General features: G+C 36.6%; 53 protein-coding genes, 1 pseudogene and 1 riboswitch (1 of these 55 only partly in view). Of the genes and pseudogenes, 44 read left to right on the top strand and 10 right to left on the bottom strand.

The genetic code is table 11. The annotated features are described in order from the left end of the window. On the bottom strand, positions 1-492 hold the 5' portion of the coding sequence (locus tag AN161_RS04420) for an NUMOD4 domain-containing protein (RefSeq protein WP_053593171.1). The gene continues 216 nt to the left of window position 1, outside the view; 492 of the gene's 708 nt are visible here — the first part of the coding sequence; its start codon is at positions 490-492; its stop codon lies off the left edge, out of view. 139 nt (positions 493-631) lie between these two features. Then, on the bottom strand, positions 632-781 hold the full coding sequence (locus tag AN161_RS29420; protein WP_158002968.1) for a hypothetical protein: 150 nt from the start codon (positions 779-781) through the stop codon (positions 632-634). A gap of 21 nt (positions 782-802) precedes the next feature. On the opposite strand from AN161_RS29420, the gene AN161_RS28120 reads away from it, so the two are divergent. From AN161_RS28120 to AN161_RS27340, 12 genes and pseudogenes are all read left to right on the top strand, one after another. Next, complete coding sequence (locus AN161_RS28120) at positions 803-1,084, top strand: hypothetical protein (RefSeq protein WP_198926837.1); 282 nt, start codon at positions 803-805, stop codon at positions 1,082-1,084. A gap of 223 nt (positions 1,085-1,307) precedes the next feature. Continuing rightward, the gene (locus AN161_RS04430; protein WP_053593173.1) at positions 1,308-1,751 is read left to right on the top strand and encodes an SACOL1771 family peroxiredoxin; all 444 of its coding nucleotides are present in this window, start codon (positions 1,308-1,310) and stop codon (positions 1,749-1,751) included. Positions 1,752-2,055: 304 nt separating this feature from the next. Further along, positions 2,056-2,691, top strand: a complete 636-nt coding sequence (locus AN161_RS04435) for a sugar transferase (protein ID WP_053593174.1) — start codon at positions 2,056-2,058, stop codon at positions 2,689-2,691. Between the two features lie 47 nt (positions 2,692-2,738). Then, on the top strand, positions 2,739-3,833 hold the full coding sequence (locus AN161_RS04440; protein WP_053593175.1) for a glycosyltransferase family 4 protein: 1,095 nt from the start codon (positions 2,739-2,741) through the stop codon (positions 3,831-3,833). After that, complete coding sequence (locus AN161_RS04445) at positions 3,826-5,508, top strand: GNAT family N-acetyltransferase (protein ID WP_241774501.1); 1,683 nt, start codon at positions 3,826-3,828, stop codon at positions 5,506-5,508. The genes AN161_RS04440 and AN161_RS04445 overlap by 8 nt, the downstream gene beginning before the upstream one ends. After that, entirely contained in the window at positions 5,489-6,235 is a 747-nt protein-coding gene (locus AN161_RS04450) for a hypothetical protein (RefSeq protein ID WP_241774502.1), read from the top strand. The genes AN161_RS04445 and AN161_RS04450 overlap by 20 nt, the downstream gene beginning before the upstream one ends. Then, a complete protein-coding gene (locus AN161_RS04455; RefSeq protein ID WP_053593177.1) occupies positions 6,223-7,248 on the top strand; it encodes a polysaccharide deacetylase family protein in 1,026 nt (341 codons plus the stop codon). The genes AN161_RS04450 and AN161_RS04455 overlap by 13 nt, the downstream gene beginning before the upstream one ends. Before the next feature lie 88 nt (positions 7,249-7,336). Next, positions 7,337-7,462: a hypothetical protein gene (locus AN161_RS30945; protein WP_277815923.1), complete on the top strand. Its 126-nt coding sequence runs from the start codon at positions 7,337-7,339 to the stop codon at positions 7,460-7,462. Positions 7,463-7,511: 49 nt separating this feature from the next. Then, the gene (locus tag AN161_RS04460; protein WP_053593178.1) at positions 7,512-8,501 is read left to right on the top strand and encodes an agmatinase family protein; all 990 of its coding nucleotides are present in this window, start codon (positions 7,512-7,514) and stop codon (positions 8,499-8,501) included. A 334-nt stretch (positions 8,502-8,835) separates the two neighbouring features. After that, on the top strand, positions 8,836-9,723 hold the full coding sequence (locus AN161_RS04465) for a 5'-3' exonuclease (RefSeq protein WP_053593179.1): 888 nt from the start codon (positions 8,836-8,838) through the stop codon (positions 9,721-9,723). A 351-nt stretch (positions 9,724-10,074) separates the two neighbouring features. Beyond that, a pseudogene (locus tag AN161_RS30475) lies at positions 10,075-10,173 on the top strand (RNA polymerase sigma factor); the annotation flags it as partial. Continuing rightward, positions 10,173-10,268 (top strand): stage II sporulation protein P, encoded by a 96-nt coding sequence (locus AN161_RS27340; protein ID WP_075807184.1) that lies wholly within the window; start codon positions 10,173-10,175, stop codon positions 10,266-10,268. The pseudogene AN161_RS30475 and the gene AN161_RS27340, both read left to right, overlap by 1 nt. Before the next feature lie 103 nt (positions 10,269-10,371). On the opposite strand, the gene AN161_RS04470 is transcribed toward AN161_RS27340, so the two are convergent. Together AN161_RS04470 and AN161_RS04475 are read right to left on the bottom strand one after the other, a co-directional pair. Beyond that, positions 10,372-10,875 carry a C39 family peptidase gene (locus AN161_RS04470; protein ID WP_053593180.1) on the bottom strand — a complete coding sequence of 168 codons (504 nt, stop codon included), beginning with the start codon at positions 10,873-10,875 and terminating at the stop codon, positions 10,372-10,374. Between the two features lie 163 nt (positions 10,876-11,038). Further along, the gene (locus AN161_RS04475; RefSeq protein WP_158002969.1) at positions 11,039-11,383 is read right to left on the bottom strand and encodes a thioredoxin family protein; all 345 of its coding nucleotides are present in this window, start codon (positions 11,381-11,383) and stop codon (positions 11,039-11,041) included. A 394-nt stretch (positions 11,384-11,777) separates the two neighbouring features. On the opposite strand from AN161_RS04475, the gene AN161_RS04480 reads away from it, so the two are divergent. The 26 genes from AN161_RS04480 to AN161_RS04600 all read left to right on the top strand — a co-directional run bounded on the left by AN161_RS04480 (position 11,778) and on the right by AN161_RS04600 (position 44,666). After that, entirely contained in the window at positions 11,778-14,162 is a 2,385-nt protein-coding gene (locus tag AN161_RS04480) for a 3-hydroxyacyl-CoA dehydrogenase/enoyl-CoA hydratase family protein (protein WP_053593182.1), read from the top strand. Between the two features lie 50 nt (positions 14,163-14,212). Then, positions 14,213-15,385: an acetyl-CoA C-acetyltransferase gene (locus AN161_RS04485; RefSeq protein ID WP_053593183.1), complete on the top strand. Its 1,173-nt coding sequence runs from the start codon at positions 14,213-14,215 to the stop codon at positions 15,383-15,385. 120 nt (positions 15,386-15,505) lie between these two features. Further along, positions 15,506-17,290 (top strand): acyl-CoA dehydrogenase family protein, encoded by a 1,785-nt coding sequence (locus AN161_RS04490; RefSeq protein WP_053593184.1) that lies wholly within the window; start codon positions 15,506-15,508, stop codon positions 17,288-17,290. Between the two features lie 677 nt (positions 17,291-17,967). Next, positions 17,968-18,222 carry a hypothetical protein gene (locus AN161_RS28535; RefSeq protein WP_143114604.1) on the top strand — a complete coding sequence of 85 codons (255 nt, stop codon included), beginning with the start codon at positions 17,968-17,970 and terminating at the stop codon, positions 18,220-18,222. Positions 18,223-18,497: 275 nt separating this feature from the next. Then, positions 18,498-18,854 carry an arsenate reductase family protein gene (locus AN161_RS04495; protein WP_053593185.1) on the top strand — a complete coding sequence of 119 codons (357 nt, stop codon included), beginning with the start codon at positions 18,498-18,500 and terminating at the stop codon, positions 18,852-18,854. Between the two features lie 80 nt (positions 18,855-18,934). Further along, the gene (gene gcvH, locus AN161_RS04500) at positions 18,935-19,315 is read left to right on the top strand and encodes a glycine cleavage system protein GcvH (RefSeq protein ID WP_053593186.1); all 381 of its coding nucleotides are present in this window, start codon (positions 18,935-18,937) and stop codon (positions 19,313-19,315) included. 185 nt (positions 19,316-19,500) lie between these two features. Further along, a complete protein-coding gene (locus AN161_RS04505; protein ID WP_053593187.1) occupies positions 19,501-19,842 on the top strand; it encodes a hypothetical protein in 342 nt (113 codons plus the stop codon). A gap of 15 nt (positions 19,843-19,857) precedes the next feature. Further along, a complete protein-coding gene (locus AN161_RS04510) occupies positions 19,858-20,169 on the top strand; it encodes a thioredoxin family protein (protein ID WP_053593188.1) in 312 nt (103 codons plus the stop codon). Positions 20,170-20,225: 56 nt separating this feature from the next. Next, a riboswitch (SAM riboswitch) is annotated at positions 20,226-20,330 on the top strand. Between the two features lie 284 nt (positions 20,331-20,614). Next, positions 20,615-21,643 carry a methionine ABC transporter ATP-binding protein gene (locus AN161_RS04515; protein WP_053593189.1) on the top strand — a complete coding sequence of 343 codons (1,029 nt, stop codon included), beginning with the start codon at positions 20,615-20,617 and terminating at the stop codon, positions 21,641-21,643. Further along, a complete protein-coding gene (locus AN161_RS04520; RefSeq protein ID WP_053593190.1) occupies positions 21,633-22,301 on the top strand; it encodes a methionine ABC transporter permease in 669 nt (222 codons plus the stop codon). Before AN161_RS04515 ends, AN161_RS04520 begins: the two co-directional genes overlap by 11 nt. 131 nt (positions 22,302-22,432) lie before the next feature. After that, positions 22,433-23,290: a MetQ/NlpA family ABC transporter substrate-binding protein gene (locus AN161_RS04525; RefSeq protein ID WP_053593191.1), complete on the top strand. Its 858-nt coding sequence runs from the start codon at positions 22,433-22,435 to the stop codon at positions 23,288-23,290. Positions 23,291-23,932: 642 nt separating this feature from the next. Beyond that, entirely contained in the window at positions 23,933-24,817 is an 885-nt protein-coding gene (locus tag AN161_RS04530; RefSeq protein WP_053593192.1) for a response regulator, read from the top strand. Further along, on the top strand, positions 24,814-25,860 hold the full coding sequence (locus tag AN161_RS04535; protein ID WP_053593193.1) for a HEAT repeat domain-containing protein: 1,047 nt from the start codon (positions 24,814-24,816) through the stop codon (positions 25,858-25,860). The genes AN161_RS04530 and AN161_RS04535 overlap by 4 nt, the downstream gene beginning before the upstream one ends. After that, positions 25,857-27,281 carry a glycosyltransferase gene (locus AN161_RS04540; protein ID WP_053593194.1) on the top strand — a complete coding sequence of 475 codons (1,425 nt, stop codon included), beginning with the start codon at positions 25,857-25,859 and terminating at the stop codon, positions 27,279-27,281. The genes AN161_RS04535 and AN161_RS04540 overlap by 4 nt, the downstream gene beginning before the upstream one ends. Beyond that, positions 27,278-30,457, top strand: a complete 3,180-nt coding sequence (locus tag AN161_RS04545) for a hypothetical protein (protein ID WP_053593195.1) — start codon at positions 27,278-27,280, stop codon at positions 30,455-30,457. The genes AN161_RS04540 and AN161_RS04545 overlap by 4 nt, the downstream gene beginning before the upstream one ends. A gap of 325 nt (positions 30,458-30,782) precedes the next feature. Beyond that, positions 30,783-31,946 (top strand): dicarboxylate/amino acid:cation symporter, encoded by a 1,164-nt coding sequence (locus AN161_RS04550; protein WP_053593196.1) that lies wholly within the window; start codon positions 30,783-30,785, stop codon positions 31,944-31,946. A 1,042-nt stretch (positions 31,947-32,988) separates the two neighbouring features. After that, complete coding sequence (locus AN161_RS04555; RefSeq protein WP_053593197.1) at positions 32,989-34,314, top strand: nucleotide sugar dehydrogenase; 1,326 nt, start codon at positions 32,989-32,991, stop codon at positions 34,312-34,314. 12 nt (positions 34,315-34,326) lie between these two features. Further along, on the top strand, positions 34,327-35,757 hold the full coding sequence (locus AN161_RS04560) for a polysaccharide deacetylase family protein (protein ID WP_053593198.1): 1,431 nt from the start codon (positions 34,327-34,329) through the stop codon (positions 35,755-35,757). Between the two features lie 5 nt (positions 35,758-35,762). Continuing rightward, positions 35,763-37,625 (top strand): glycosyltransferase, encoded by a 1,863-nt coding sequence (locus AN161_RS04565; RefSeq protein WP_053593199.1) that lies wholly within the window; start codon positions 35,763-35,765, stop codon positions 37,623-37,625. Further along, complete coding sequence (locus AN161_RS04570) at positions 37,622-39,373, top strand: polysaccharide deacetylase family protein (protein WP_053593200.1); 1,752 nt, start codon at positions 37,622-37,624, stop codon at positions 39,371-39,373. Before AN161_RS04565 ends, AN161_RS04570 begins: the two co-directional genes overlap by 4 nt. Before the next feature lie 21 nt (positions 39,374-39,394). Next, positions 39,395-40,441, top strand: a complete 1,047-nt coding sequence (locus AN161_RS04575) for a glycosyl hydrolase family 18 protein (RefSeq protein WP_053593201.1) — start codon at positions 39,395-39,397, stop codon at positions 40,439-40,441. 41 nt (positions 40,442-40,482) lie between these two features. Continuing rightward, positions 40,483-40,638: a hypothetical protein gene (locus AN161_RS29425; RefSeq protein ID WP_206743138.1), complete on the top strand. Its 156-nt coding sequence runs from the start codon at positions 40,483-40,485 to the stop codon at positions 40,636-40,638. An 893-nt stretch (positions 40,639-41,531) separates the two neighbouring features. Beyond that, complete coding sequence (locus AN161_RS04585; protein ID WP_053593203.1) at positions 41,532-42,458, top strand: ABC transporter ATP-binding protein; 927 nt, start codon at positions 41,532-41,534, stop codon at positions 42,456-42,458. Next, positions 42,448-43,221, top strand: a complete 774-nt coding sequence (locus tag AN161_RS04590; protein WP_053593204.1) for an ABC transporter permease — start codon at positions 42,448-42,450, stop codon at positions 43,219-43,221. Before AN161_RS04585 ends, AN161_RS04590 begins: the two co-directional genes overlap by 11 nt. Before the next feature lie 6 nt (positions 43,222-43,227). Then, complete coding sequence (locus AN161_RS04595; RefSeq protein WP_053593205.1) at positions 43,228-43,941, top strand: ABC transporter ATP-binding protein; 714 nt, start codon at positions 43,228-43,230, stop codon at positions 43,939-43,941. A gap of 23 nt (positions 43,942-43,964) precedes the next feature. After that, the gene (locus tag AN161_RS04600) at positions 43,965-44,666 is read left to right on the top strand and encodes a hypothetical protein (RefSeq protein WP_053593206.1); all 702 of its coding nucleotides are present in this window, start codon (positions 43,965-43,967) and stop codon (positions 44,664-44,666) included. A gap of 195 nt (positions 44,667-44,861) precedes the next feature. On the opposite strand, the gene AN161_RS04605 is transcribed toward AN161_RS04600, so the two are convergent. From AN161_RS04605 to AN161_RS04615, 4 genes are all read right to left on the bottom strand, one after another. Continuing rightward, positions 44,862-45,935, bottom strand: a complete 1,074-nt coding sequence (locus tag AN161_RS04605) for a GHKL domain-containing protein (RefSeq protein WP_158002970.1) — start codon at positions 45,933-45,935, stop codon at positions 44,862-44,864. Positions 45,936-46,144: 209 nt separating this feature from the next. Then, positions 46,145-46,855, bottom strand: coding sequence for a LytTR family DNA-binding domain-containing protein (locus tag AN161_RS04610; RefSeq protein WP_053593208.1), 711 nt, complete (start codon positions 46,853-46,855; stop codon positions 46,145-46,147). 352 nt (positions 46,856-47,207) lie between these two features. Next, positions 47,208-47,429, bottom strand: coding sequence for a hypothetical protein (locus tag AN161_RS28540; RefSeq protein WP_143114606.1), 222 nt, complete (start codon positions 47,427-47,429; stop codon positions 47,208-47,210). Positions 47,430-47,456: 27 nt separating this feature from the next. Continuing rightward, the gene (locus tag AN161_RS04615) at positions 47,457-48,359 is read right to left on the bottom strand and encodes a LysR family transcriptional regulator (RefSeq protein ID WP_053593209.1); all 903 of its coding nucleotides are present in this window, start codon (positions 48,357-48,359) and stop codon (positions 47,457-47,459) included. Between the two features lie 866 nt (positions 48,360-49,225). Between AN161_RS04615 and sufC the strand changes: the two genes are divergently transcribed. The 6 genes from sufC (at position 49,226) to AN161_RS04645 (ending at position 56,263) form a co-directional block, all read left to right on the top strand. Then, the gene (sufC, locus tag AN161_RS04620; protein WP_198926843.1) at positions 49,226-50,011 is read left to right on the top strand and encodes a Fe-S cluster assembly ATPase SufC; all 786 of its coding nucleotides are present in this window, start codon (positions 49,226-49,228) and stop codon (positions 50,009-50,011) included. Between the two features lie 18 nt (positions 50,012-50,029). Continuing rightward, positions 50,030-51,337 carry a Fe-S cluster assembly protein SufD gene (gene sufD, locus AN161_RS04625; protein WP_053593211.1) on the top strand — a complete coding sequence of 436 codons (1,308 nt, stop codon included), beginning with the start codon at positions 50,030-50,032 and terminating at the stop codon, positions 51,335-51,337. After that, entirely contained in the window at positions 51,337-52,566 is a 1,230-nt protein-coding gene (locus AN161_RS04630) for a cysteine desulfurase (protein ID WP_053593212.1), read from the top strand. The genes sufD and AN161_RS04630 overlap by 1 nt, the downstream gene beginning before the upstream one ends. Then, positions 52,556-52,981 carry a Fe-S cluster assembly sulfur transfer protein SufU gene (gene sufU, locus AN161_RS04635; RefSeq protein ID WP_053593213.1) on the top strand — a complete coding sequence of 142 codons (426 nt, stop codon included), beginning with the start codon at positions 52,556-52,558 and terminating at the stop codon, positions 52,979-52,981. Before AN161_RS04630 ends, sufU begins: the two co-directional genes overlap by 11 nt. 107 nt (positions 52,982-53,088) lie before the next feature. Further along, positions 53,089-54,486, top strand: coding sequence for a Fe-S cluster assembly protein SufB (sufB, locus tag AN161_RS04640; protein ID WP_053593214.1), 1,398 nt, complete (start codon positions 53,089-53,091; stop codon positions 54,484-54,486). Positions 54,487-54,904: 418 nt separating this feature from the next. Beyond that, positions 54,905-56,263, top strand: a complete 1,359-nt coding sequence (locus tag AN161_RS04645; protein WP_053593215.1) for a lytic polysaccharide monooxygenase — start codon at positions 54,905-54,907, stop codon at positions 56,261-56,263. A gap of 90 nt (positions 56,264-56,353) precedes the next feature. On the opposite strand, the gene AN161_RS30480 is transcribed toward AN161_RS04645, so the two are convergent. After that, positions 56,354-56,779, bottom strand: a complete 426-nt coding sequence (locus AN161_RS30480) for a hypothetical protein (RefSeq protein ID WP_053593216.1) — start codon at positions 56,777-56,779, stop codon at positions 56,354-56,356. Next, the gene (locus AN161_RS30485) at positions 56,743-57,210 is read right to left on the bottom strand and encodes a ferritin-like domain-containing protein (protein ID WP_082339654.1); all 468 of its coding nucleotides are present in this window, start codon (positions 57,208-57,210) and stop codon (positions 56,743-56,745) included. Before AN161_RS30485 ends, AN161_RS30480 begins: the two co-directional genes overlap by 37 nt. Positions 57,211-57,671: the final 461 nt, after the last annotated feature.

Consider the following 57,671-nt stretch of genomic DNA (forward strand, 5'->3'; position numbering starts at 1 on the left):
AATGATTCGACCACTCGCTGTAACATCATATAAGCCCTCGTATCCTGCAATGGCACGTCTTTCTTCATTGAGGTCAGCTGCTTTTTCTTCTTTAGCTTCTTTGACTTCAACGTTCTTTACAGGTTTAGTGCCTTCTTTGACTTCGACTTTCTCTACAGGCTTAGCTGCGTCTTTGACTTCGACTTTCTCTACAGGCTTAGCTGCGTCTTTGACTTCATCTTTCTCTACAGATTTAGCCTCTTCTTTATTTTGAGCTTGCAGTTGTTCCACAATGACAAAATCCTTATTTGAAGCCTTGTCGCTCATTGTAGCCATCACGTTCATAATGGAGCCTACATAACGCAATGGTTTATCTTTGCCTTCTTCAAATACAAAAATATTATAATCGGTTTTATTCATTTTTTTCATAATAATATTTCCTGTTGTAGTAGTAAAACCGATAAATTTGTTCTTTTTAAGTGCTTGTATTGCTTGTTGCTTTGTTAAAATCATTTTTAAATCTCCTAAAGAATTGTTTTTTCTATTCTACCATAAAATTAGTATCTCTGTTTTTCTTAAAGTTTTCGATGTTTTATTATTGAATTGATAATTTTTTTATATTGTGGGAATTGCTTCTTATTTATATGGATCATCACAATAACGTGTGGTTGATTTCAGTTCCAACTAGGCGCTTTGCCGCTGACGCTTCGCTTTCGCGCAGATAAAACATTGTTGCTGACGCTTCGCTTTCGCACAGATAAAACATTGTTGCTGACGCTTCGCTTTCGCACAGATAAAACATTGTTGCTGACGCTTCGCTTTATTGATGAGTAATGAAGATGAACGTTTACTTGAGATTTCAACCTTCCTAGAGGAAACTTCTTTAGAGATGGCAAATGAACGACGTGATAAACGCAATGTCTATTTCAAGTGCTCTGTTGAAAATGTGGTAGAGTTAGAGATAGCAGCAGCGAAAGTTGAGGATTTGCTTTGGTTTGACCGTCTTGTATCAGTATTGACGCACAACTGCTCGTTTAGCAGAATGACAAACAGTAACGAAAAAAAGCTGCCATTTAGAGACAGGAAAAAACATTGCTACAACTGATTAGAAAGAATGCTCGACTCTCTTATACAAAGTTGGGTACGGGCATTTTTCTTGGGGGAACTGAAGGAGCGGGGATGGGAACGGTCAAGAGAGAGAGGACACATCGCTCAAGTACCCCAGAAACTGATCAGGTAGCCCAGCCCGGTAACCGCTTAGCTACAAAGCACCAAAATTTGACTACAGAAGATAAATATCCCTACATAATCAAAAGGAGGATTTAATTATGGTTCAACATTTATTTACTATGAATTTAAAATGGTCGGAGGGGAGAAATGGAACAGGTAATATCGTTGCGGATAATTTAAACACGAAAATTTCTATTCCTCGAGAAATGAATGGACCTGGGATTGGGACAAATCCTGATGAAATGCTGCTTGGAGCGGCGGCAACCTGCTATTTAATTACACTGGCTACGCTACTTGAAAATTCAAAGATTGCCGTGTTGGATTTGTCTATGCAAGCTGAAGGTTTTGTTGATGTTACGAATGGTGTTTTTACTTATAAGAAAATCGTACATAAGCCAAGAATTGTTGTAAAAGACTTATCTGAAAGAGAGCAAAAACGAATTAATCGGTTAGCTGAGAAGGCTGAACAAACATGTATGATTAGTAAGGCATTGAAAGGAAATGTTCAAATTACATGCGATGTACAAATTATACAAGGATAAAAAAGAACGGCTCATACATGGCTTTTTGACTTATTACCAAAAGTTAGTGCGACATTTGTTAAAACGTATGCCATGTATATAGGTTGGTTGGAGTGAAAGGCTGGACGCCTTCAGGAAGCTCTGCTCTGTGCGAAAGCGTAGCGACAAACAAAGCGCCCAGTCGAAACGGAAATCAATCCCACATTATGGTGATAATGATCTTTTTTTTACATTTTATTATGTAATGCTTTTTCAAAAGTAGTTCTATAAATGTCCCAAATGAATATATAAAGTTAAGTGCTAAAAAAATGTAAAGGATGATGTATTGCACGAGCAGTCAGCTCAAACTATCACATTTTATAGTCAGTTCGGAAAGAGAATTTTTGATATTACAGGGGCATTTCTTTTACTTTTCATAACTATTCCTCTTATGTTAGCTGTATTCCTCATTTTACTTTTTAGTACAGGCCGCCCTTTAATCTTTAAACAAATCCGTACTGGATTGGATCATCAACGCTTTGTTATTTGGAAGCTACGGACAATGACTATACAGGCAGTTCCAGTGAATATGCCTACTATGTGTGCAGATGGAATTCCAGATAGTTATTACTTTAAAACTGAACAGGATGTACGAATCACGAAAGTTGGGGCTGTTCTTCGAAAGCTAAGTATTGATGAAATTCCACAGCTCATTAACGTCTTAAAAGGAGATATGAGTATTGTTGGACCACGTCCAGAAGTTCCATCCATCACAAATGCTTATAACACTTTACAAGCACGACGTTTAGAAGTAAAGCCAGGATTAACAGGGCTTGCTCAAATTAACGGCCGCTCTAATATTTCTCACGGACAAAAAATTTCATATGATCTAGAATACGTTGATAATTATTCCTTTTGGATGGATTTGAAAATTGTTATCAAAACACTTTACGTAGTGTTAGCGAGAACAGGTGCTTATTAAAAAATAAGGAGTGTTAGGTACTGAAAATCGTTCAGCTTATTACGCGTATGGATAAAATCGGAGGAGCGCAGAAGCATGTGGAGGCACTTGCATTAAAATTAAAGCAAGACGCTCACGAGGTAACCATTGTCACAGGCCTATATGATCCATCGCTGTGGCGCTTACAAGAAGAGAAAATTGACGTTATCAGTATACCAGCCATGCAGCGCGCGATTCATCTAAAAAAAGATTTACAGACCTTTTGGCAATTGAGAGCTGCATTTAAAAAAATAAAACCAGATGTTATTGCAGCACATTCATCGAAAGCGGGAGCAATTGGACGTGTAGTAGGTAGTCTTTTACGCATTCCAATTGTTTTTACAGCCCATAGCTGGAGTTTTACAGAAGGCGTACCGCATAAAAAGAAATTTATATATAGTCAAATGGAAAAATCAGTTCAGCCGATAACAGCTAAAATTATTACGGTTTCTGAATATGATCGCAAGCTAGCGCTAACGGAAAAAATTGCTCCTGCTTCTAAAATGCTGACGATTCATAATGGCATCGACCAAATAGATAAGCGAGTAGCACTGAATAGAGAGAAAGAGGAGCATCCACTAATTGTGATGGTTGCTCGCTTTGAAGTGCCAAAAAGACAGGATTTATTGCTAGAGGCTTTAGCAGAGCTTTCAGATGTACCTTGGCGCCTTCAATTGATAGGTGATGGTTCACTACGTCCTCATTTAGAAAAATTTGTTGCCAATAAAGGATTAACAGATCGTGTCTCATTTTTAGGCAATCAATTAGATGTTACTGATTTGCTTGAGGAAAGCCATTTATTTGTCTTGCTATCAGATTGGGAGGGCCTCCCGATTTCAATTATTGAAGCAATGCGGGCAGGACTTCCAATTATTGCTACAAATGTAGGTGGCGTCAATGAGCTAGTTTGTGATCATGAGAATGGATTTTTAATTAACCGAGATGATCCTGGTTTACTAAAGAAAAGGCTTAAACAATTGTTAATGGATGAGAACATGCGTCAAAAAATGGGGGACGCAAGTGAACGTCGCTTTTTAAGGGATTTTACGTTTATACCAATGTATCAGAAAACTCTATTTGTCTACGAACAGGCTGTATCAAAGTCGGCTAAGAAAGGTGATTAATTTGCAATTAATTCGCATTCGAACAGATGATGAGCTTATGTGGTACAAGGATATTTGGGATGAAATTTTAGCAACAGAGGTCAATGATAATCCATTTATAGAATTTGCGTGGTTTTATAACTGGTGGCAAATTGTTGGGCGAAGAGAGCGTGTTGAGCTTTATGCTGTTGAAGAAGCTGGTCAAATCATTGCCTTCTTCCCATTCACGGTTCGACTTCGATGGGGGGTACGAATTTATGCCTTTACGGGAGAAAATATTGCGAATTATTCAGGGGTTGTAGCGAAAAAAGAATGGCTGTTACCTGCTACAACTTTTGTGTTTGATCAGCTCATCGAACAGCATAAACATCTAATGTTTTCGTTTCATGGATTATTAGAAAGCAAAGAGTCTACAAAAGTAATTGAGCAATATTTTGTTGAAAGGCAGTTACGTCCGAGTATTTTTCGTGTAGTGACACCGTATCTTGCCTTTCACGATATAGATTTCCATAACCATTTCAATCAACGCAGAAAAATGCATGGTGTGGATAGAAGAGAACGAAAGCTACGAAAATTAGGTTCATTAACGAGGAAAATACCTTCGCAGGACGAGCTTTGGCAAATGTTTAGACTATTTGATCGAAGATGGGCAAAAAAACTAGACACAAGTGATTTTACAAAAGGACAGAAAAAGGATTTTTTCGAACAGCTAACACATCTTAAAGGGGAAGCGCTGCAAGTTGAGGTAGACGCACTTGTTTTTGAAAACCAATGGATTGCCTTCACCTATGGAATTTGCTGTCGTGGACGTTATGTCACTTACGCCCTTGCACATGAGCCGACATTTAATATATTTGGGCCAGGTAGATTAGTGAATCAGGAAACCATCAAGCGAACCTTTTCTGAAAACTATAACTTGTTTGATATGAGTATTGGCTATGAACCTTATAAGTTTGATTGGCGCTCTAGTATTGATTTTACAAGGCGTATGCTCGTAAGCAGCGGAACGAAGCGTGCAAAGCTATTGGCAAGTCGTTTTACGCTAAAGGAACGACTAAAGGAATTTTTAAAAGGCAATCATCGTATCGTTGAATGGAAACGCAACACTCTAGGTCAATTACGTTACTTAGTAAAGTATGGAAAAGTAAAAGATTGGCTAGAATATGGACAACTATTCGTAGAAAAATTTATTCGTTTTAAGAAAGTGGATTTGTATGAACTAGCCCCATCAGATAGTGTCACACCGCATCGACCTGTAGGAGATTTGTTTGAAGAATTGTCGATACAGGAGGCGATGCAACTCGATGAAGAAGAGGTTATTTCACTATTTTATAAGGGATACACCATTTATAAAGATTCCTTTGCAGAAACGAATAAGCTTGCGTTTGCGTTACATGCGGTGAATTGGCGTGTAGATGAATTGCAAATAGTTGAAGCATTGCCAAAGCAGACATATTTTTTAACCTATGATGTTTATAAAAATATCGATATTATAACAGCTTTTTTCCAAAAAATGAAACCTGCACAAACACTTTGGGTTACTGCAAGCTTTTGGCAATGGCGAAAGCGGAAACGATTATTGCAGCTAGGCTATAAACGTATTTCTCGAATGAAACATTTTAAATGTGCTCGCTATGAGCGTAATCATGTAGAAAAATACACAGAGAGTGGGGGCGATGTTCATTCTGTCCATTAAAAGTAAGCGATGGAATATCGCAATGCAGCATTTTTATTTTGTAGAAAAGCCAGCCAATTTTAGAAAATCAATGAGGGTTGTTGGCTATACACATTCACTAGTACCAAGTCGTAAGCTTGTTAAAAGTGAAACGGTTCATATTCACCTTACAGAAAGTGAGCTCTCATTGTATCTTGCTCTTTCAGAAAGTAATCGAAAAATACTTCGTCGAGCACAACAAGAATCCTATCAAGTTTTTATTTATAAGGAACCTTCAGAGGAAAATTTACGAGCCTTTCAACAGTTTTATAATAATTTTGCCAAAAGGAAAAAACTCGAGCTAATTAGTAAGTCTCAAATGGAAGCTATTACGCTCTTAAAGGATAAAGGAGCTCTATGGTTGTCCGAGATTCGAAGTATTTGTGGACAAACACTATGCTATAGACTCGATATTGTACACGCTGAAAAAGCGATGTCCTATTATGTAGCGACTTGTCATTCACAATTGATGCCAGATCATTTAAAACGACCAGTTCGTTATGCAAATCGTTTCTTATTATGGCACAATTTATTGCATTTAAAGGAGCAAGGCTTTGTTTTATATGATATGGGGAAGCTAACAGATGACCAAAATGTTCGTGCGTTTAAGCTGGGCTTCGGTGGACAAGTTGTCGATGTATATTCCGGCTACATTACCCAATCGAAAATAAGTGCACTGTTACTGGGCGTGCAAAAATGGAGGAAGTAACAATCAAAGTAAATCGTGGGGGTCTTGTTATATCATTGGATTTTGAGCTAAATTGGGGTGTCCACGATGTATTTAGATACGGACAATACAATAAAAATTTATACGGTGTACGTGAAGCATTGCCTAAAATGCTAGAGTTGTTCGAACAGTATGGCATTCATGCGACTTGGGCAACAGTAGGTTTATTGTTTGCGGAAACAAAAGCAGAAATGGCTCATTACTTACGAGGTATCCCAGTAAAATATAAAAACATGCGTTACGCAGCACATACACAACTTACAAAAGTAGGAGAAGATGAGCAGGAGGACCTCTTACATTTTGGCAAATCCTTAATTGAGAAGATTAAACGTACGCCACATCAAGAAATAGGAAGTCATACATTTTCACATTTTTACTGTTTAGAAAATGGACAAACTGAAGCAAATTTTCGTGCAGATTTACATGGAACTGCAATGATTTGTGAAGAGTATATCGCACCGATGAAGTCGATTGTATTTCCTCGTAATCAAGTGAATGAAGCGTATTTCCTGGCATGTCAGGAAGTGGGCTTTGTATGCTATAGGGGAAATGAAAAACATCCGTTGTATGATCCTCAAAAATTTACGAAAAAAGGTCGGCTATTAGGTGCGAAAAAATGGCTGGATAGCTATGTTAATGTAACGGGGAATCATCTAGTAACGCTAGAAGAAATGCAAAAGGATTCATTTATTAACATTCGCTCAAGTTCATTTTTAAGGCCGTATTATAGCCCATTACGTTTTTTTGAAGGCTTAAAGATAAAACGCGTTAAAGAGGGAATGCATGCAGCTGCAATGTCTGAAGCATTTTATCATTTATGGTGGCACCCTCATAACTTTGGCAAGAACATAGATAAAAATTTAGCTATGCTTGAGGAACTTTTACAGTATTATCAGGAGTTACGTAATCAATATAACTTTCAAAGTTATACGATGTACGAGGTCGCAGAGCTTTGCCAAAATTTATCCCGTAAAAGCCCGATTGGTGAAGACTAATCATCGGTGGGGTGAAAAAACCCCCAAAAGTAGCAAACTAGAAAAATGCCTAGTTTGCTACTTTTTATGTTATAGGGGTAAATGGAGTGTGGAGAATTTTTCAAAATTAAGAGGGGAAATCCCGAACTTTGACGAAATTATATGTACTAATGGTACTATTAATGTTGAAGGAAATTCACGTTATGGTGATGAATTTTTAATATATAAAGAATGAAATAACTTGGAGATAGTTATAGAAAAATAGCGCGAAGGTGGTCGTTAACATGTTTATTCAACCAGAATGGCAGTATAAGCAAGAAAATGGTTCAGCTATGCATCAATGGATTAAACAAAAAGAAAATCCACTTCCGAGTGATGTAGATATTATTTTGTATGGTGCTTTATTATCGTATGCTAGTAAATCCTCCCAAAAAGCATTGTATCCAACTGCATTTCGAAAGGCTTGGCCAAGCTTTCAATCTTATAATTTAGATGAGCAAGTAGATTTGCGTTCGTTGGCAGTTGTTGATGTAGGCGATGTGGCCATCCACGGAACTGATAGAATGCTTTCAGAGTCAGCTATAGAAGCTGCGGCAGAAAGCTTAAGTACCGCATATTCTAAAAGCTTCACCTGTCTTATTGGTGGAGATCATGCGATTACGGCTTGCTCTCTAAGAGGGATAAAGAATGCTTATCCAAAGGATCGGATAGGGATTATTCAAATCGATACGCATTTGGATGCACGGAATCAGGAGGAGATTGGCCTAGCCATGGATTCCCCAATACAGAAGCTTATTACAGCAGGGATTGTAGAGGGAAAACATGTTTATAATGTCGGGTTGCACGGCTTTTTTAATTCACCAGAAATGATTCATTACGCGAAAGAACAAGGAATTCATATGATTACGTTAAAGCAAATGCGTCGTGATGGCATACAATTAACAATTCGCGAAATGCTTCGTCAGCTTATGTATGAGGTGGATCGTATTTATGTATCTGTAGATTTGGATGCACTCGATATTATATTTGCACCAGATGTACCTGCCGCAACACCAGGTGGATTAACGGCTTATGAATTATTTGATATCTTAAAGCTCATTGGAGAAAATGAAGGGGTCCGCCATATTGACTTTGTCTACGCAGATCCAAAGGAGGGGGACCTACGCCCGGAAACAGTAAAGATGGGCGTGACCGCATTTTTGCAATGGTTAACAGGTATTCGACTGGATTACCGCAATCGTATCTCCAAGAAAAGCAACGCCATAAGTAGATAATTATAAAATGAGACGTGGAATGATGGCTTGTATATATTTACAATGAAGTTTAATGATATTTTGCTATAATAGAACAATGCTTAATATTAATATAATATGGCAGGTTTGTTGATTAGGGAAATATAGGATTTTTATTGACCGACAAAATATTTTTTGTAGATACTTTGCTTATAATGCCATTTTTAGCTGATTGTAGCGGAGGAAGCGGCTCGACGCTCGCCCGCAGCGGAATTCAGGTTTTCTTATTAAATAAAATGGATGAAGATGGTAATCAACATACCTGATATTATAGATTAATACAATCATTGTATTGTTATAGAGAGGATTATTTATCATGACAACAAAACCAAAACTATTAATTGTTGATGGCATGGCGCTATTATTCCGTTCATTTTTTGCTTCGGCTGCGATGGGGCATTATATTCGCCTTACAGATGGGACACCGACCAATGGTGCCCAAGGATTTGTGCGTCATGTATTAACGGCACAATCTATTATGAAGCCTACCCATCTTGCTGTTTGTTGGGATATGGGTGCACATACATTCCGTAACGAATTATTCGATGGCTATAAAGCTAATCGTCCATCACCACCAGAGGAAATGCTGCCACAATTTGATATGGCGAAAAATTTATCAGAACAAATTGGTTGGCAAAACTTTGGTGTTAAAGGGATGGAGGCAGATGATTTAATTGGCTCAATGATTACAAAATTTCAGGATGAGGCTGACATTACGGTAATTAGCGGAGACAAGGATTTACTGCAGCTTTTAAGACCATCAACGGAAATTGCTTTTACGAAAAAAGGCTATTCAGAGTATGATATTTATACGGATACACGCTTTCAAGAGGAATATGGCATTGAACCAATGCAATTTGCACAGGTCAAGGCTTTTATGGGGGATACGAGTGACGGTTATCCAGGCGTAAAGGGAATTGGACCAAAGCAGGCGCTTACGTTAATTCAAACGTATGGTTCCATCGAAAATGTTCTTACATCAATAGACGAATTAAAGCCTGGTCAACGTACGAAAATTAAAGAGAATTTAGACATGTTAAAATTGTCACACGAGCTTGCAACCATTCAAACGAACGTACCAATCGAGGCAGAACTACCGAGCTTAGTATTACCTAATTACGAGCCCCAAACGTTCAAAGAAATAGAAGAACGTGGCTACACATTAATCGCCAAGCAGGCACGCTCGTTGTATTCACTTATTTAAAAACAAACATCAGGGTTATCAACGCAGAGTATAGAAATATGCTCTGCTTTTTTTATGTCTCATCATCATAAGTTGGGGATGACAGTGGTTAAAAAGTATCTATGTTGATTGGAGTGGAGGCTGGGCGACTCCTTGGGGATTAGCTATAGAGGAACGAAGGCTAAAACCATCACGTCCTGTGATAACGCCTTTGTGACCAACAAAGCGCCCAGCCGGAACGGAAATCAACCACACGTTATGGTGATGAACCTTTTTTATACAAATTTTTGTAACCTTTTTCTAACCTCAAACGAATTATAAGCAAATAATTAAAAGGAGGAGAAAGTTTGACTGATTCAAATATAATCAAGAATAGTTGAAATTTACAATTTGTATTACTTAGACGTTTATAGATTTCTTGTTTGTTTTACGGGAAATCAAAATGATGCTGAGGATTTGACCCAAGAAGTATCGAACCCCAAAATACCTATAATCAAGATCTCCATGATAATTCAGTATTATTAGAAATTGGAGGGATCGAAAATACGCTGGAAGAAATGTATTGAACAATGGATGTTTTTGCACAAATTCTAAAGATATTCTTGAGAAAAGCAAATAAGCGTTGAATTATAAGAAGAACGTGTCTAAACATTGCAGGCATGCTTTTGTTTATTTCGGTGTGATTTTCACGAAGCTCAATACTTTCTCATTATCTTTAAAAGAAGCTATTCGAATTTTACTTTCACGATCAGGACCACCATTATCATGGAACATTAACAATAGCTCATCATTTTGTATTTCATAGCCAATGAGAGATACCCAATGATAGGCGAAGGCAGATTTTTTATCCCGCCAATTTAGGCTAAAATAGCGATCAAAGCGTATGGCGACAGGACGGCCTGCATCGATCTCCTGCATTGCCTCCTTTAAAGAACAATCGCGAATATCCCATGTCGGACGAAGTCGGCGAAGATTACGAATGAGACGCCATTTAAATAACCCGATTTTCGTACCACCAAGAAGTTTATAAAGCTCATTTACCGAAGGAGCTGTCTCGTCTATATAGTTTAAGATTACGTGTACAGTTGTAGGTCCACAAGCAGAATTACGATAGTTTGCTGAAATAGATGCATCATATTGGGATTTTCCGAGCAGTGATAATTGTTGGCGCATCATGATCTCCTTTCTAAAAAGAGCCGCATTTCAAAAAGAAATGCAGCTCGTTTTTTCGATTATTGTTGTGCAGATAAAAAATCTGTAACTTGCGGCTGACGCTTCGCTTTCGCCACAGATTAGTAGCTCTTCTACATTAACTTTGCTATTTTAGCCTAGCTAATTATTGTTGTGCAGATAAGAAATCTGTTACTTGCTGAGGTGATTTAGCATTGGCACTATGTAAGTGTGCTAATTTTTCACCGTTTTGGAAAATTAGTAGGCTTGGAATACCCATTACATCATATTTGTCCGCAATTTCTGGAAGCTCATCGCGGTTAAGTTCGTACCAGTCATATTGGTTGTACTCTTCGATAATTGGATCGATGAACATATTCATACGTGTGCAATCTGGGCACCAGCCAGCGTAAAATTTCACTAGAATTTTTTGATCACTAGAGATCAGCTCATTAAATTGTTCAGCAGTTGTAATTGTTTTCATTAGTATTTCACTCTCCTTGCTTTCCATTCTACACATTTTTCCCGCAACCTGAAAGTTTTCTGTTTGGTATGATTGGTATCTACTTATTGTCTTATTTTCGCTCGTAAAAAACAAAAAAAGTTGTATATTGCAAAAATAAATGTGGAAAAAGATTGCTAAATTAAACAAAATAATCTACACTAAAAACAGAAAAAGTAGTTTTATCTTCATTCAGCGGAAGATATTTACCTCTAACATCAAAATGGTAGCTGAACGAAGATAAGCCTCAGTCGTATGTCACAGAATACAACATAGCTTTAAACTTGAATTGAGCTAGACCAATTCAAAATCTGGACAAAAATACACTAGGGCAAACTTGATATTTTTTTGATCAAAAAATGAATGGCTATTCATTCAATGGGAGAATAAGGGGGAATTGCTTGTGACGTACAACATTAAAAAAGCAGCTGTTCTAGGTTCTGGGGTAATGGGCTCTGGAATTGCAGCACATTTAGCAAACATCGGTATTCCAACATTATTATTAGACATTGCGCCGAAGGAACTAACGAAAGAGGAAGAAGCAAAGGGTCTTTCTTTAGAGAATCCTGCAGTAAGAAATCGTATCGTCAACGGAGCTCTTCAAAAGTTATTAAAGCAAAAGCCAGCACCACTTACTTCTAAGAAAAATTTATCACTACTATCGGTTGGTAACTTTGAGGACGATTTAGAGAAATTAAAAGATGTAGATTGGATTATTGAAGTTGTCGTTGAAAATTTAGCGATTAAACAAAACCTATATGAAAAAATTGATGCTGTACGTAAGCCTGGCACAATTATTAGTTCAAACACATCTGGCATAAGTATTAATGCAATGGCAGAAGGACGTTCAGAAGATTTTCAAAAGCATTTCCTAGGAACTCACTTCTTCAATCCACCACGCTATTTAAAATTGCTTGAAGTCATCCCAGCAAACACAACAGCGCCAGAGGTTGTAAGCTTTATGAAAACATTTGGCGAAGATGTGCTTGGGAAAGGTGTCGTACTTGCTAAGGATACACCGAACTTCATTGCCAACCGTATCGGAACGTACGGTTTACTGATCACTTTACAAGAAATGATGAAGGGTGGTTATTCAGTTGGCGAGGTCGATTCTGTAACGGGTCCACTAATTGGACGTCCAAAATCTGCAACCTTCCGAACTTTGGACGTTGTTGGTTTAGATACATTTATTCATGTAGCGAAAAACGTCTATGATCAAACAACAGGTGAAGAGCAGCAAGTATTTGCAGTACCAGAATTCCTACAGAAAATGGTCACAAACGGCTGGCTAGGAGCAAAATCAGGTCAAGGTTTCTTCTTAAAGCAAGGCAAAGAGATCCTTGAAATTGATCCAAGCACATTAGAGTATAGTCCAGCGAAAAAATTAAAAACACCTTCTATCGAAATGGCAAAACAAGCTCGTGGATTAGCCAATAAGGTGAAAGCATTAACATATGCTAAGGACCGTACAGGAGAGTTATTATGGGGTATCTTTGCTCCAACGTTAATTTACTCTGCACAGCTACACGGTGAAATTGCTGATGATATTGTTGCGATTGACAATGCCATGAAATGGGGCTTTGGCTGGCAGCAAGGTCCATTTGAAATTTGGGATGCAATTGGCGTGAAAGAATCCATAGCTAAAATGGAGGCTGAGGGTCGTGAAGTACCGGCATTTGTCAAAGATATGTTAGCAAGTGGCTTTGACACTTTCTATTCGGAAATTGAAGGTGACCTAGCGTACTTTAATGGCTCTGAATACGTAAAAGTGCCAGTCAATGAAAAGGAAATTAACTTAAAACGCTATAAGAAAAAGTATGGCGTTATTAAGTCAAATACAGGTGCTAGCTTAATAGATTTAGGCGATGGAATTGCCTTACTTGAATTCCATTCCCAATCAAATGCTATTGGCTTAGACATTATTCAGATGATTAACTATTCGATCGATGAAGTAGAAGCTAACTATAAAGGCTTAGTCATCGGTAACCAAGGGAAAAACTTCTGTGTTGGAGCTAATCTAGGAATGATTTTAGTAGAAGCACAGGATGATAATATTTTTGAGCTAGATTTCGTTATTAAAGCATTCCAAGATGCAATGCAAAAAATTAAATACTCTCGCAAGCCTGTTGTGGCAGCTCCTTTTGCTATGACACTTGGTGGAGGGTCAGAGGTTTGCTTACCAGCTGCACATATTCAAGCAACAATGGAAACGTATATGGGCTTAGTAGAAGTCGGCGTAGGATTAATTCCTGGCGGTGGCGGTAATAAGGCACTTTACCAAAAATTCCTCAAAGGCTTACCAAATGGCGTAGAGGTAGACTATCAACATATTGCTAATAAAGTATTTGAAACAATTGCGATGGCAAAAGTTTCGACATCTGGTGAAGAAGCGCGTGACAATAACTTCTTAAACTTTGCTGACGCAATTTCTGTCAACCCAGACCACCAAATATATGATGCAAAACAAGCTGCACTAGCGCTTTATGAGGCAGGCTATCAACCACCTGTATCAGCGAAAGTTCCTGTAGTCGGTGCTTCAGGCTACGGTACGCTACTAATCGGTGCACAAGGAATGTTTGAATCCGGCTTTATTAGTGAACACGATTTAAAAATCGCTAAAAAATTAGCGTATGTCATTGCTGGTGGTAAAGTACCATATGGCACATTAGTAGATGAACAGTACCTATTAAACCTAGAGCGTGAGGCGTTCCTAAGCTTAGTCGCTGATCCGCTATCTCAACAAAGAATGCAGCACATGCTTTTAAAGGGAAAACCACTGCGTAACTAATTTCAAGACTGTGAACATACTTGCACATGAAACAAAGGGGGATTAATACGATGCGTGAAGCCGTTATTGTAGCAGGAGCACGAACTCCGATTGGAAAAGCGAAGAAGGGGTCTTTAGCAACAGTTAGACCAGATGATTTTGGAGCAGTTGTTGTCAAAGAAACATTGAAAAGAGCGGGCTATGAAGGTCCGATTGACGATTTAATTTTAGGGTGTGCAATGCCTGAAGCTGAGCAGGGCATGAACGTAGCACGTAGTATTGGAGCGCTTGCCGGGTTACCAGATACAACACCAGCGCTAACAATTAATAGATTCTGTTCATCAGGTTTACAGGCAATTGCTTATGCAGCAGAACGTATTATGCTAGGACATTCTAAGGCAATTCTTGCTGGTGGCGTCGAGTCGATGAGTATGGTGCCAATGGTAGGCAATACACCTCGCTTAAATCCAGCTTTAGCAGAAACTGCTCCTCAATATTATATGGGGATGGGGCACACAGCTGAGGAAGTGGCACGTCAGTACAATGTAAGTAGAGAGGATCAGGATGCATTTGCTGTTCGTTCACACGAGCTTGCAGAAAAGGCGATTAAAGAAGGTAAATTCAATGATGAAATCGTACCAATCGAAGTGGAGCAGCATTTTGTAGATGATAACAACAAACCACAAGTGAAAAAATTCACTTTTAGCATGGATGAAGGTGTACGTCCAGGTACATCTGTAGAAGGTTTAGCGAAGCTTCGTCCAGCCTTCCATGTAAAGGGTAGTGTTACAGCTGGTAATGCTTCACAAACTTCGGATGGTGCAGCAGCGGTACTTGTGATGGATCGTGAGGAAGCTGAAAAGCAAGGACTTACGCCAATGGCTAAGTTTTTAGGTTTTGCAGTTGGTGGTGTACCTCCTGAGGTGATGGGTATTGGTCCAATCGTGGCAGTACCTAAAGCGCTTGAAATTGCAGGTTTATCAATTGATGACATTGATTTATGGGAAATTAACGAAGCATTTGCGTCACAATCCTTACAGGTCGTACGTCATTTAGGCATCGATCAAAATAAAGTAAATGTCAATGGTGGAGCAATTGCCGTAGGTCACCCACTTGGTGCAACTGGAGCTATTTTAACATTAAAGCTTATTCATGAATTGAAGCGTCAAGGTAAGAAATATGGTGTCGTGACTATGTGTATTGGCGGCGGTATGGGTGCAGCAGGCGTATTTGAAATTCTATGATTTTTGCTAGATCAGCTTGGAGTGCGGCGTTTCCGGTTGCCTCCGAACATAGTACTTCAAGCTTTTCTATATATTGGGGAATAAAGCCATTAATAATAGATGCATAGGGAGGAATTTAGAATGACAGAAAAAACAACGGATTTCATTAAAGGCGGCGGATTTATTATTGAAGATGTGGAATTAGATCGTGTGTTTACACCAGAAGATTTCACAGATGAGCATAAGATGATTGCTAAAACAACAGAAGAGTATGTAGCAAATGAAGTGTTACCAGTCGTTGAAAATTTAGAAAACCATGAATTTGAGCATTCGGTTCGTCTACTAAAAAGTGCAGGTGAGCTCGGCTTACTAAGCGCAGATGTACCTGAAGAATATGAAGGTCTAGGATTAGACAAAGTTTCTTCTGCATTAATCGCAGAAAAAATGTCAGTTGCTGGTGGCTTCTCGATTACGCATGGTGCACATGTAGGTATTGGTTCTTTACCAATCGTACTTTTCGGAAACGAAGAGCAAAAGAAAAAGTATTTACCAAAGCTTGCTTCAGGTGAATTAATTGCTGCTTATGCATTAACGGAGCCAGGTTCAGGTTCTGATGCATTAGGTGCAAAAACGACTGCGAAGTTAAATGATGCAGGTACACATTATATTTTAAATGGTGAAAAGCAATGGATTACAAATGCAGGCTTCGCAGATGTCTTTGTTGTTTATGCAAAAATCGATGGCGATAAGTTCTCAGCGTTTATCGTAGAACGTGCTTTCAACGGCGTTTCGGTTGGCCCAGAAGAGAAGAAAATGGGTATCAAATCTTCATCAACTCGTACATTAGTACTTGAAGATGCAGAAGTACCTGTAGAAAACCTATTAGGTGAAGTGGGACGCGGACACGTTATTGCCTTTAATATTTTAAATATTGGACGTTATAAACTAGGTGTGGGAACAATTGGTGGCTCAAAGCGTGCATTAGAGCTAGCCATTCAATACACAAACCAACGTCAACAATTCAAAACGAAGCTGTCTGATTTCAATTTAACAAAAGAAAAATTATCGACAATGGCTTCACAGTTATATGCTTCAGAGTCATTAAATTATCGTACAGTAGGCTTATTTGAGGATCGTTTAAGCCAGCTAAGCCCAGATGAGCAAAAGCAAGGGAAAGTTATTGCTAGTGCAATTGCTGAGTATGCTATTGAGTGCTCCATTGCTAAAGTCTTTGGTTCTGAGACTTTAGATTACATTGCAGATGAAGCGGTTCAATTACACGGTGGTTACGGCTTTATGGCTGAATATGAAGTAGAACGTATTTATCGTGATTCTCGTATTAATCGTATTTTTGAAGGAACAAATGAAATTAACCGCATGATTGTACCAGGTACATTTATGAAAAAGGCATTAAAAGGTGAATTGCCATTACTACAAGTTGCTCAAAACTTACAACAAGAGCTTCTTATGCTAATGCCTGAGGATGTAGGCACAGAGCCGCTAGTACAGGAAAAATATCTTGTGAAAAATGCGAAGAAAATTGCTGTATTAGCAGCAGGTTTAGCAGCGCAACGCTACGGTGCGAAGCTTGATCAAGAGCAAGAAGTATTGGTGAATATTGCAAATATCGCAAACCAACTATTCGCAATGGAATCAGCTGTATTGCGTACAGAAAAAGCGATTGCTCGTGACGGTGCTGAAAAAGCTCATCAAAAATTACTTTACACTCAAATCTTCTGCCAAGAAGCATTTGCAGAAATTGAAAAAGAAGCAAAAGATACGATTCTTGCTTCAGCAGACGGCGACGCTGCACGCATGACATTATCTGCACTACGTAAGTTAACTCGCAACAATCCATACAACTTAATCACGAAGAAACGCGAAGCTTCTGTTAAATTAATTGAAGCAGAAAAATTTGTAGTTTAATATAGCAGACTTAACCTAGCTATCCGAGATGTGATAGCTAGGTTTTTTCGTTGGAAATAAAAGTATAGCTCTTGCAAAATGAGGGGGGATTTCCGTTCCAGGCTACTCGCTTTGTTGCTGACGCTTCGCATTCGCGCAGATTAAACATTGTTGCTGTCGCTACGCTTTCGCACAAAGCTTCCTGGGGGCGTCCGATGAGCCGCTTGGGCCAACACGATGTTGGTCACGAAGGCGTTATCACAGGACGTGATGTTTTTAGCCTTCGTTCCTCTGCCGGCTCGCTCCAGGGTCTCATCTGTGACGCTGATCCCCAAGGAGTCGCCCAGCCGGCACGAAGATCAACTTATCCACATGACAAATGTTTTAACAAAATGTCATCTAACTTTTGTGTTTTATCGGAGAACTTTTCCGTTTTATCGCCCAACTTTTGAATTTTATCGACTAACTTTCACGTTTTATCGCCCAACTTTTGAATTTTATCGACTAACTTTCACGTTTTATCCCCCAACTTCTGAATTTTATCGACATCCACCTTACAAAGAGCAAAAAAGGATTCATACACAAAACTGTGTGTGAATCCTTTAATTTTATTGTGTCGCCCAGTCGGAACGTAAAACAACTAATTCACATAGCATGTATCCTCTGATATGTCGTTTTATAGCAAAAGGGTTTTGTTTGTGCGAAAGCGAAGGGTAACAACGAATGTACAATTACGTCACTGTTATGATCTATTCAATTATGGTGCGTTGCCAGATTCATTCACTTTTGAAATGCATAAATTTAATAAAAGTTCTACACTATTGCTGATTGTAGTGGAAGGCTACTCGAGTGCTCCTGTCGCTTCGCTTTCGTCGCAGAGCAAAGCTTCCCGCAGTGAAAGCGAGATAGGCGAGACCCTGCACGAAGCGGATGTTTTCTGTGCGAAAGCGTAGTGCTAACGTAGCGGCAGCAAATGTTTTATATGTGCGAAAGTGAAGCGACAGCAACAACAAAGCGGAGGAAGCGGCTCGACGCTCTCCCCCAGGAAACTTTGCTCTGTGCGAAAGCGTAGCGTCAGCAACAAAGCGCCCAGCCGGAACGGAAATCAACCCTATGCTTTGGCATGAAGAGTTTCATTTTGGTTCGTAACGGTTATGATGGTATACTACAGAAAATGAGGGATACACTGAAAATGTAGTTCCTAAAATGATAGTAGAGGAGCCTATAAATGACGATTCAATTTATTCAATATCCGAAATGTACTACTTGTAAAAAAGCTCAAAAATGGCTAGATAACAATGGAATTTCATACGAAGAGGTACACATTGTCGAACAACCGCCTACAAAGGACGAATTAACAAGCTTATGGCAAGCAAGTGAACTACCTTTAAAGAAATTTTTTAATACTTCTGGTATGAAATATCGTGAGCTTGGCTTGAAGGATAAGCTTGCTGAAATGACTGAGGAGGAGCAGCTTGAACTGCTTGCTTCAGATGGTATGTTAATTAAACGTCCGATTGTAACTGATGGAACTAAAGTTACTTTAGGGTTTAAAGAATCAGATTTTGAGCAAGCTTGGAAATAACGCTTTTAATCTTGTTTTTATGGAAGAAGTATGGCACACTGAAAATGAATATATTACATATTTATGGAGGGGTTTTTTGCATGAGCACACCTAAAGACTTACGATACTCTGAAGAGCACGAATGGGTAAAAGTAGAAGATGGTAAAGTACGTATCGGTATTTCTCACTTCGCACAATCTGAACTTGGAGATATCGTTTTCGTTGAACTTCCACAAGTTGGCGATGAAATCAAAACAGACGATCCATTCGGTAGTGTAGAATCTGTAAAAACAGTTTCTGAATTATACGCACCAATCTCAGGTACAGTAGTTGAAGTAAATGCAGATTTAGAAGATAGCCCAGAATTCGTTAATGAATCACCATATGAAAAAGCATGGATGGTCGTTGTAGAGCCTGCTGACGCATCAGAAATTGAAAAACTTATGACAGCAGAGCAATACGAAGAAATGATTGCTGAATAAGACAAGCCATAATAAAAAACGTCGGAAATCACCGGCGTTTTTTATTATCTTCAATCATCCTGCCACTATAACTGGTGAGATGAAGGCAAGTATAGCCTCTTATCAATGGGTGTCTAACATTATCAGCGACAGAGCGTAATTGATATAATGGACTAGAAGGGATATGTCTAAATGGGGGTGGCGTGATGTTCGAGGGAAAATGCTTAATTGTCGAAGGCCGTTCGGATAAGCTTCAAATAGAGCCTATTTTAAGTGAGGATGTTATAATACTTTGTACGAATGGCACAATTGGTGTGCATCAATTAGAAGAGCTACTCGATCCATATGAGAGCTGGGAACTTTATACATTTTTTGATGCAGATACATCGGGTGATAAGCTACGGGCATTAATGGACAGACATTATCCAGAGGCAGAGCATTTACGTACGATGCCAACATATAAAGAAGTTGAGACAACTCCGAGAAAAGTGTTAGCGATGATATTGCTTCGTGCACATTTCTCAATCCATAATGAATATATTTTGTAAGGTTGCGTGAAAAAGATGGAAGAATGGTCAAAAGAGCAGTGGGACGCGGCTGTACAGTCGGGTGAAAAAGCTGCCTTTTATTTATATACGCCTATGTGCGGAACGTGTGCAGTAGCATCGAAAATGATGACGATTATCGAGCAATTACTGCCACAGCTAAAAATGGGCAAAGCAAATATTAATTTTTTAGAGCAAATCGCTTTTGATAATAAAATCGAAAGTGTACCATGTTTACTCGTCTGCGATGGCGGAAAAGTGACAGAAAAAATCTATGCATTCCAATCCGTACCATTTTTATACGAATTATTAAAAAAATCAATTGACTGAATTTTATGAGCATGGTAAAGTAACAAATATATTACTAAAACATTAAATATATCGAACTCTTATGAAGAGCGGCGGAGGGAAGTGCCCTATGAAGCCCGGCAACCATCACAATGTGAAAAGGTGCCAAATCACCCAAAGATTTTATCTTTGAAAGATGAGAGAACGGTTTAGCGTATAAGTTACGTGACCCCTTCTACTTGTCTATAAGTGAAGGGGTTTTTTTAACTTCTTTCAGCGGGTGTCCAAACACCCGCTGAAAGAAGTTAAAGCCTCCGGCGGATGTCATGGAATCGGAAAGGAGTTCTTAGGGGATATTAGCCTAAAACCATCGCATCCATGCGATAACGGCTAATTGACCTGCATCATGCAGGCCTAAGCACAAAGCCGATTCCGGACGCAATTATGCCGAGGCATAATTGATATAAGAAGAAAAGGAGAATTCGCTATGATCCAGCTTCAAAATATTACAAAGAAATACAAAACCGCGAATGGCGAATTAACAGCAGTCAAAGACGTCAACCTTTCTATCAATAAAGGTGAAATTTTTGGCATTATCGGCTATAGTGGCGCTGGTAAAAGTACAATGATTCGTTTGTTAAATGGTTTAGAAAAGCCTACATCTGGTACGGTGACGGTTAACAATCAAGAATTTTCATCCATAAAGGGGCAAAAGCTCAGAGATGCTAGACAAAAGGTTAGTATGATTTTCCAGCATTTCAATTTACTTTGGTCTAGAACTGTTGAAGAAAACATCTCTTTCCCACTAGAAATCGCAGGTGTTCCAAAGGCACAACGTGAAGCACGTGTGAAAGAATTGATCACATTAGTTGGCTTAGAAGGGCGCGCTAAAGCATATCCATCCCAACTATCAGGGGGACAAAAGCAACGTGTAGGTATTGCTCGTGCGCTAGCTAATGATCCAGAGGTATTGTTATGTGATGAGGCAACATCTGCACTCGATCCGGAGACAACAGATGCTATCCTTGATCTCCTTGTCGATATTAACGAACGATTAGGTTTAACGATTGTGTTAATCACACATGAAATGCACGTTATTCGCAAAATTTGTCATCGTGTAGCAGTTATGGAAGCTGGAGAAATTGTAGAACGTGGTGAAGTATTACAAGTATTCCAAGCTCCACAAGCAGCTATTACGAAAAAATTCGTTTCTCAAATTACAGATACGAAGGAAACACAGGAAACTGTGGCACAAATTAAAGCAAATTATCCTAATGGACAACTTGTCAAACTAGTTTTTGTAGGAGAAAAAACAGAGCAACCTGTCATTTCACATCTTGTAAAACAGTTTGATGTGGAAGTAAGTATTGTACATGGTAATATTTCGCAAACGAAAAATGGCGCGTACGGTACACTTGTTGTGCAAATCGATGGCTCAGAGGCGAATGTTGCTGCTGCACTTAGCTACTTAAATACAGTCGAAGTACAAACGGAGGTGATTGCAAATGTTAACTAGTCTTTTTCCGAACGTCGACTGGGAAAAAATGTGGGACGCTACGTATGAAACATTGTACATGACAACAATCTCTACGGTTATCACATTTATACTTGGATTAGTAATTGGGATCTTATTATTTTTAACAAGTCCAAACCAACTATGGGCCAATAAACTTGTTAACTTTTTAACAGGCTCAATCGTTAACATTTTCCGTTCTATTCCATTTATCGTTTTGATTATCTTATTAATTCCATTTACAAAATTTTTACTTGGCACAATTCGTGGAGCAAATGCAGCTTTACCAGCACTAATTATAGGGGCTGCACCATTCTATGCACGAATGGTATTAATTGCCTTACGGGAAATTGATAAAGGTGTTATTGAAGCAGCTCGTTCAATGGGTGCTAAAACGTCAACGATTATTTGGAAAGTATTAATTCCAGAATCATTACCAGCTCTTATTTCTGGTGTTACTGTAACGGCTGTAGCACTTGTTGGCTATACTGCGATGGCAGGTATTATCGGTGCTGGCGGTCTAGGAAACTTAGCCTTTTTAGACGGCTTCCAACGTAATCGCGAAGATGTGACATTAATGGCAACTATTTTAATCTTAATAGTAGTATTTATTATTCAATGGATTGGCGATATGATTACAGCCAAAACAGATAAACGCTAAACAGGCGCTAATAAAATTGTAGTAAAGAAACTTGCTCACAAAAAAAGAGCATCTCGCTACGAACATCTAAGAGGTTATTTCGGTTTTATACCGCTAACATATTTTAATTATAAAAAAGGGAGTGCAATAAAATGAAGAAGTTATTAGCAGGATTATTTTTATCAGTATTAGTACTAGCTTTAGCCGCTTGTGGTGCTGGTAAAAAAGAAGATACAGGCTCAAACGCATCATCTGGTGATACATCAGACAGTAAAGAAAACGTAACATTAACAGTAGGTGCTTCTAATACACCTCATGCGGTTATTCTCGAAAAAGCAAAACCAATTTTAGCTAAAGAAGGTATCGATCTTAAAATTGAAACATATCAAGACTATGTATTACCAAACCAACATTTAGAATCTGGCGAACTTGATGCAAACTATTTCCAACATCTACCTTTCTTAGAGCTTAGCATGAAAGAAAATGGCTATGATTTTGTAAATGCTGGTGCCATTCATATTGAACCAATCGGAATTTACTCTAAAAAATATAAATCTCTTGAGGATCTACCAAAAGGTGCAACAATTTTACTTTCTAGCTCAGTTTCAGACCACGGTCGTATGCTTTCATTATTAGAAGCTAAGGGCTTAATTAAATTGAAAGATGGTATTGATAAAACAGCAGCAGAAATAAAAGATATTGAAGAAAATCCTAAAAACTTCAAATTCGATGCAAATACAGCGCCTGAAATGCTTGTACAAATGTATGAAAATAATGAAGGTGATGCAGTTCTTATCAACTCGAACTTTGCAATTGATAACGGCTTAAATCCATTAGAAGATTCAATTTCTCTTGAAGATAAAGAATCTCCGTATGTTAACATTATCGCTGTACGTGCTGGTGATGAAACAAAAACAGAAATTAAAAAATTAATAGAAGTATTAAAATCTAAAGAAATCCAAGACTTCATTCTTGAAGAATGGAAAGGCTCAGTTGTACCAGTTAAATAATTATAATTTATCAAAAAGGGTATGTAAGTATGAAAGCTTACATACCCTTTTTGCTTGTCGACAAAAGAATAATATCAATAAACAGAGGCTGATTTTCACGAGTTGGCGCTTTCCGCGGGCTTGGCTTCAATTTCCTCGTCACTCCGTGAAAAATCAACGGTTCCTTATCACAGGATGAGCCGACAAGCTGAAACAAAATAGTATTATAGCTATTACAAGGCAAGCCTCACCACATAGACTTACTAGAGTAAAACGAGATGTCCCTCACAAAATGCTAAATGGCGGTGTCTGTCATAAAATTACCATACAGTTTTATATGCAACCAAAGTAGTGTTTATCTACAGTTCGAAAGGGTATGTGAGTATTAAGGCTTACATTTCCCTTTTTTTTCTTGTTTAAATAGATAAACTAAAAGGCTATCGTTTATCAGAAAAATATAACTTTTCATTAAATGTGATCTTATTCTGTAGTTTATAGCAAAAATATAATATATTTTAAAAGTAATCGATTTACCAAATATTTTGTATAGAAATTGGTTAGTGATCTTTATTACTATAGTTGTTGTGTTTATAAATCAAAAAAATGATAGAAAAATAATTGAAGAGAATGAAATACTTCTTACATCAACTGGAGTGAACAACAATGAATAAATTAATCATCGCAGAAGACATCATGCAGGAGCATGATGTGAAGGGTTATTTTGAAATTTTGCGTGAGAGTGTTATTCGCTCACGTTTAACAATGACTGCAGTCTTTTTTAAAGTAGCGAATTCCTCACAAGGAACGGATATAGAACGTAATCAAGTGAATCATCAAATTTCAGCTTTTCTAAAATCAAAAATACGAAAAACTGATTTACTTTTCCAACTAGCAGATGGCATGCATTGGGGAATATTTTTTCTACAAAGTAGTGAAGTAGAGGTAAAGGCCTTTTTAAAACGAATTTTTGCAATTCTAAAGCAAGAAAGGGAATTTAAGCAAATAGAGTTGAAAGCCTCCATTACTGAAATAAGGAATAATAGCGTTACCTTTGAAACTTTGTTAGATAAAAATAAGCACAAACTAGCAGATGACGAACAGCCGATTTGGTCAATAGAACAGGTTACAGATTATAGAGTACAACCAACGGAGCAAGTAAAGGTAAGCATTATTGAACAAAATGCAATCTTTAGAAAAGTGCTAGAAACGACGCTCAAAAATTTAGATATTCCTCATTTTACTTTAGACGTGTCTACCTATGAAGATGGCTATAGTTTTTTACAGTCTGATAGCTATAAAACAGGCCATATGCATTTAGTTGTGATGAACGATATTTTACCACGTAAAAATGGCTTAGAAATTTTGCACATTTTGCGAGAAATGCCGAATGAGAAAAAATTCATCATTTATATGATGTCAGAACGAAATTCAGAAGGTGCGACACTTAATGCGTATGAAGGTGGCGTCGATGAATATATCGTAAAACCATTTAATTTACGTTTGTTAGAAGCAAAAATTAAGAACACTTTTGCGAGGTTTTGGCTATGATCAAGCTGTCGATTCCTTTTCTTTTAACGGTCAGCGGTGTTTTATTAGTAGTTTTATTTTTATTTACGATCTATATACTTGTTCAGCGTAAGCGAGAGATTCGTTTTGCAGAAGCGCGTGATACTTTTTTACAAAACTCTGCACAGCATTGGTACAACTATTTAATCAATGATGAAATTTTCTCTATAGTGCTTGTCCCCCGCGGAAGAGCTCAAGTAGCAGCTATAGAAATAATCTTTTCATCTTATTTGAAAAATATAATCAATGAAAAAGTTGAACATAAAATAAAAGAGTTTTCTAATCTCTATTTAAAAGAGTTTTACGAAAAGGATTTATCCAGTAAACGATGGAGCATTAGGATGAATGCTTTATATCGTATTGCTGATTTACAGATAGAGGCATTATTAGACACATGTCAACAATTCGAAAAAACCAAAATTTCGGAGGAGGAATATTTCCAGCTGTTAAAAATTTACTCTATCTTCCAACCGGAATTGTTTATCGAAAAAATTAAAGAGTCGAGTGTCAATTATTCTGAAAGCGAATATAGAAGATTATTTGTATTGTTAGAGGATGACGTATTTATTCGATTATTTGAAGACTTTGATAGCTGGACAAAAAATATCCAATTTGCTGCAATTGATACAGCAGCTGTAAAAAGAAATATGCAATATATTGATCAGTTAAAACAGCTATTAACACATGAGATTCCAGAAATTCAAATAAGAGCATTAAAGGGTCTTTATGAAATTGGTGTAATTGATGAAATTGATCCTTATGTTCCGTTTGTAACATCAGATATGTGGGAAGTAAGATTAATGGTTGCGAAAATCTTTAATCATGTACCACTCAACTATTCCTACACTTATTTAGAACAGCTTCTTCAAGATGAAAATTGGTGGGTACGCTCACAGGCAGCTAAAACAATTGTAGAAAATAGAGAAGGAATTGCAAAATTACAGCAATTTATGGAGTCCTCGAATGACCAATATGCAATTGAAATGGCACAGGAAACAGTTGTCAGAAAGCAGGGGAACAAATGAAAGTATTTTTAGATTTTTGTATGTGGTTCTTTGGTGGATTTATTCTGTTTTATATGTTATTTGTTATTGTTTCATATTGCGCAATGTTTGTTATTGCCATGCTAGTTATGCGAAAACGCTATAAATTAGATCCCTCAGAGTATGATGATGCGCATACAGATGCCTTTTACTCAAAACCAGTATCCTTATTAGTCCCTGCTTACAATGAAGAGATTGGGGTTGTAGACACAGTCTATTCATTGTTGAATTTACGATATCCACAAACAGAAATTATCATTATTAACGACGGGTCAACTGACGCTACACTACAAACCGTAATCGAGCATTTCCGAATGAAGCCCGTTGATAAAATTGTTCGTACACATATCCCTACAAAACAAGTGAAACAAATTTATGAATCTGAAATCTATAAGAATTGTATTTTAGTAGATAAAGAAAATGGTGGTAAGGCAGATGCATTGAATGCTGGTATTAATGTATCTCAATATCCATACTTCTGCTCTATTGATGGTGATTCAATCTTAGATGAAAAGTCATTGCTTCGTGTGATGAAGCCGATTGTTTTATCAGATGGCGAAGTGATTGCGGCAGGAGGAAATATCCGAATAGCCAATGGAGCGAAAATGCAGCTTGGTTCCGTTACTGAAACGCACTTATCAAATAATTACTTAGTCATCATGCAAATAATAGAATATGCGCGAGCCTTTTTAATGGGGCGAATCGCTTTAAGTAAATACAATCTTGTGCTTATTATTTCGGGCGCATTTAGTGTGTTTTCGAAGGAATGGGCTGTGGAAGCGGGCGGTTATTCAACGAATATTATTGGAGAAGACATGGAGCTTGTCGTGAATATTCACCGTTTGATAAAAAAGAAAAAAGAAAAGAAGCGTATAGAATTTGTTCCAGATCCTGTGTGCTGGACTGAAGCACCTCAGACATTAGGGGTTTTACGAAACCAACGTAGACGTTGGCATCAAGGGTTATTTGAAAGCCTTTGGAAGCATAAGACGATGACGTTGAATCCTAAATATGGCTTAATAGGCTTGCTTTCATTTCCATATTTTTGGCTAGTAGAATGCCTAGGACCAATAGTTGAGCTAGGTGGTTATATTTATATCGTAGTGGCATTTTTCTTAGGGAAAATTTATTATGAAGTAGCCATAATCCTGTTACTGCTTTTCGTCATTTATGGAGTCATTTTTTCAATAGCCTCTATATTGTTCGAAGCATGGATCTTGAATACTTATCCGAGACCGAGAGAGCTAATACGCATGATACTTTTAGCATTTACTGAAATTTTCTGGTATCGACCACTCACTCTTTTTTGGCGCTGTGAGGGATTGATTCGGTTTGTGCTAAGAAGAAGCGATTGGGGAAATATGAAGCGTGTCGGCATCGCTGAAAAGGAGAAAAGTGTATGAAGCGTATATATATAGGAATTATAGTCGTTCTAATTCTCATTATCACACCTATAGCATGGTGGTATTTCAGCGATGAAAAACCGCTCAACGTTGCGATTCTAGATAAAACAGTTCCGAATGAAACATACCGAGAGCATTTAGGTGTTAACTGGTTTTTAAATCATTATAAATACACGATTGATCATCAGCCATATGATGTACAAAAAAATTACTATGGTACGATTCCAAATGATAAAACGAAACGTGTGTCAGAAAAAAAGTTTCCGACTGACTATAGTAATTATGATGTTATTTATTTGGCAGATACGTATGGTGTTTACAAGGATGATTTAAATGAAGAAAAGCGCCTAGGTAAACGCTCAGAAAAAATTGTTGGCGGCTTGGAAATGGATGAATGGCAGTCTATAGTATCTCGATTAGCAAGCAACAAGAAAAGTATGTTGATCGCTGAATACAATACATTTGCGTCACCAACGTCAGTGGAAGTTAGAAAAGAGCTACAGGATTATTTAGGAATTTCATGGTCTGGATGGATTGGGCGTTATTTTGATGAACTTGATTATCATAAAAATTCAGAAATTCCACAATGGGTCATCGATGAACATGGTGATAATTGGCCATACAAGGGCGGAGGTTTTCTTCTATTTAATGAAATAACAGAAAAGCTCATTGTGCTAGAAATGGACAAGCATGTAAAAACAGAAGGCATCCAGGTGCAATTTACTGAAGAAGGGCAAAAATTCTTTAATAGCTCTGCTCGTGCAGAGTATGGCTATTGGTTTGATATTATCACACCAAAATATGCGGAGGATGCTCTTGCTAATTATGAATGGGACTTAACAAAAGAAGGGGCAAAACTATTAGAGGACAATGATATTCCACAGCAATTTGCGGCAATCGTTTCACAGGATAAACGCTACACGACAAGCTATTATTTCGCTGGAGACTTTAATGATATGTCACGTGTTCCGACCCTTTACAAATTAAAGGGATTACCGACCATCTATAAATATGCTGAGAAGTATGCAGATAGTTCATTTTACTGGTCGATTTATATACCAGTCATGCATAAAATTTTTGAAACGTTTGAGCAAAAAGAAGTTCAAGAAAAGGTTAATCATGAAAAATTAAATTATAATGCACGTATTCAAGGAGAGTCATTTGAAGTCTTACACGATGGAAAATGGGAGCCTATAGTATTTAAGGGTGTTAATATCGGTATGGGGAAACCTGGAGCATTCCCTGGTGAGGCCGCTATTACAGAGGAAGAATACTATCGATGGTTTAATCAAATTGCTGAGATGAATGCCAATACAATTCGTGTATATACTTTACATCCACCAGGTTTTTACCGGGCACTTGCTAAATACAATGAAGAAAACCCAGATAAACCACTGTATGTCTTGCATGGTGTGTGGATTAATGAGGAAGGCTTGTCTGATTCACTAGATGCCTATGATGAAACTACCTTGAAGGATTTCCAATTTGAAATGAAGCGAATGGTAGACGTTATCCACGGTAATACTTATGTGGAGCCAGTAGTAGGACATGCCTCAGGATTATATGATGTTGACGTTTCACAATATGTAATTGGCTGGGTGCTTGGAATCGAATGGTATCCGCATATGGTTGTCGGTACGAACGAGAAACACGCAAATATAGGCCAATACAATGGGACGTATTTTGAAACGAAAAATGCTGCACCATTTGAGCATTGGTTAGCGGAGCAAATGGATCTTATTACTGTTTATGAGAAGGACAAATATAATTGGATCCGACCAATGAGTTTCACAAACTGGGTAACAACCGACTTACTAGAACATCCATCTGAACCTTCTGAGGATGAGGATTTGGTAGGGGTAAATCCTAATGTCATTTATACGAAGGGTGAGATGCAAGCACCAGGTCAATTTGCTTCCTATCATGTTTATCCATATTACCCTGACTTCTTTAACTTCGATCAAAAATATTTAAATTATAAAGATTTCCGGGGCAATAAAAATAGTTATGCAGGCTATTTAAAAGACTTACATGAAGCTCATGATATGCCTGTCCTTATTGCAGAATTTGGAATCCCTGCAGCGCGCGGTATGACACATGAAAATGTTTACGGCTGGAATCAGGGGCATATGTCTGAACAAGCACAGGGTGAAACACTACAACATTTATTTGAAGATATTATGCATGAAGGCTTGCTAGGAGGTCTTGTCTTTACATGGCAAGACGAGTGGTTTAAACGAACATGGAATACGATGGATTATGATGATCCAAATCGTCGACCGTTTTGGTCTAATGCCCAAACGAATGAACAGCAATTTGGCTTACTAAGCTTTGATAGATTTAAAGTAAAAGTAGACGGTAATACAGAGGAGTGGAAAGGTACGCAAATGTATAATACCTCATCTTCTGATCCAACAGATTTTGCTGTCGATTATGATGAGAAATATTTGTATTTCAAATTAAAAAGTGATGTTTTAGAAAAAGCCTCACCTCGCATTTTACTTGATGTAGTTCCAAACCAGGGAAATACTTCTTCAACATCAATAAAAGATATGACATTTTCAAATGGTATAGATTTTGTTGTGGAATTAAATAAAAATGGAGACTCTCGAGTTGTCATTGATGAATACTATGATTTCTATGATTATTTTTACGGTCATAAACTAAACATGATTCCACCTCGTATGGCAGCTGCCACAAAAAATAGTGGTAAGTTTGCACCGATTTACTATGTGTTAAATAAACAGCTATTCTTACCAGAGCAAAACATTACTACCGACTTTAGTTCTTATGAAACAGGGAAGCTGCTGCAAGGAAATGCCAATCCAAAAGCAAAAGATTATAATTCGCTAGTAGACTATACGTGGACAGATGATAATGTTATTGAGCTACGAATTCCTTGGCTACTGATTCAAGCAAAAGATCCAAGTCAGCGTGAGTTTATGGGAGATTTATATAAAGATGGTGTGACTACTTCGACTAAAGTCGATAATATTTATATTGGTGCTGTATTTGTAGATAAAGAGGGCAAGGTTGTAAAATCTTTACCAGAGACAAACAGCCATGTCTTGCCTGCTCTCTCGGCTTATACTTGGGAGAAATGGCAAACTCCAAAGTATGAAGAGCGTCTAAAACAATCGTATTATACTTTACAAAATCTATTTAAAGATTATTAAATGGAAGCTTAGGATAGGTGGATTTTTCCCTATTCTAAGTTTCTTGGTTTTTATTGGCCCATCCCCAAAAGTTATGGATGACATTTGTTAAAACGTTTGCCAGTTATATAAGTTGATTTCCGTTCCGACTGGACGCCTCCAGGAAAGTGTCCAGTCGGAACGAAAATCAACCACATGTTATGGTGACGAGTTTATTTATTAGAAAATAAAAAAGAATTTTTCAATTCCGTCTATATTACAAACTGTATATTCTCGCTACTGTTTATGATAAATTACTAATATTACATTCGAAAAAGACATTTGTTTTTTTAAGGAGGACAATGAAGTGAAGCTTAAATTTGGTCTATTGGCTAAAATTATTGTCGCTATTTTATTAGCGATTATACTCGGAAACTTTATGCCAGAGCCATTTATACGTATATTTGCAACTTTTAATGGTTTATTCGGTAATTTTTTAAATTTTGTTGTACCACTTATTATTATTGCATTTATAGCTCCAGGTATTGCTCAGCTTGGGAAAGGCTCAGGGAAATTATTAGGTTTGGCAACATTCTTTGCCTATTTCTCAACAATAATCGCAGGGATCATCGCCTTTTTCGTAGCGCGAAATGTATTGCCTAATTTTATTTCAAACAGTGCTATGCAAAGCATGGAAAAACCAGATGAATTTTTAGCGCAGGCATTCTTTAATGTTGAAATGCCTCCGTTAATGGGTGTCATGTCTGCATTAATCTTTGCATTTATCGTAGGGATTGGTATGACTGCCATTCAAAGTGATGTTATGAAACGTGGTTTTGAAGAATTTAATGTTATTATCGAAAAATTGATTTCATATATTATTATTCCACTTTTACCATTCCATATTTTCGGTATTTTCTTGAACATGACATTTGGCGGTCAAGTAGCAAAAATCTTATCCGTCTTCGCAATTGTCTTCGTATTAATAATTGCAATGCATTGGGTAATGTTACTAGTGCAATACACAGCTGCAGGTATTTTAAATAAGAAAAATCCACTTATGTTACTTCGAACTATGCTACCTGCGTATTTTACAGCTTTGGGGACACAATCCTCAGCAGCAGCTATTCCAGTTACAATGCGACAATCACAAAAAACAGGAGCTTCAGAAAAAGTAACGAAATTTACAATCCCGCTGTTTGCCACTATTCATTTATCAGGTAGTACGATTACATTAGTAACTTGTTCCTTAGGTGTCATGCTGATGAACGGTATGGATATAGGCTTTGCGCAATATGTAGGCTTTATTTTTATGCTAGGGATTACGATGGTTGCTGCCCCAGGTGTCCCAGGAGGGGGAGTCATGGCGGCAATTGGCTTACTACAAACAATGCTCGGCTTCGATGAAACAATGGTCGCGCTTATGATAGCACTATACTTAGCGCAAGATAGCTTTGGTACAGCTACAAATGTAACTGGAGATGGTGCATTAGCCATGATTGTAGACCGTTTTAGCAAAAAAACTAATTAATACAGGCAGAGTCGTGGATAGAACAGTTAAAGCGACGGATAGAATCGCCAAAGTGACGGATAGGATCGCCAAAGCGACGGATAGAATCACCAAAGCGAAGGATAGAACAGCCAAAGTCGTGGATAGAATCCCAAGCGACGGATAGAATCGCCAAAGTGACGGATAGAACAGTCAAAGTCGTGGATAGAATCCCGAGCGACGGATAGAATCGCCAAAGCGACGGATAGAATCACCAAAGCGAAGGATAGAACAGCCAAAAGTCGTGGATAGAATCCCGAGCGACGGATAGAATCGCCAAAGCGACGGATAGAACAGCCAAAGCGACGGATAGAACAGCCAAAGTCGTGGATAGAATCCCAAGCGACGGATAGAATCGCCAAAGTGACGGATAGGATCGCCAAAGCGACGGATAGAACAGTCAAAGCGACGAAAAGAATCAACTAAGCCAACAAAAAAATCGCCAATTAAGGCGATTTTTTTGTGCTGTCGCAAAGATGTCGGTTGCGAGATGCATCCGATTATCTAAAGAGTAGATGCTGTAATTTTCTTAAAGATTAAAGAGAAACGCTACTTTTCAAGATAAATGGCTTTGCGTATAGATATTAAACGTTTTTTTTTTATATAGTAATTAATCCGAAGTAATTTTTATTTTTGTTAAAAACTTTTACAAAAAATTTCACGACAAATAATTACATTTTTTGTTCATCGAAACTTAATAAAAGTATGTATTTTTGTAGGGAATTATCAGAAAATGTATAGTTCTAAAGAATTGTGTTTTACAATTAGTTAGAAAATAGTGTGATAAGTTAGTTATTTTTTCGTTTATATGGAATTTGTTTAGAAATCGTTTAGTTTTATTTAGTACTATATGTGTATTGTGAAAGCATATATCTCAAAATTTGGGATTGGATGACTAAGAATGTGTGTGGTGATGAGGGAAATTCAGATACGAAAGAATGAATCGTAAAGTTAAGCAATCTCAGTGTAGTCTTAGGTTTTCGCTGTTAAAAATAACTAATTTTTTATAAAGGAGTAACTGTTTATGGGAATAAAGATTGAATCGTCAGTATTGGCTTTATCAAATAAAATCAATACGAAAAGTGCAACAATTGGAGTTGTTGGACTTGGTTATGTAGGGCTCCCACTTGCGTTGGAAATTGTCAATAAAGGTTTTCAAGTAATTGGATTTGATAAAGATTATAAAAAAATTTCCAAATTAAATAATGGTGTTAGCTATATTGCTGATATGTCTAATGCAATCATTGAAAAAGCAGTTAATGAAGAGGACTTTGAGCCAACAAATGATTTTTCTAAACTTGCATATGTAGATGTCATTATTATTTGTGTACCGACACCTACTACTGCAGGTGGAACACCGAATATTTCATATATTGTAGACGCAGCCGATTTAATCGAACAAAACATGTCCTCCGATACTTTAATTATTCTTGAAAGTACGACTTACCCTGGAACAACAGAAGAACTAGTTCAACCAATCCTAGAAAAAGGCGATTTCGTTATTGGACAGGATATATTTTTAGCTTATTCTCCTGAACGTGTGGACCCTGGAAATTTAAATTTTTCAGTTTCGAATACGCCTAAAGTAGTTGGCGGCATAACAGCAGCTTGTTTAGAAGTTTCCAAGCTTTTTTATGAAAAAGTGATCAATACAAATGTATTTGCTGTAACAAGTCCACAAGTTGCTGAAATGGAAAAGTTACTAGAAAATACGTTTCGACAAATTAATATTGCCCTTGTCAATGAATTAAGTCAGATTTGCCATAAGATGGATATTGATGTGTGGGAAGTTATTGAAGCCGCTTCAACAAAGCCTTATGGTTTTATGCCATTTACACCTGGGCCTGGAGTGGGTGGTCATTGTATACCAGTAGATCCTAAATATTTATTATGGGCTGGCCAGCAGCATGGTATTTCTGCAACATTAATTGAGGCGGCAGATAAAATTAATGATTCCATGCCAAGTTTTGTAGTTGAAAGACTAGAAAATTATTTAAATGCGCAGGGAAAAGAGATAAGTGATGCAGAGATTGTAGTTATTGGAGTTACTTATAAGCCTAATATTAATGATTTTCGAGAATCACCAGCACTACATGTTATTGACAAATTAAAGGAAAAGCAATGTGGTCTAAAGATTGTTGATCCATTTATTGAAACATTCCAAGTTGATAACGACATTTTTAACACAGTTTCACTTACAAAAGAATTAATTCGAAAAGCTGATGCTGTAGTAATTTTAACGAATCATGCAACTATTGATTATTCATTAATTGATCAACATGCTGCTTTAATTTTTGACACAAGAAATACCCATTATTTATTCGAAAATGAAAAATATTATAAATTGTAAAGGAGGGTGGAAATGAGACGACTATCATTATGTAGTCTACTATTCATATTATTTTTAGCTGGATGTCAATCGTCTGCTCAAACTAATGAGGTTAAACCAGTTGATTCAACAATTGAGATAAAGGAACATGATGGGACGATGAGTGATATTTTTAGTCACGCAAGCATTCTTAGCCCAAAGGTAGCATTAACCTTTAATGGACTTGCAGACAATGAAACAATGCAAAAGCTATTAAAGGTATTAGATCAATTTAACATGAAGGCAACATTTTTTGTAGAAGGTACGCGATTAGCACAAGATCCTGAGTTAGTGAAGGAGATTTTAGTTAAAGGTCATGAGGTAGAAAATGGGACATTGACGTTTTCCGAAATGACTGATTTAAGTTATGAAGAAACCTATAAAGAAATTTACTTAGCGAATGAAGTTTTTAAAGAGCAATTAGGTTATACACCAAAATACGTTCGCAGTCGTTCGGGTGATTCAACTGATAATATGCGTTTAGCAACTAAAACTCTCAATATGAAGGGAGTCGTAGAATCTTCCATTAATCCGAAAGATCGAAATATGCAAAGCGCTGAAGAAATAATAGATTATATTCATCGCTTTATCAACAGTGGATCTGTTATTCATTTAAACACGTACATTAATCCTGCGATTATTGATGTTATACCACTACTGTCTCAATTAGGGGAAGAAAAAGGATATGTTTTCTCTACATTAACGGACGTATTAGATGAACAATATTTAGCAAAATCTTTAGAGGAAATTGAAGGCTACGATGCTATTAAAATGAATCCAGATTACGAAAATGTAAAACCAAATGTGTACTACCGTAAAAATACTTCCCAAAAAGAAATTACTTTAACTTTTGATGATTGGGCAAGTGAGGGAAGAATTAAAGAAATTTTGGATGTTCTCGATAAGTATAACGTTCAATCAACATTCTTTTTAATTGGCAAAGGTGTGGAAAAGGATCCGCAATTAGCGCGATTAATTGTTGAGAGAGGTCATGAGGTTGCAAGCCATTCCTACAATCACCTTGATGTTACGACAATGACGCCAGAGGAGCTACAAAAGGATGTCGTGATGGCACATAAGGCGTTAACATATGCCTTACAGGAAGAACCTTTGCTGTATTTCAGACCTAATAAAGGTGCTATTAATGAAGAATCAGCGAAAATTATTGCCGCTACGGGTGTCAAATCGATTGCTATGTACGATATAGCATCATTCGATTGGAATTTAGAATATACCGTTCGAGATATTTATAATCGTGTGATGAGTAGAATTGCTCCAGGAAAGGTGATTGTTATGCACATTTTAGACGGTACAAAAACAGTTGAAGCACTTCCATTAATCATTGAAAAGCTACAAAAAGATGGCTATAGCTTTGCAAAAATGTCGACTTGGATTGAAGAAGATTCAAATAAGAAAGTGAATTGATAATCATGAATAAGAAAAAAGAGATTTTAACGATACCACGCTCTGATCGACGAATTTTATCGAATATTCCTGACCCAGAAAATGTACGAAGTCTCATTAATCGTCGAGGTGCTTCGTATCAAAAGGAAGAAATCAATCCTACAGATGTCAATGAAATACATCGTTTACAGCTGTTAAGTTTACGCTATGAAACTAATTTTGAAGTACAAATTAAAAGAACAAAGAAAAAGGTTAGTGACAAACATTATGCGGAGGATATTTCGGTTACAGGTATCCTTGTATTTTCAAATAGTCCAAATAATTTTTTAATAGATGAAATTATTACGATGAAATTCACCATACCTGGTGGTGCGATGCCGGAGGGCTATGAATCTAGGGTAAAGGTAAAAGCGAAAGTTGTTCGTCATTTTACAAAAGAAGTAGATGGTGAAACTAGATGCTATTATGCATGTGAATTTTTACAGCCTTTAAATGACTATATGACTAAAAAACGTTGGGGACTATCAATCTTTGTGGCAAGTCTATTTCTATTGATTGTTTCTCTTATTGTTATGTTAATGAGGGCCGAAAGTGTTATTTATTTTAGATTTAATAAATTTCTATATCTATATAGTATTATTGCTGCAACTTTTCTTTTAAGTAGATATTTATTTGGTATTTTCTATAGGAATGTACCGATAAATTCTAAATTTGAACCGGGCGTTTCTATTATTATTCCAGTGTTTAACGAAGAAGAATGGATTCATAGAACAATTTTAAGCTGTATTAATCAGTATTATCCTGTAGACAAATTAGAGGTTATTGTTGTAGATGATTATTCAACAGATAGTACTGAGGAAAAAGCAAAGGAAATGATTGAACTAATTCATAGTGAGGGTGAGCGATTTAAAACAAAAGATCGCTTAAGCTTCCATAAGCTACCTCAAAATGGAGGGAAACGTGAGGCTCTAGTGGCAGGAGTACATCTTGCCAAACACGATTTAGTCGTTTTCGTAGATTCAGATAGTTTTTTAGAACCTCATGCCATTCGAAATTTAGTGCAGCCTTTCCAAGATCCTAAAATGGGCGGTGTAGCTGGAAGAACAGAGGTTGAAAATAAATTTACAAATGCTCTGACAAAATTGCAAACAGTTCGCTATTATATAGCCTTCCGGATAATGAAAGCTGCTGAGTCTTGGTTTGATACAGTAACTTGTTTATCTGGTCCATTAGCATGTTATCGAAAAGAGCTTATTTTGAAAAACGAGACAGCATGGTTAAACCAAAAATTTCTTGGACAACCCGCAACATTCGGTGATGACCGTAGTATGACAAACTATATTTTAAAAACACATCGAACGGGATATCAGGACAATGCCGTATGTTCTACAATTGTTCCATCAGATACAAAAGTCTTTTTATCTCAACAAATGAGATGGAAACGATCATGGCTACGCGAATCGTTACGAGCATTTTTATTTATGTGGAAAAAGGAACCTTTTATGTTTCTTTTCTTCATCATCGGTTTAATCGTACCAATAGCAGCTCCTATTGTTGTTGTTTACAATTTAATTTATGTGCCAATCATGCATGGCATTTTTCCAACTACGTTTTTAATGGGCTTGCTATTGATGGCAATGCTAATGAGCTTGGCCCATCTCTTCTTTAGAAGAAGTAAGTTATGGACATTTGGCTTTATCTTTGTACTTTTCTATGAATTTATTTTGCTGTGGCAAATGCCTGTTGCATGGGTTACATTTTGGAAATCAACATGGGGTACGAGAGAAACACCTCAAGATGTCATAGCCAAAGAAAAGAAATTAGAAAAACAAAAATTACGAAAATCCCGATTTTCGATTCTAAATAGAAAAATGGGTGAGAAGAAATGAGTGAAAAAAATGTTGTATTAAATCCAGCTAAAAAAAATCGAAGGAAAATAATACGATCCATTGTTCAATCGATTATCGTTGTATTTTTAGCGATTCTTTTAATACGTGTGGTGTTTTTAACAGAAAAAAGGGTAGAGGAAACGGTTCCTTTAGAAAATAAAGATGGTTTCATCGCATTATCGTATTTTGGTGTGAGCAGAGGCGAATCTCCTAAATACGTATCTAAAGAGAATTTAAAAAAACAACTAGCATTACTTGAAAGTCAGGGCTATCAAACAATTACTCAGCAGGATATTTTAGACTTTTATCAGAAAAACAAACCGTTGCCAGAAAAAGCTTTGTATTTATCATTTGAAGATGGGCGGACAGATTCTAGTATATTCGCTCAAAATATCATGGAGGATCTAAATTATAAAGCTACGATGTTTACGTACGCCAATAAAATGGATACACGGGACAACAAATTTTTAAAGCCGAAAGACTTATTACTCATGGAGAAAAGTGGATACTGGGAGTTGGGCTCTAATGGGTACCGTCTGACATATATTAATATTTATAACGATAAAGGACAATCGTTAGGTGTAATAGATGAAAATAATGTGCCGAATAAAACGACTATCGAATATTATAATCATTATTTAATGGATTTCATTCGTAATCAATATATGATTCCTAGTGAAACGCGACAAGAAATGGAAAAACGTATTCAAAAAGATTACCAGCTAATGCATGATATTTATGAGGAGAAATTAGAAGAAGTTCCTAAGACTTATGCAATCATGCATGCCAACTCACTCTATAATAATATGGATCCATTAGTAGAAAGTGCAAATGATAAGCAAATTAAGGATATATTTAGTATGCATTTCAATTTGGAGCTAGGGGCATATAATGATGCGGATACAGATCTCTACAACCTAAGTAGACTACAAGTATCGCCATATTGGTCGACAAATCATGTGATGATGAAAATTCGTCAAGCTAGTAAGCAAAATGTAGAATTTGAAGTCGGGGATCATCAACAGGCAAAAGAATGGTCTATAATTAATGGTGCAGCAGAATTTGAAAATAATGAGATTACTCTAACATCAGCACCATCTAGTGAAGGCCGGATAATATTAAAGGAAGCACTTCCGAAGCAATATAATATAAACTTCGCCTTTAAAGGGAATGTCGTTGGACAACAGTCTATCTATTTAAACTATGATGAAAAAAATAATAGCTATATTCGAGTAGCGCTAATAGATAATAAGATTGTCGTTTCAGAAAAATTACCAGGCGCAGGGGTCGTTGAGAAGGAGCGTTTCCCGTTAAATGAAATAAAGTGGAATGAAGAAGAGTATGCATTTAATAAGGCTACCGTATACAATTATCAAGATACGCAAAAAGGCTCTAGAATTGATGAGGAAGAGTATCCAAGAAACCTAACAAAAACAAGAGTATTTAACATTGCTGTTAATAAGGATAAAATAAAGATAGATGTAGATAAGGCAGTATCCAAGACAATTCAAGTAAATCCTGACATTCAAGGATCACAAATTGGATTTGGTGCGTTGTTCAGCAAAAAAGAAACTTCGCATGAACAGTATGCAGATGATATTTATGATACATTCATCGAAGATATTTTGATTACAGATGTTAACGATCATACACTTTTTACTAACCAATACACGAATTTCGATAAAGTAAAGCATAAAACGAAGACTATATTCAATAACGTTGTTGACTTCTTTATTGAAACCTTCTAAAGCGGGGGGAACTAGATTCAAGTGAAAAAAATTTTTTTGTTTATCTGTCTAGCACTACTAATTATCACGGCCTGTAGCAATAGTAAAGAAGAACCTGTGAAAGCGAGAGAGCCGTTGAAGAACAAAGAAAAGCTTCAATTATCTATTTGGTTACCTGAATGGCAAATTGAATCTGCCATCGAGGATGTGGAAAATTCAGAACAGGGCTTACAAGACATTCGCGTTTTTGGTGCTTATTTTAATGAGAATGACCAATTATTATTAACTGAAGATGCGATAGAAATGTTGAAACAAACGCAGCAACAATTTAATGAATCACACAATGTGATACTTACGTTAATTAACGATACTGTGACGGATAACGCCCCATCAGTTCAGAAGGATAGTACGTTATTGCATCGATTGTTACAAAATGCGTCATTTAGGCAGCGGCATATTGATAATATTATGCAAGTTGTTGAACGATACAATGTGAAAGGTATCGAAATTGATTATGAAAAAGTTGCTAAAGAGGACCTCCCTGGATATGTCCGTTTCCTAGAGGAGCTTTATAAACAGCTATCAAAAAAGGGTGTTTCATTACATGTCGTACTAGAACCTAGCTTCCCGTTTGACGTTAAATTGCCAAATGGACCTAAATATACAGTGATGGCTTATAATGTGCACGGATATCATAGTGGTCCAGGTGCAAAGGCAACCTTTTCATTTTTAAATGACTTAATAAAAAACATTAAGAAGTCCAATCAAAAACTAGCGATTGCTTTTGCAACTGGCGGATTTGAATGGGTGAATCAAGGCAAAACAGTTGCTTTAACAGAGATAGAGGCAGAGGAATTACTGAACAAAACGAAAGCGGTTAAACAACGCGATAAAGCAAGTGGTGCTGTATATTTCACGTATTTAGATGAACAAAAAGTGAAGCATGAAGTTTGGTATGCCGATCAGGAAACACTTGAAAAATGGACAGCACACGTACGAAAGAAACGCTACAATGAGATTGTCTTATGGCGTGCCGGAGGTCTAGGCTCGAAAACGTTACAATGGATTAACGAACAATCAGAGGAGTGACGGATCGGACTGCTAGAGAGACGGATAGAATCGTCGAAGTCATGGATAGAGAAGCCAAAATCGTGGATAGAATAGCCAAAGCTACGGAAAGAACAGTTAAAGTGGCGGAAAGAATTATCGAAGCGACAGATAGAATCACATTAGCAAAAAAATCGCCAGCTAAGGCGATTTTTTTATTGGAATTGAGAAGTTCATAATGAAGTTTAAAACTATATTTAGATGATAATCTTCAATGCTTATCCCATCGATATAGAGTTAATTAGTATAGATATTTAAGCGTTTAATATGAGTCTACTATTTAAACCGATGCCCCATTTATTTAAGATAAAACGCTTCTAACAAATAGTTACAGTTTATTTGTAGAAAAATTAATAATAGTACGAACTTGTGTTGAGATTTATCAGAAAATTTATAGTTCTAAAGGAATATAAATTGTGTTTATCAAGAAAAATCTTGTACTTTCTTATTTCCGATTGATTATGAGGGAATTTGATCATATAAGATTTATAAGTCATACAAGGTTAATTATTACATCTAGATTGTCAATTGTTACAGCTTACCATTTTTTTTGAATTTAGCATTATTATGAATGTAGTGATAGCAAGCAAAATCTTTTAATTTTAAAGTGAAAAGAATACTGTTGCTATTTAAATTCTGTATGTGATTTTAACGCACCTTATTATGAATAGGGAGAGATAACTATGAAAAATGTTAAAGTTAGCAAAGCGGTAAAGGTTGATGCTACAGCATGGTGGATTATCCTTTAATGATCGCCACAAACCAAAAGCGAGGTTATCTAATAATCTTGCTTTTGGTTTTTATTTAATTAAATCGGGAAATAGTCATGTCTGATGCCGGCAGTTGCGCTTTCATAAAAAAAGTGATGGGCAATTTTTAGTTTCTTCGATTATTGATGACCCGTCCATGGAAATTAGTTCAAAAACTTCAAACAGCCAGAATCCCTTTCTAAGTAAAATTCGCTTAATAGGGTACTTCGTTACGTTCATCTTAGTTTTTCTATGGTTTATTCCTTTTGTGCAAAGTGTAATTAACATAGTGCACTAAATTTTTGAAATAAAGAGGTGAAGAAATGCAAAATGATTTATGCATCCACTCAATTAGTAAAAGCTATCGAAAAGGCAATGTACAAGCAAACGATAACATATCGACTTGTTTTTCTGCGGGTGAAGTTGTAGCTCTAACAGGTCACAATGGTGCTGGTAAAACAACATTCTTAAACCAAATAATTGGTGTAACAAAACCAGATAGTGGTTCTATAACTTATCAGGGACATTCTTTGGTTAAAGAAACTAAAGTTGCCAGAAGCTTAATATCAATGATGCCGCAGTTTCATGCACCGTTAGCTGGTGTGACGTTGAGACAATCTGTTGAGTCAGTTTTAAGAATAAAAGGTGTTAGTGGATATGAAAATAAGCAACTGACTGATGACATAATTCAGGAATTGCAGATTGAGGAATGGGCAAATAAATCCGGAGAAAAATTATCTGGAGGATTGCAAAGACTTACCTCATTTGCTATGGCAGTTGTAGCACCTCCACCTATTATTTTATTAGATGAACCTACAAATGATGTAGACCCTGTGAGAAGAAAAATTATCTGGAGATACTTGAGGAAACTTGCGAAAAATGGACATATTATTGTTGTCGTCACGCACAATTTGTTAGAAGTAGAACAATACACTGACAGATATCTTCTAATGGATCGAGGAAAATTAATTAAGGATTCTCCAATTAGAGAAGTAAATTTAGGGTTATCTGTATCAAACTTACTGACAATAACGGTTAATAATTCTTTGGACTTAAATGATTTTCCAGAAGCACTAGATATGGTTATTAATGATGAAGACATGCAATATGATTTCGAGCTAACACATAAACAAGTTCCAGATGCTTTGAATTGGGTGTTAAGAAAAATCAATGAAAAAGAAGTAGTCAACTATCGGCTTGCACCATCTTCAGTAAATAATCTATACGGAGAGTTAACAAATGAAGAGTAAACTAGAGATATATTCTGAAGCAATGCCAAAAAACGATAGTTTACTACAGTTTTGGGGATTGATGCGTTGGAGTTTGATTAGGCACAAATATTTATTGCCAACGTTTAGTATAGCTCAAGCAGTTTTAGCTCTTGCCATTGTATATGGACTTGCTTTATTGATACCGGAAATAGATGAAGAAACTTCACTTTATCTATCTTCAGGTGCGATTACTTTGGGGATTATTGCTGTTGGTTGTGTTTTAGCAGCTCAAATCGTTAATACTGCAAAACAAGATGGAATTGTGAAATATCAAAAGACTTTACCAGTTAATCGTATGAGTATTCTGTTTGCGGATATTATCATATGGGGTATCGCTTCACTACCAGGAATATTTATGTCATGTTTTGCTGCTATGATTAGATTTAATATATCAATCAACGTATCTCTTACAAGTATTCTTATTATCCTGCTGGCACAAGTTGCAATGATTTCTATTGGCTTTGCGATAGCATATTGGCTTCCATCGAATTTAGTTGCATTGGTGACACAAATTATTATGATAGGAGGCCTACTGTTTTCTCCTATTACTTACCCTGCTGATAGACTTCCAGATTGGATGTCAGTTATATACAATGTACTTCCCTTTGTACCAACGAGTAATCTGATTAGGGCTACACTATTTGGCCTAGGATCAATTTCATTTGTGAATTTATTTGTGGTTATTATATGGGCACTATTTACTTTTGGATTATCATTATTTGCCCTGTCGAGAAAGGAGTAAGTCAATATGAATCAAATCAGGCTAATAAATTTAAAAAAATATATTAAAGATGACTTAGTGATTGATATAGAGTATTTGTGTTTCAAACAAGGAGGAATACATGCTCTAATCGGGCCCAATGGTGCTGGAAAGACTACTTTGTTGAAAAGTATCTGTGGGTTGGTTGTTGTTGATGAGGGAGAAATCTGGTTTGGTGATAATCTTGTTTCACAAATAGATAATTATAAAAACTTACAAAAAATAGGGACGATATTTACTTCTTTAGACAGTATTTCTGAACTTACTATTCATGAGTTATTTGATGAACATTTTCACTATTATGGGTTAAAAAGGCCAAGTTCATGGCGCCCTCTTTTGCAGCAGGTGAAATTGAATGTGTCTCCAGAAGCGGTTATTGGAAAAATGTCTTTAGGAATGAAGCAAAGGCTACAATTGGCAGTAGCTCTGACGCACAATCCAGAAATATTAGTTTTAGATGAACCTTTTAATGGACTAGACCCTGATGGAATCGGAATAGTTAAGAATATTTTGAAATCTTTAGCAAGAGAAAAAATTATTCTTATAACAAGTCATACTTTCGCTGACCTTGAAGATATTTCAACTGATATTGTTTTTATGTCAAATGGTAAAACGAGTGAGATGAGAAAAATTGATGATATCAACCGTATTTATGAAGGTGGAATATTAGACTATTATCACCAATTAACTGTAGAGAAATGAAAGTAAATGGAGGTATTTATTAAATGAATTATTATCACTTTGAGATTTCTAAAATGAAGAGAATTATATTACCAACATTTGCATTAACCTTTCTTTCTCAATTGATTTTTACTTATTTTTTTGTAATCGTAGGAAAACTTGAAGGAAATGATGGAGATGATATTTTAACAAGTTACCCAGCAATAATTAGTTTAGCAAGCACAATAACTATGTGTATTATTTCAGTATATGGAGCTGTAGCAATAAGCCGTTATATTGTTAAAAATTATGTTGGTGATAATAGAAATAGAGTTTTTTTATATCCAATAAAGCGGAGTAGATTGTATTTAATTAAGAACATAGTATTTGGATGTATCTTGGGTTTGTCTCAATTTGTAGCACTTCTATTGGTCAACTCGATTTTTTTTATTGGAGAAACTATTTTTCCAATACTGAATAAACCAATTAAAAGTTATTGGTTAGATTTTATTTTTGTTGCAGTAGTTTGTGTACTATTAACTTTATCAATCGTACTCTTTTCAAGTTTTATCGGTATTTATTTTGCATCAACAATGTATACAGTAATTACTAGCATTATTTCTATTGTAATAATAGCTAACGTTTCTGCTCTGTCGTTGATAAACTATCAATTTGCCGCATCCATAGGAGCTTTATGTGTATTATTGGCAATGATGCCTATAATTCGTTATGTCAGTAAAAGAATAGATAAAAGCGAGACTATATAAACCTTGCTTTTATCGCTATTGGCCTCGTTTGTTGGGAATCAAACGCTTTTCAAAATAAACAAAAATACACTATAAATAGATAATCACTCGGCCTTAAAAATTAGGAACTTGAGTTCAAGTGATTATCTATTAAAAATATTTTGATTAAGTATAGATTGTCATAAATTTGATGAAAATGGTTGATTAGCAAACCGGTTAATAGATATCAAAAAGTACAATACTTACGAAGTACTTCTTGTTTTCAATCCAATGCTTATATAGACCACCATTCTTATTAACTAAAGCATTTATACTTCTAACACCTATTCCTTCATATTGGCGATTTCTTCTGGATTTAGTTTCTAATGGATCGAAAGTATTAGATATATCAATCAAAAGGTTTTTATTGAACTGCTTAATTACTAGTAATATTTCTTTGTCTTCACTTTTTTTTATTCTAAAGCAAGCTTCTAATGCATTGTCGACTAAGTTTCCAATTATTATTGTAAGAATATCGTTATCAATACTAACTTTTTCAGATAGAAAGATTTTAACTTTGAAATCGATTTGTTCCTTTTTGGCAATTGAGATTTTTTCATTCAATAAATAATTTAGTACACTGTCGTTAGTGTAAAAATTTGATTGTTGGTTTAATCCTTCAATGGAAATCATCAAATAATCTTTTGCTTCCTCTGTAGCTTTACGATCAAGCAGACCCAATAAAACAAGATACTGATTCTTTAAATCATGTTTTATGGCTTTGATATTTAGTTGATTTTTTTTAACTTCTTCAATATATTTTATTTCTGATACAAGTGCTTTTTTTTGGATTGAAATATGGTTTATTTTTCTTAAGTGTTTGATTAGACTATTGTACAAATACAAAACAGCTATATTCATACACAGAATACCTGATGCTACCAAAAACTCAATTAGTTGTGAGTTAATGTTGATGTTTATCTCGGATAATAAGAAGCTTAGCAAAACAATTATCGAAATAATAGGGATTGAAATTAGAGCTACTAAAGCAGAAATATTAATGGATTGAAAAAGATTGTCTTTTTTAAGAAATAAGATTTTAATTCCAGAAAAAATTAGTATTCCAATAATCGTAGTAAAACTAGTAGTAATAATAATGAAAATGGTATTAGAATAATGGATAGTTGATGAGAATAAATTTTTGAATAATGTAAGTGACAATGATTCACATATGAAATTAATTGATAAAAGAATGATTGTCCAAAAAATAGTTTCTTTAATTGGAACATCATGTTGCTTAGCAATTATCAATATCAATGAAACTGTTAGCAGGATATTAACGAAGGGCAAAAAAGTTTCATTAATAATGAAGGAACTTCCTACAGTCAGGAAAAGAAGTAGGATAATTAACAAATTTAGTTTTCTAAACAATTTTCGAGACGATGACCAGCTTGAGAAAAAAAAGTTAAGTAAGAAGATATAAGTTACAATGCTTAGTAGTCGGATAAATAGGTTGACTATCATACTATGTCCCTTAATTTCATTAGTATTTTATCTCGAGCGGTTTCTTTATATTTTCTACTAATAGGTACTTCAATAGAGTTATTATTATCTTTTTTTAATATTAGGAAATTGTTCCCTATTTCTTTGATGTATTTTACATTAACTATAAAAGACGTGTGTACTTGAACAAAACAGTCATTAAGTTCAGATAGAATTGTAGTGGTAGACATATTAGAGACATACACTTCATTTAACGTATGAATAATAACTTGGCGACGATTTTTCTCGAAATAAACAAGCTCATTTAATTTGAGGCTATAGGATTTTTTATTATAGGAAAAAATGAATCTTTCTTCTCCTACATCTAGATATCTCAATACTCTATCCAAAACAGGAAAAAAGTTCTCCTTAGTTACAGGTTTGATTATGTAGTCAAAGGTTTGTACCTTAAAGACATCCTCCATATATTCTCTGTAATTAGTTAAAAATATAATAGGAACATTTAAATTGTTTTTGCGAATTACTTCAGCAAGATCAATACCTGTAGTATTAGGAAATTCAATATCTAAAATAAATAAATCAAATTCAGTTTTTTTCATATGTCTGATTAGATTTTGAGGATAATAGAAAACACTGGCCTCAAATAATTTTTGATTGTATTGTATTAACAGTTCTTCTACTGCATCTGCCATTTGGGGTATGTCATCACATATAGCTGTCTTAATCATAAGTATCCCTCCAAGTACCATTATACATTTTTCTGAATTTTTAAACAATGAGAGGCGTGTTGATTAGCGATAATTGTGGCAGAGCAGCACAAAGAAACTAGCGTGTAAAACCTGTAAAAGATAAGGACTTTGGAGTGACGGATAAAACAGAAAGTGGTGGATAGAAAAGCCAAAGTGACGGATAGAACCGCCAAATCGTGGATAGAACCACCAAAATCGTGGATAGAACCGCCAAAATGACGGAAAGAATCATCGAAGCGACGGAAAGAGCCGCCAGAGTGACGGAAAGAATAGTCAAAGCGACGGATAAAATCGTCAGTGACGGAAAGAACCGCCAGAACGACGGAAAGAATTATCGAAGCGACGGAAAGAGCCGCCAGAGTGACGGATAGAAATAGTCAAAGCGACGGATAAAATCGTCAGTGACGGGAAGAACCGCCAGAACGACGGAAAGAATCATCGAAGCGACGGAAAGAGCCGCCAAATCGTGGGAAGAACCGCCAAAATGACGGATAGAATCATCAAAGCGACAGATAGAACCGCCGATCTGAAGGATAGAACCACCTAACGCCAAAAAAATCGCCAGCTACGGCGATTTTTTTTATTGGAATTGAGAAAGACGTGAAAAGAAGTTCATGACGAAGTCTAAAAATATTTTTTCTGATGGTGCAATTTCACGGTTTACAGGTGAAATAATGCCAACTGTTCTTGGAATCGTAGGTGATTCAATCGGCACCTTTACTGTGAAGCGGGCAGCTGAGTCATACAGCGAGCTTTCTGGTAATAAGCTGACCCCAATACCTGCAGCGACAAGACCCTTTAGTGCATCTAAGTCCTCACCCTCAGAGATGACATTTGGCAAGAAGCCGGCAGCTCGACAGGCATCCATAGCTACTTTGTGTAAGATATAGCCATCTGGGAATAACACAAATAAGTCGTTACGTAAATCAGCGAGTTGTATACTTTCTCTTTTGGCTAATGGATGTTTAGCTGGTAGTAATGCGGCGATATTTTCAGTAAATAAAATTGTTGATTGAATCGATTCGTCCTTCGGTGGAAGAGGGCCTAAAAAAGCTAAATTTAATTCGCGATTTTTGACTGCATCAATTAAAAAACGATAGGAGCCTTGACGAAGCTGGAATCGCAAATCTGGATATTCACGCTTAAAGGCTGAGATAACAGTTGGCAATACATAGCTAGCCAAGCTTGTGGGAAAGCCGATTTTTATCGTACCTTTAACTGGATCTAAATATTCTTCAACTTGCTTTGCGGCAAAATCAATGGCTTTTAAAGCGGTAATTGTGTGCTCAAGAAACGTTTTTCCAATCGGTGTCAATTTAACATTTCGTCCTACACGTTCAAAAAGTGGTGTGCCTAATTCATCTTCTAAATTAGCAATTTGTCGGCTTATTGCAGATTGAGCAACGTGAAGATGTTCGGCAGCCTCTGAAATGTGTTCACGCTCAGCAACTTCAACAAAATAACGTAATTGACGTAATTCCACTAGCTATTCACCTCTATTAATCGAAAAATAAGATTGATTTTACTACAATTATATACTATTTAAGATGAAAAATGACCGCAAATAAACAAATGTTAACTGGTAGGATTTAAATAGAGGAGATACCTTAGTAACTTCATTAAAGCTCCAGGAAAATAAAAGAAAGGCTCATCACCATAACGTGTGATTGAATTCCGTTCCGACTGGGCGCTTTGTTGCTGACGCTTCACTTTCGCACAGAGCAAAGCTTCCTAGGGGCGTCAGATGAGCCACTTCGCTACGCTCCAGGGTCTCGGGCCAACACGACGTTGGTCACGAAGGCGTTATCACAGGACGTGATGGTTTTAGCCTTCGTTCCTCTATAGCTGATCCCCAAGGAGTCGCCCAGTCGGAACGAAGATCAACTCATATATGGTCTACGTATTAACAAATATCATCCCTAAATTTTGGTGATTAGCCAAAAAATGAATTACCTACAAATATTAATTTTACTAACTAGTACTCTAGAAATTTCTTTCCTTTATTTGATTCCAATCTAATGAAAAAGGTTATAGTATAGATATTGTTATTTATGCATAACTGTCACAAAACCGCTACAATTAGCGTTTCTTGTGGGGTTTCCACTATGTAGCTAGATGAAATCCGTTCTCAATTAAGTTTAATTCATTGAAAATAGGGAAAGTCGATTCTCATTGTCAATAACGATTGGCAATAATCTGGAAATGCTTGTGAAGTCTTTATTATTAGGGATTGTATCCGAGAAAAGTGAAAGTGGTTGAAATGGTTTGCATAGAGAACGATTTTCAGTTAAGATTAGAATGATGATAATTAAGGAATGGTACACCATTCACTGAACACACTATGGAGGTATTTTCATGTCAACTTTAGTTATTAAAGATCTTCACGTTGAAATCGACGGGAAAGAGATTTTAAAAGGCGTAAACCTTACAATCAATACAAATGAAATTCATGCAATCATGGGGCCAAACGGAACTGGTAAATCAACACTGGCTTCTGCAATCATGGGTCACCCTAAATATGAAGTAACTTCTGGTACAGTTGAACTTGATGGCGAAAATGTACTTGAAATGGAAGTAGACGAGCGTGCTCAGGCAGGCTTATTCCTAGCAATGCAATATCCTTCTGAAATCGCTGGTGTAACAAATGCTGATTTCTTACGCTCTGCTATTAATGCACGACGTGAAGAGGGCGATGAAATTTCTCTAATGAAATTTATCCGTGAATTAGATAAAAACATGGAATTCCTTGAAATGCACGAAGATATGGCACAACGTTATTTAAATGAAGGTTTCTCTGGCGGTGAGAAAAAACGTAACGAAATTCTTCAATTAATGATGATTAAACCAGCTTTCGCCATTTTAGATGAAATTGACTCTGGTCTTGATATTGACGCGCTTAAAGTTGTTTCAAAAGGAATCAATGCAATGCGTGGAGAAGGCTTCGGCTGCTTAATGATCACTCACTACCAACGTTTACTTAACTACATTACTCCAGACCATGTACACGTAATGATGCAAGGTCGTGTTGTTAAATCAGGTGGCAAAGAGTTAGCACAACGTTTAGAAGCGGAAGGCTATGACTGGATTAAAAAAGAATTAGGTATCGAAGAAGAAACTGAAGAACAAGAAGCTTAAGAGGGAGGACGAACTAGCATGACAGTGGAACTTAACTTGCCTGTAACAGTACAGGACGTGCGCTCGTTCTCAGAAGCAAATGGAGAACCGGCTTGGTTTACAGAGCTTCGCGCGGCAGCACTAGACAAAGCAACTGGTTTAGATATGCCAAAACCAGACAGAACAAATATTACAAAATGGGATTTCTTAAATTTCCCAACTCATGCAGTTGACAGTGAAGGATTCGCTTCACTTGATGCATTACCAGAAGAAGCAAAAGGTTTAATTGACCTTGAGGCACAAGAAAACCTTTATGTTCAACGCAATAACACACCAGCTTTCATTAAAACATCACAAGAACTAGCTGATAAAGGTGTTATTTTTACAGATATTTTAACGGCGATTCGTGAACATGGCGACCTTGTTAAAAAGTACTTTATGACAGAAGCTGTAAAAGTTGATGAGCATAAATTAACAGCGCTTCATGCGGCACTTGTTAATGGTGGTGTGTTCGTATACGTACCTAAAAATGTAGTTATTGAACAGCCGCTTCAAGTAGTATTCTTAAACGATAACGCAGAAGCTTCATTATATAACCACGTGTTAGTTGTAGCTGAAGCAAATTCAGCTGTAACATATGTTGAAACATATATTTCAACAGTTGAAGAAGCAAAAGGTCAAGCAAATATTATTGCAGAAGTAGTAGTTCAAGATAATGCACAGGTTACTTACGGTGCGGTTGATGTACTTGCAAAAGGATATACTACTTATGTAAATCGTCGTGCACGACTAGCTCGTGATGCGAAAGTAGATTGGGCTCTTGGCTTAATGAACGACTCAGATACTATTTCTGAAAATATTACACATCTAATCGGTGACGGTTCTCATGCTGATACAAAAACAGTAGTTGTTGGTCGCGGTGAACAAAAACTTAACTTTACTACTGAAGTTCGTCACTGGGGTAAAAACTCAAATGGTCATATCTTAAAGCATGGTGTGATGAAAGATGCAGCACAATCAATCTTTAACGGTATTGGTTACATCGAACACGGTGCGACAAAAGCTGATGCACAACAAGAATCACGTGTATTAATGCTTTCTGAAAAAGCTCGTGGCGATGCAAACCCAATTCTATTAATCGATGAAGACGATGTAACAGCAGGACACGCAGCATCTGTTGGTCGAGTTGATCCACTACAGCTTTATTACTTAATGAGCCGTGGTATCTCGAAAGCAGAAGCAGAGCGCCTTGTTATCCATGGATTCCTTGCGCCAGTTGTTAAGCAATTACCTATTGAAGGCGTTCAAAAGCAACTGACGGAGGTTATTGAAAGGAAAGTTCGCTAATGATGAATAAAGACATTAAAAGCTATTTCCCGATTTTAAATCAGGAAGTAAACGGCCATAAGCTTGTTTACCTTGATAGCGCAGCAACTTCTCAAAAGCCTATTCAAGTGATTGAAGCAATAAAGCAATATTATGAATTCGATAATTCCAATGTTCACCGTGGTGTGCATACATTAGGTAATCGTGCTACTGACAAGTATGAAGGTGCACGTGAAAAGGTTCGTAATTTTATTAATGCTACATCAACACAAGAAATTATTTTTACTCGCGGTACTACAACATCTTTAAATACAGTAGCAGCAAGTTATGGTCGTGCTAATGTATCTGAAGGTGATGAAATTGTCATTACTCATATGGAGCACCACTCTAATATTATTCCTTGGCAACAATTAGCGAAGGAAAAAAATGCAACACTGAAATATATTGAGCTTGAAGCGGATGGCACACTTAACCTAGAAAAGGTTCGTGCGATCATTACACCTAAAACAAAAATTGTGTCGGTGTCGATGGCGTCAAACGTCCTTGGAACGATTAATCCAATTAAAGAAATTGCTCAAATTGCGCATGCTAACGGTGCTGTAATGGTAGCTGATGCGGCACAAGCAGCACCACATATGAAAATCGATGTCCAAGATTTGGATGTAGATTTCTTAGGGTTCTCAGGGCATAAAATGTGCGGACCAACTGGAATAGGTGTACTATATGGTAAAAAGGAACACCTTGAAAAGATGGAGCCAATTGAATTTGGTGGCGAAATGATTGATTTTGTTGGACTTTATGATTCAACGTGGAAAGAATTACCGTGGAAATTTGAAGGTGGAACTCCTATTATTGCAGGTGCAGTAGGTTTAGGAGCCGCAATTGATTTCTTAACTGAAATTGGGCTAGATAATATTGCAGAGCATGAGCATAAGCTTGCTGGCTATGCGATGGATCAGCTTGAAACAATTGACGGACTTAAAATTTTCGGCCCACGTGACCCAATGAAACGTTGTGGCCTTGTAACGTTTAACCTAGACGATGTACATCCACATGATGTGGCAACGGTTCTTGATATGAATGGTATTGCTGTTCGTGCAGGACATCATTGCGCACAGCCACTAATGAAATGTCTTCAACAAGTAGCGACAGCGCGTGCAAGCTTCTATCTGTATAACACAGAGGAAGATATTGACCGCCTAGTTGCAGGGTTACGTTCTGCGAAGGAGTATTTTGGCGATGTCTTTTAATAATTTAGATCAACTATATCGTTCAGTCATTATGGATCATTATAAAAATCCTCGTAATAAAGGATCAATTGAAGAAGATGCTGTAACGATTGATATGAACAATCCAACTTGTGGAGACCGTATTCACTTAACGCTTAAAGTGACTGACGGTATTGTAGAGGATGCGAAGTTTGACGGTGAAGGCTGTTCGATTTCGATGTCTTCTGCATCCATGATGACGCAGCTCATCAAAGGGAAAAAGGTTGAGGAAGCATTAGAGCTTGCTGAAATTTTCTCTAAAATGATGATAGGCGAAGACTATAGCGACAAATATGACCTTGAGGATGTTGAGGCACTACAAGGTGTTTCTCAATTCCCAGCACGTATTAAATGTGCGACATTAGCTTGGAAAGCAATGGAAAAAGGCGTAAAGTAACAAATTTATCCCAATAAACACTTGAATACCAGCATGTTTTCATTCAGGGCGAGGGGTTTCGTTTTAGACTAGACAAATAACAATAATTCATGAACGGAGGAGAAACGATGGCTAAAAAAATGCCTGATATTGGCGATTACAAATACGGATTCCATGACAAGGACGTATCAATTTTCCGTTCAAAACGTGGTTTAACTGAAGAAATCGTCCGTGAAATTTCAAATATGAAACAAGAGCCTGAGTGGATGCTTGAATACCGCTTAAAAGCGCTTGAAACTTTCTATACAAAACCAATGCCACAATGGGGTGGCGACCTAGGTGATTTAGATTTTGATGAAATTACGTACTACGTAAAACCATCAGAAGCTACACAAAAATCATGGGATGAAGTACCTGATGAAATCAAAGCAACTTTCGATAAATTAGGTATTCCAGAAGCAGAACAAAAATATCTTGCGGGTGTATCTGCTCAGTATGAATCTGAGGTTGTTTATCACAATATGAAAAAAGACCTTGAAGACCTTGGTATTGTGTTCAAAGATACTGACTCAGCTTTACGTGAAAACGAAGATATTTTCAAACAATACTGGGGTAAAGTAATTCCTTACACTGACAACAAATTCGCTGCACTAAACTCAGCTGTTTGGTCAGGTGGATCATTTATTTATGTACCACCAGGTGTAAAAGTGGAAACACCATTACAAGCTTACTTCCGTATTAACTCTGAAAACATGGGTCAATTCGAACGTACGCTAATTATTGTTGATGAAGGTGCTCACGTACACTACGTTGAAGGCTGTACAGCTCCTGTTTACACAACAAACTCTTTACACTCAGCAGTAGTAGAAATTGTTGTACGTAAAGATGCATACTGCCGTTATACAACGATTCAAAACTGGGCGAACAACGTTTACAACTTAGTAACAAAGCGTACAGTTGTTGAAGAAAACGGTACGATGGAATGGATCGACGGTAACATCGGTTCTAAATTAACAATGAAATATCCGGCATGTATCCTTAAAGGTGAAGGCGCTCGTGGTATGACATTATCTATCGCATTAGCAGGTAAAGGGCAACACCAACACGCTGGTGCGAAAATGATTCATATGGCACCAAACACATCTTCAACAATCGTTTCTAAATCGATTGCCAAACAAGGTGGTAAAGTAACGTATATGGGTCAAGTTCGTTTCGGCCCTAAAGCAAGTGGTGCACGTGCTAACATTGAATGTGATACGTTAATCATGGATAACCAATCTACTTCAGATACAATCCCATACAACGAAATCTTAAATGATAATGTTTCTTTAGAGCATGAAGCGAAAGTTTCAAAAGTATCAGAGGAACAATTATTCTACTTAATGTCTCGTGGTATTTCTGAAGAAGAAGCGACAGAAATGATTGTAATGGGCTTCATCGAGCCATTCACAAAAGAATTACCAATGGAATACGCAGTAGAAATGAACCGCCTTATCAAATTTGAGATGGAAGGTTCAATCGGATAATACGCCGATAAACGTTGGTAAATAAGGGTTTTGCGCTAAGGCCAAAACCCTTATTGCCCACAAATTCCTTTTATACAAATCGAGTGCATTGCGCTCGATTTTTTTTATGCAGATGTTGTTGTAATAGCTTAAAGATCTATTCTACGAGGAATAAAAAAATATGGAGAAGATCATAAATCGACAATTTTTATTTTGAATATTTTATGAACACTTTAATAAAATCTATAGCTCTTATAAATAAAAAGGTACATAATTATAAAATATTTATTATATTTAACGCTATTAATATACATTTTTCGTAAAAAAACATAACAATATAATGCGACTTTTATCATATTCATACATAGTTTGCTTAATTTTCAATCCATAGCTATCATACCAGTAGAAATACATTTTCAATGTTAAGGAGACTAGTTATATGAACACGAAATTTGCAAAATTAAGTAAGAGTAAAAAGGGAATAACTGCTGCCATGTTAGCAGCTGGAATCATGGGGATTGCAATGGCACCAAATGCATCTGCCCATGGGTTTGTTGAGAAACCGGCTAGCCGCTCAGCTTTATGTAGCCAAAATTATGGTGCACTTAACTTGAGTTGTGGAAGCATTATGTATGAGCCACAAAGTCTAGAGGCACCAAAAGGGTTTCCGCAAGGAGGACCGATTGATGGGAAAATTGCATCTGCAGGAGGTAAGTTTGGTGGCATCCTCGATCAGCAAACGGCAAATCGCTGGTTTAAGAATACGATTACAGGGGGATCAAATACCTTTACGTGGAAGTACACTGCAGCACATTTAACTAGCAAATGGCACTATTATATTACGAAAAAAGGATGGGATCCTAATAAGCCATTAACTCGTGCTGATCTTGAGCCAATTGGAACTGTTGAACATAATGGTTCTGTTGCATCAAATAATCTAACTCATACAATTAACGTACCAACGGATCGTAGTGGCTACCATGTTATTTTAGCTGTTTGGGATGTAGCTGATACTACAAATGCTTTCTATAATGTAATTGATGTTAATTTGGTGAATAATGTGGATATAGATAAGGAAGCTCCATCTCAACCAAATGGATTACATGCAACGAAAGTTACTTCTAACAGTGCTGAGCTAAAATGGAATCCTTCTACAGACAATGTGGGTGTAAAAGAATATCAAGTATTACGTGATGGTAAAGCAATGGGAACGGTACCGGGAACAACATTCACAGATAAAAATTTAAAAGCGAATACAAAGTATACATATACAGTAAAGGCAGTGGATGCTGCTGGAAATATTTCTAAAGAAAGCGAGTCTACAGTTGTAGAGACAATGAATGCAGTTCCGGACACAGAAGCACCAACGCAACCAACTGCATTACACACGATGGGAGTAACATCCTCAAGTGTAGACTTAATGTGGAGTGCATCAGAGGATAATGAAGCAGTTGACCATTATGTTATCTATCGAGGAACACCAGTAGGGCAAATGACTGCAGTTGGAACATCGAAAACTACATCTTTTATGGACATGAATCTACAAGCAAGTACAACATATAAGTATGCAGTCACTGCCGTTGATGCAGCTGGAAATGAATCTATTAAAAGTTCCGTTTTAACTGTGACTACAAAAGAGCAAGGGGCGTCTTATGAGCAATGGAGTCCATATAAGGCTTACACAAAAGGCGATAAAGTAGAACACCAAGGTAAAATATATGAAGCTGTTCAAAGCTATCAAGGATATGGAGATCCAAATTGGATATCCGCATTGTCTTTATGGAAAGAAATTAAATAATCTGCGTAGTCTCCTGTGGAAAAAGCAAGAGCACGAAGCAGTTAGAAAGAAGGAGACGAACTTTTGAAGTTCGTCTCCTTCTTTAAATTTTTAAGGTAAGTACCTAATGTTGTCGTTATAAAGTTGAGAAAAAACGGTTGGAAAATCATCAGTAGGAATATTAAATGCTATAAACGATTCGTACATAGAAATATTGTCTTTTTCCCTATGACTCCTAGCCGCATATGCTATTTTATTGTTTTCTGAGTTTGTTACGAATAACTGCGATTCATTATTAGATAACGGTACCCAATTATGTCCGAAAAATGGTAATAAAGCATTTATATGCCCCATTGTATTATTAATAAAGTTAAAGTTTCCTAGAAAATTATCAAATATTGATTGAGTTAAGTTTTCACCCAACATTTGAGGGACTGTTGATATAGAAGGATGTAATGTATCTTGATGACTGTAATTTTCATTTTCCTTATTTATATGTGTTATATTGGGGCTTTTTGAAAAAAAAACAAAAACCATACAGCGTGATTTTGCTCGTCTGCTGCTGCACGTCGAAATCTTTCTTTAATAATTGGATCATTTGCTTTATCTACTATATCTAAATAAGAATCAACGGCTTCTTGTTCATCTTTAAAAGCAAATTCGATCCCTGCCCTATAGTTATCCGGACAATCCTCAATTATTTGATAAGATGGATTTCTTCCTGTTAAATTTGTATAAATTTTGCTAAATCCCTCGAGATGACGTTTTTCATCCTTTTGTATCTCAAGTATTCTACTCTTTTCATCCTCAGTAGGAGCCATCTTGGCTAACTTCTCATAACAAGCAACAGCACTATACTCAGCGTTAATTGCCTTCTGAATATCATGTACAAGTTGAGCATCGGTTAGCATATGATAATTATCATTATACTGTGGAGCATAATGATAATAATATTGATTTGAATACATGATTGTCCTCCTTCTGTTTAACCATCAACTTATCTTATGCTTTGTGTATAGGTAATTGTGCAAAGTTATTTCTTGTGTTGCCTAGGTTGGGTGTTAATTCAACAAGACATAAGTATCTAAATAAAAAGGAGCATCGTTAACTAGGAGAACAAATAAAACAAATTTCGTTGAAAAATGTATATGACTGGATTTTTTTGAAATCCGTTTGCGACTGTAGAAACAAAAGAGATGGATTTGTAGGTGATTAAGATATGCATAATCGAGGGGGTAGAGGCATCTTCATGATCGACTGTTTGGTGTGAAAAATCACTTTTTGACTGTCCGTTTGTGCCTCCACTCCAATATTTGATGTAGAATCATCTTTTTTCTCTGTTTTTTCGATTAGATAACTATTTGACAAATCATAACCTGCAAATAGAAAAAATCCTTCATTTATGGTACTATATACTAAATATTTTAAT

Origin of the sequence: Lysinibacillus sp. FJAT-14222 (genome assembly GCF_001278875.1) — a bacterium.
In the GTDB taxonomy this organism is placed as follows: Bacteria; Bacillota; Bacilli; order Bacillales_A; family Planococcaceae; genus Lysinibacillus; species Lysinibacillus agricola.

Bases quoted from the DNA above. Each gene is read 5' to 3' on its own strand.
- AN161_RS30480 (WP_053593216.1), bottom strand. From the start codon at position 56,779: ATGGTTTTTGTTTTTTTTTCAAAAAGCCCCAATATAACACATATAAAT.
- AN161_RS04530 (WP_053593192.1), top strand. From the start codon at position 23,933: ATGAATAAATTAATCATCGCAGAAGACATCATGCAGGAGCATGATGTG.
- AN161_RS04525 (WP_053593191.1), top strand. From the start codon at position 22,433: ATGAAGAAGTTATTAGCAGGATTATTTTTATCAGTATTAGTACTAGCT.
- AN161_RS04645 (WP_053593215.1), top strand. From the start codon at position 54,905: ATGAACACGAAATTTGCAAAATTAAGTAAGAGTAAAAAGGGAATAACT.
- AN161_RS04430 (WP_053593173.1), top strand. From the start codon at position 1,308: ATGGTTCAACATTTATTTACTATGAATTTAAAATGGTCGGAGGGGAGA.
- AN161_RS04465 (WP_053593179.1), top strand. From the start codon at position 8,836: ATGACAACAAAACCAAAACTATTAATTGTTGATGGCATGGCGCTATTA.
- AN161_RS04505 (WP_053593187.1), top strand. From the start codon at position 19,501: ATGTTCGAGGGAAAATGCTTAATTGTCGAAGGCCGTTCGGATAAGCTT.
- AN161_RS04440 (WP_053593175.1), top strand. From the start codon at position 2,739: ATGGATAAAATCGGAGGAGCGCAGAAGCATGTGGAGGCACTTGCATTA.
- AN161_RS04510 (WP_053593188.1), top strand. From the start codon at position 19,858: ATGGAAGAATGGTCAAAAGAGCAGTGGGACGCGGCTGTACAGTCGGGT.
- AN161_RS04545 (WP_053593195.1), top strand. From the start codon at position 27,278: ATGAAGCGTATATATATAGGAATTATAGTCGTTCTAATTCTCATTATC.
- AN161_RS04450 (WP_241774502.1), top strand. From the start codon at position 5,489: ATGTTCATTCTGTCCATTAAAAGTAAGCGATGGAATATCGCAATGCAG.
- sufU (WP_053593213.1), top strand. From the start codon at position 52,556: ATGTCTTTTAATAATTTAGATCAACTATATCGTTCAGTCATTATGGAT.
- sufB (WP_053593214.1), top strand. From the start codon at position 53,089: ATGGCTAAAAAAATGCCTGATATTGGCGATTACAAATACGGATTCCAT.
- AN161_RS04555 (WP_053593197.1), top strand. From the start codon at position 32,989: ATGGGAATAAAGATTGAATCGTCAGTATTGGCTTTATCAAATAAAATC.
- AN161_RS04540 (WP_053593194.1), top strand. From the start codon at position 25,857: ATGAAAGTATTTTTAGATTTTTGTATGTGGTTCTTTGGTGGATTTATT.
- AN161_RS04595 (WP_053593205.1), top strand. From the start codon at position 43,228: ATGAATCAAATCAGGCTAATAAATTTAAAAAAATATATTAAAGATGAC.
- AN161_RS04610 (WP_053593208.1), bottom strand. From the start codon at position 46,855: ATGATTAAGACAGCTATATGTGATGACATACCCCAAATGGCAGATGCA.
- AN161_RS04565 (WP_053593199.1), top strand. From the start codon at position 35,763: ATGAATAAGAAAAAAGAGATTTTAACGATACCACGCTCTGATCGACGA.
- AN161_RS04495 (WP_053593185.1), top strand. From the start codon at position 18,498: ATGACGATTCAATTTATTCAATATCCGAAATGTACTACTTGTAAAAAA.
- AN161_RS04455 (WP_053593177.1), top strand. From the start codon at position 6,223: ATGGAGGAAGTAACAATCAAAGTAAATCGTGGGGGTCTTGTTATATCA.
- AN161_RS30485 (WP_082339654.1), bottom strand. From the start codon at position 57,210: ATGTATTCAAATCAATATTATTATCATTATGCTCCACAGTATAATGAT.
- AN161_RS04485 (WP_053593183.1), top strand. From the start codon at position 14,213: ATGCGTGAAGCCGTTATTGTAGCAGGAGCACGAACTCCGATTGGAAAA.
- sufD (WP_053593211.1), top strand. From the start codon at position 50,030: ATGACAGTGGAACTTAACTTGCCTGTAACAGTACAGGACGTGCGCTCG.
- AN161_RS04520 (WP_053593190.1), top strand. From the start codon at position 21,633: ATGTTAACTAGTCTTTTTCCGAACGTCGACTGGGAAAAAATGTGGGAC.
- AN161_RS04475 (WP_158002969.1), bottom strand. From the start codon at position 11,383: ATGGAAAGCAAGGAGAGTGAAATACTAATGAAAACAATTACAACTGCT.
- AN161_RS04590 (WP_053593204.1), top strand. From the start codon at position 42,448: ATGAAGAGTAAACTAGAGATATATTCTGAAGCAATGCCAAAAAACGAT.
- AN161_RS04460 (WP_053593178.1), top strand. From the start codon at position 7,512: ATGTTTATTCAACCAGAATGGCAGTATAAGCAAGAAAATGGTTCAGCT.
- AN161_RS04570 (WP_053593200.1), top strand. From the start codon at position 37,622: ATGAGTGAAAAAAATGTTGTATTAAATCCAGCTAAAAAAAATCGAAGG.
- AN161_RS04470 (WP_053593180.1), bottom strand. From the start codon at position 10,875: ATGCGCCAACAATTATCACTGCTCGGAAAATCCCAATATGATGCATCT.
- AN161_RS04585 (WP_053593203.1), top strand. From the start codon at position 41,532: ATGCAAAATGATTTATGCATCCACTCAATTAGTAAAAGCTATCGAAAA.
- AN161_RS04600 (WP_053593206.1), top strand. From the start codon at position 43,965: ATGAATTATTATCACTTTGAGATTTCTAAAATGAAGAGAATTATATTA.
- AN161_RS29425 (WP_206743138.1), top strand. From the start codon at position 40,483: ATGGATAGAGAAGCCAAAATCGTGGATAGAATAGCCAAAGCTACGGAA.
- AN161_RS04515 (WP_053593189.1), top strand. From the start codon at position 20,615: ATGATCCAGCTTCAAAATATTACAAAGAAATACAAAACCGCGAATGGC.
- AN161_RS04490 (WP_053593184.1), top strand. From the start codon at position 15,506: ATGACAGAAAAAACAACGGATTTCATTAAAGGCGGCGGATTTATTATT.
- gcvH (WP_053593186.1), top strand. From the start codon at position 18,935: ATGAGCACACCTAAAGACTTACGATACTCTGAAGAGCACGAATGGGTA.
- AN161_RS29420 (WP_158002968.1), bottom strand. From the start codon at position 781: ATGTTTTATCTGTGCGAAAGCGAAGCGTCAGCAACAATGTTTTATCTG.
- AN161_RS04560 (WP_053593198.1), top strand. From the start codon at position 34,327: ATGAGACGACTATCATTATGTAGTCTACTATTCATATTATTTTTAGCT.
- AN161_RS04630 (WP_053593212.1), top strand. From the start codon at position 51,337: ATGATGAATAAAGACATTAAAAGCTATTTCCCGATTTTAAATCAGGAA.
- AN161_RS04535 (WP_053593193.1), top strand. From the start codon at position 24,814: ATGATCAAGCTGTCGATTCCTTTTCTTTTAACGGTCAGCGGTGTTTTA.